46 protein-coding genes and 1 pseudogene (1 of these 47 only partly in view) are annotated in these 57,671 nt (G+C 61.5%); 24 read left to right on the top strand and 23 right to left on the bottom strand.

Annotated elements, in window-relative coordinates:
• Positions 1-132, top strand: the 3' portion of a protein-coding gene (locus AB4N82_RS22270; RefSeq protein WP_122764166.1) for an energy transducer TonB. It extends 642 nt beyond the left edge of the window; 132 of the gene's 774 nt are visible here — the last part of the coding sequence; its start codon lies off the left edge, out of view; the stop codon is at positions 130-132.
• 1,004 nt (positions 133-1,136) lie between these two features.
• Here the strand turns inward: AB4N82_RS22270 and AB4N82_RS22275 are convergent.
• From AB4N82_RS22275 to AB4N82_RS22305, 7 genes are all read right to left on the bottom strand, one after another.
• Positions 1,137-2,084, bottom strand: a complete 948-nt coding sequence (locus AB4N82_RS22275) for a D-isomer specific 2-hydroxyacid dehydrogenase family protein (protein WP_032886604.1) — start codon at positions 2,082-2,084, stop codon at positions 1,137-1,139.
• Positions 2,081-3,250: an acyl-CoA dehydrogenase family protein gene (locus AB4N82_RS22280; RefSeq protein WP_122765453.1), complete on the bottom strand. Its 1,170-nt coding sequence runs from the start codon at positions 3,248-3,250 to the stop codon at positions 2,081-2,083. Before AB4N82_RS22280 ends, AB4N82_RS22275 begins: the two co-directional genes overlap by 4 nt.
• A 76-nt stretch (positions 3,251-3,326) precedes the next feature.
• On the bottom strand, positions 3,327-4,010 hold the full coding sequence (locus AB4N82_RS22285; RefSeq protein WP_095184524.1) for a peroxiredoxin-like family protein: 684 nt from the start codon (positions 4,008-4,010) through the stop codon (positions 3,327-3,329).
• Positions 4,007-5,365: an LLM class flavin-dependent oxidoreductase gene (locus AB4N82_RS22290; protein WP_122765452.1), complete on the bottom strand. Its 1,359-nt coding sequence runs from the start codon at positions 5,363-5,365 to the stop codon at positions 4,007-4,009. Before AB4N82_RS22290 ends, AB4N82_RS22285 begins: the two co-directional genes overlap by 4 nt.
• Before the next feature lie 11 nt (positions 5,366-5,376).
• On the bottom strand, positions 5,377-6,351 hold the full coding sequence (locus AB4N82_RS22295) for an ABC transporter substrate-binding protein (RefSeq protein ID WP_032886599.1): 975 nt from the start codon (positions 6,349-6,351) through the stop codon (positions 5,377-5,379).
• A 101-nt stretch (positions 6,352-6,452) separates the two neighbouring features.
• Positions 6,453-8,036: a rhodanese-related sulfurtransferase gene (locus AB4N82_RS22300; protein ID WP_099602258.1), complete on the bottom strand. Its 1,584-nt coding sequence runs from the start codon at positions 8,034-8,036 to the stop codon at positions 6,453-6,455.
• Positions 8,033-8,644: a cysteine dioxygenase family protein gene (locus tag AB4N82_RS22305; RefSeq protein WP_032886597.1), complete on the bottom strand. Its 612-nt coding sequence runs from the start codon at positions 8,642-8,644 to the stop codon at positions 8,033-8,035. The genes AB4N82_RS22300 and AB4N82_RS22305 overlap by 4 nt, the downstream gene beginning before the upstream one ends.
• 213 nt (positions 8,645-8,857) lie before the next feature.
• Between AB4N82_RS22305 and AB4N82_RS22310 the strand changes: the two genes are divergently transcribed.
• Both AB4N82_RS22310 and AB4N82_RS22315 read left to right on the top strand, forming a co-directional pair.
• A complete protein-coding gene (locus AB4N82_RS22310) occupies positions 8,858-9,763 on the top strand; it encodes a LysR family transcriptional regulator (protein WP_032886595.1) in 906 nt (301 codons plus the stop codon).
• A 107-nt stretch (positions 9,764-9,870) separates the two neighbouring features.
• Positions 9,871-10,665, top strand: coding sequence for a class II aldolase/adducin family protein (locus tag AB4N82_RS22315; RefSeq protein WP_032886594.1), 795 nt, complete (start codon positions 9,871-9,873; stop codon positions 10,663-10,665).
• Between the two features lie 88 nt (positions 10,666-10,753).
• Here AB4N82_RS22315 and AB4N82_RS22320 read toward each other — a convergent pair whose 3' ends face one another.
• From AB4N82_RS22320 to AB4N82_RS22330, 3 genes are all read right to left on the bottom strand, one after another.
• Positions 10,754-11,836 (bottom strand): LLM class flavin-dependent oxidoreductase, encoded by a 1,083-nt coding sequence (locus AB4N82_RS22320; protein ID WP_032886593.1) that lies wholly within the window; start codon positions 11,834-11,836, stop codon positions 10,754-10,756.
• Positions 11,837-12,114: 278 nt separating this feature from the next.
• Complete coding sequence (locus AB4N82_RS22325) at positions 12,115-12,618, bottom strand: phage infection protein (protein WP_122765451.1); 504 nt, start codon at positions 12,616-12,618, stop codon at positions 12,115-12,117.
• Between the two features lie 146 nt (positions 12,619-12,764).
• Entirely contained in the window at positions 12,765-13,487 is a 723-nt protein-coding gene (locus AB4N82_RS22330) for a pirin family protein (RefSeq protein ID WP_099602261.1), read from the bottom strand.
• A 181-nt stretch (positions 13,488-13,668) separates the two neighbouring features.
• Between AB4N82_RS22330 and AB4N82_RS22335 the strand changes: the two genes are divergently transcribed.
• Positions 13,669-14,619 carry a GlxA family transcriptional regulator gene (locus AB4N82_RS22335; protein ID WP_122765450.1) on the top strand — a complete coding sequence of 317 codons (951 nt, stop codon included), beginning with the start codon at positions 13,669-13,671 and terminating at the stop codon, positions 14,617-14,619.
• A gap of 150 nt (positions 14,620-14,769) precedes the next feature.
• On the top strand, positions 14,770-16,239 hold the full coding sequence (locus tag AB4N82_RS22340) for a winged helix-turn-helix domain-containing protein (RefSeq protein WP_122765449.1): 1,470 nt from the start codon (positions 14,770-14,772) through the stop codon (positions 16,237-16,239).
• Here AB4N82_RS22340 and AB4N82_RS22345 read toward each other — a convergent pair.
• On the bottom strand, positions 16,186-18,948 hold the full coding sequence (locus tag AB4N82_RS22345) for an ATP-binding protein (protein ID WP_122765448.1): 2,763 nt from the start codon (positions 18,946-18,948) through the stop codon (positions 16,186-16,188). The genes AB4N82_RS22340 and AB4N82_RS22345 overlap by 54 nt on opposite strands.
• 58 nt (positions 18,949-19,006) lie before the next feature.
• A complete protein-coding gene (locus AB4N82_RS22350) occupies positions 19,007-19,405 on the bottom strand; it encodes a helix-turn-helix domain-containing protein (protein WP_122765447.1) in 399 nt (132 codons plus the stop codon).
• A gap of 204 nt (positions 19,406-19,609) precedes the next feature.
• Here AB4N82_RS22350 and AB4N82_RS22355 point away from each other — a divergent pair, with 204 nt between their 5' ends.
• From AB4N82_RS22355 to uvrA, 7 genes are all read left to right on the top strand, one after another.
• A complete protein-coding gene (locus AB4N82_RS22355) occupies positions 19,610-20,617 on the top strand; it encodes a LysR family transcriptional regulator (RefSeq protein ID WP_460103063.1) in 1,008 nt (335 codons plus the stop codon).
• 649 nt (positions 20,618-21,266) lie between these two features.
• Positions 21,267-21,884 (top strand): transcriptional repressor LexA, encoded by a 618-nt coding sequence (lexA, locus tag AB4N82_RS22360; RefSeq protein WP_032886583.1) that lies wholly within the window; start codon positions 21,267-21,269, stop codon positions 21,882-21,884.
• Positions 21,884-22,498: a translesion DNA synthesis-associated protein ImuA gene (gene imuA, locus AB4N82_RS22365; protein WP_095184532.1), complete on the top strand. Its 615-nt coding sequence runs from the start codon at positions 21,884-21,886 to the stop codon at positions 22,496-22,498. The genes lexA and imuA overlap by 1 nt, the downstream gene beginning before the upstream one ends.
• 7 nt (positions 22,499-22,505) lie before the next feature.
• Positions 22,506-23,918, top strand: a complete 1,413-nt coding sequence (locus tag AB4N82_RS22370; protein ID WP_122765445.1) for a Y-family DNA polymerase — start codon at positions 22,506-22,508, stop codon at positions 23,916-23,918.
• The gene (locus AB4N82_RS22375) at positions 23,894-26,986 is read left to right on the top strand and encodes an error-prone DNA polymerase (RefSeq protein ID WP_460103067.1); all 3,093 of its coding nucleotides are present in this window, start codon (positions 23,894-23,896) and stop codon (positions 26,984-26,986) included. The genes AB4N82_RS22370 and AB4N82_RS22375 overlap by 25 nt, the downstream gene beginning before the upstream one ends.
• 90 nt (positions 26,987-27,076) lie before the next feature.
• Positions 27,077-28,777, top strand: a complete 1,701-nt coding sequence (locus AB4N82_RS22380; protein WP_122756562.1) for an ATP-binding protein — start codon at positions 27,077-27,079, stop codon at positions 28,775-28,777.
• Between the two features lie 8 nt (positions 28,778-28,785).
• A complete protein-coding gene (uvrA, locus tag AB4N82_RS22385) occupies positions 28,786-31,305 on the top strand; it encodes an excinuclease ABC subunit UvrA (RefSeq protein WP_122765443.1) in 2,520 nt (839 codons plus the stop codon).
• Between the two features lie 113 nt (positions 31,306-31,418).
• On the opposite strand, the gene tkt is transcribed toward uvrA, so the two are convergent.
• Entirely contained in the window at positions 31,419-33,473 is a 2,055-nt protein-coding gene (tkt, locus tag AB4N82_RS22390) for a transketolase (protein WP_122765442.1), read from the bottom strand.
• A 175-nt stretch (positions 33,474-33,648) separates the two neighbouring features.
• Here tkt and AB4N82_RS22395 point away from each other — a divergent pair, with 175 nt between their 5' ends.
• Complete coding sequence (locus AB4N82_RS22395) at positions 33,649-33,876, top strand: YdcH family protein (RefSeq protein WP_032886572.1); 228 nt, start codon at positions 33,649-33,651, stop codon at positions 33,874-33,876.
• 135 nt (positions 33,877-34,011) lie between these two features.
• Here AB4N82_RS22395 and hglS read toward each other — a convergent pair whose 3' ends face one another.
• A complete protein-coding gene (gene hglS / locus AB4N82_RS22400) occupies positions 34,012-35,388 on the bottom strand; it encodes a 2-oxoadipate dioxygenase/decarboxylase HglS (RefSeq protein WP_181643350.1) in 1,377 nt (458 codons plus the stop codon).
• Between the two features lie 199 nt (positions 35,389-35,587).
• Here hglS and AB4N82_RS22405 point away from each other — a divergent pair, with 199 nt between their 5' ends.
• On the top strand, positions 35,588-38,215 hold the full coding sequence (locus AB4N82_RS22405) for an MGH1-like glycoside hydrolase domain-containing protein (RefSeq protein ID WP_122765440.1): 2,628 nt from the start codon (positions 35,588-35,590) through the stop codon (positions 38,213-38,215).
• A gap of 92 nt (positions 38,216-38,307) precedes the next feature.
• On the opposite strand, the gene AB4N82_RS22410 is transcribed toward AB4N82_RS22405, so the two are convergent.
• The gene (locus tag AB4N82_RS22410; protein ID WP_032886566.1) at positions 38,308-38,622 is read right to left on the bottom strand and encodes an SCP2 sterol-binding domain-containing protein; all 315 of its coding nucleotides are present in this window, start codon (positions 38,620-38,622) and stop codon (positions 38,308-38,310) included.
• A 56-nt stretch (positions 38,623-38,678) separates the two neighbouring features.
• Positions 38,679-39,389 carry a histidine phosphatase family protein gene (locus AB4N82_RS22415; protein WP_032886565.1) on the bottom strand — a complete coding sequence of 237 codons (711 nt, stop codon included), beginning with the start codon at positions 39,387-39,389 and terminating at the stop codon, positions 38,679-38,681.
• A 207-nt stretch (positions 39,390-39,596) separates the two neighbouring features.
• Here AB4N82_RS22415 and sohB point away from each other — a divergent pair, with 207 nt between their 5' ends.
• Positions 39,597-40,622, top strand: a complete 1,026-nt coding sequence (sohB, locus tag AB4N82_RS22420; protein ID WP_017135929.1) for a protease SohB — start codon at positions 39,597-39,599, stop codon at positions 40,620-40,622.
• Between the two features lie 319 nt (positions 40,623-40,941).
• Complete coding sequence (locus tag AB4N82_RS22425) at positions 40,942-42,510, top strand: TerC family protein (RefSeq protein ID WP_122765439.1); 1,569 nt, start codon at positions 40,942-40,944, stop codon at positions 42,508-42,510.
• A gap of 19 nt (positions 42,511-42,529) precedes the next feature.
• On the opposite strand, the pseudogene AB4N82_RS22430 reads toward AB4N82_RS22425, so the two are convergent.
• Both AB4N82_RS22430 and AB4N82_RS22435 read right to left on the bottom strand, forming a co-directional pair.
• Positions 42,530-42,820, bottom strand: a pseudogene (locus tag AB4N82_RS22430) (thioredoxin family protein); the annotation flags it as partial.
• A 74-nt stretch (positions 42,821-42,894) separates the two neighbouring features.
• Positions 42,895-43,143, bottom strand: a complete 249-nt coding sequence (locus AB4N82_RS22435; RefSeq protein ID WP_032886558.1) for a hypothetical protein — start codon at positions 43,141-43,143, stop codon at positions 42,895-42,897.
• Positions 43,144-43,475: 332 nt separating this feature from the next.
• Here AB4N82_RS22435 and AB4N82_RS22440 point away from each other — a divergent pair, with 332 nt between their 5' ends.
• The 8 genes from AB4N82_RS22440 to AB4N82_RS22475 all read left to right on the top strand — a co-directional run bounded on the left by AB4N82_RS22440 (position 43,476) and on the right by AB4N82_RS22475 (position 50,073).
• Entirely contained in the window at positions 43,476-44,324 is an 849-nt protein-coding gene (locus AB4N82_RS22440) for a transporter substrate-binding domain-containing protein (RefSeq protein WP_032886556.1), read from the top strand.
• Positions 44,325-44,376: 52 nt separating this feature from the next.
• On the top strand, positions 44,377-45,039 hold the full coding sequence (locus tag AB4N82_RS22445) for an amino acid ABC transporter permease (RefSeq protein WP_065878346.1): 663 nt from the start codon (positions 44,377-44,379) through the stop codon (positions 45,037-45,039).
• Between the two features lie 11 nt (positions 45,040-45,050).
• The gene (locus AB4N82_RS22450; protein WP_095184540.1) at positions 45,051-45,713 is read left to right on the top strand and encodes an amino acid ABC transporter permease; all 663 of its coding nucleotides are present in this window, start codon (positions 45,051-45,053) and stop codon (positions 45,711-45,713) included.
• Positions 45,710-46,492 carry an amino acid ABC transporter ATP-binding protein gene (locus AB4N82_RS22455; RefSeq protein WP_032886550.1) on the top strand — a complete coding sequence of 261 codons (783 nt, stop codon included), beginning with the start codon at positions 45,710-45,712 and terminating at the stop codon, positions 46,490-46,492. Before AB4N82_RS22450 ends, AB4N82_RS22455 begins: the two co-directional genes overlap by 4 nt.
• Before the next feature lie 16 nt (positions 46,493-46,508).
• Positions 46,509-46,898: a RidA family protein gene (locus AB4N82_RS22460; RefSeq protein ID WP_010210958.1), complete on the top strand. Its 390-nt coding sequence runs from the start codon at positions 46,509-46,511 to the stop codon at positions 46,896-46,898.
• 166 nt (positions 46,899-47,064) lie between these two features.
• Entirely contained in the window at positions 47,065-47,829 is a 765-nt protein-coding gene (locus tag AB4N82_RS22465) for an IclR family transcriptional regulator (protein WP_032886547.1), read from the top strand.
• Between the two features lie 9 nt (positions 47,830-47,838).
• On the top strand, positions 47,839-49,047 hold the full coding sequence (locus AB4N82_RS22470; protein WP_122765438.1) for an amino acid deaminase: 1,209 nt from the start codon (positions 47,839-47,841) through the stop codon (positions 49,045-49,047).
• A gap of 117 nt (positions 49,048-49,164) precedes the next feature.
• A complete protein-coding gene (locus AB4N82_RS22475; protein ID WP_122765437.1) occupies positions 49,165-50,073 on the top strand; it encodes a sugar kinase in 909 nt (302 codons plus the stop codon).
• Positions 50,074-50,184: 111 nt separating this feature from the next.
• On the opposite strand, the gene AB4N82_RS22480 is transcribed toward AB4N82_RS22475, so the two are convergent.
• The 5 genes from AB4N82_RS22480 to AB4N82_RS22500 all read right to left on the bottom strand — a co-directional run bounded on the left by AB4N82_RS22480 (position 50,185) and on the right by AB4N82_RS22500 (position 57,427).
• Positions 50,185-50,460, bottom strand: a complete 276-nt coding sequence (locus AB4N82_RS22480) for a peptidylprolyl isomerase (protein ID WP_003174397.1) — start codon at positions 50,458-50,460, stop codon at positions 50,185-50,187.
• A 43-nt stretch (positions 50,461-50,503) separates the two neighbouring features.
• Positions 50,504-52,999, bottom strand: coding sequence for a PAS domain-containing protein (locus tag AB4N82_RS22485; RefSeq protein WP_032886541.1), 2,496 nt, complete (start codon positions 52,997-52,999; stop codon positions 50,504-50,506).
• Positions 53,000-53,139: 140 nt separating this feature from the next.
• Complete coding sequence (locus AB4N82_RS22490; protein WP_122765436.1) at positions 53,140-55,092, bottom strand: acetoacetate--CoA ligase; 1,953 nt, start codon at positions 55,090-55,092, stop codon at positions 53,140-53,142.
• A gap of 162 nt (positions 55,093-55,254) precedes the next feature.
• A complete protein-coding gene (locus AB4N82_RS22495; RefSeq protein ID WP_122765435.1) occupies positions 55,255-56,028 on the bottom strand; it encodes a 3-hydroxybutyrate dehydrogenase in 774 nt (257 codons plus the stop codon).
• A gap of 7 nt (positions 56,029-56,035) precedes the next feature.
• A complete protein-coding gene (locus AB4N82_RS22500) occupies positions 56,036-57,427 on the bottom strand; it encodes a GntP family permease (protein ID WP_032886537.1) in 1,392 nt (463 codons plus the stop codon).
• Positions 57,428-57,671: the final 244 nt, after the last annotated feature.

Below are 57,671 nucleotides of genomic sequence, written 5' to 3' on the forward strand. Positions count from 1 at the left end.
GGCTGCCACCCGTTGTTCATGCGTGCTTCACTGGCGGCGGCGAACACCTTCCGCTATCAGCCAAGGATCGTTGATGGCAAGGCTGTTGTGGTGCCGGCTGTACGGAATACCTTTCACTACCGCATCAAATGATCCGTTCGGTTGGCAATGCTGCTGTTGTGGTGAGCTTGGTTCACCGCAGGTGGTGTTTAGTTGACCAGGATGTTGGATGGGATCGAGTGCATATCCGTTGCTGCGGTAACGGCCGCCTATGGTTCCGCTCTTACAGCGGGTCACTTTTGTAAAGGCCGGAATGCCGGCCCAGCCAAAAGTAACCAAAAGGCCTTCGCCCCACCACTCGGCACCTCGCTTAGGCTCGGTGTGCCCGTAATCCGACATTGATTTGGGGGGCCGCCGCCACGCGCCATCCATGGCGCAGGGCGGCTAAACCGGCATCCCTGCCGGTTTACCCCCCAAATCAACGTCGAATTCCGGCCATCGTGGTTGACGGGGCGATTTCAGATCAAAAGCAAGGCCGCGGCGGCCTTAGAGCCGACCGGGTTCTCAGCTCCAACTCCGTCCAAATGTGGGAGGGGGCTTGCTCCCGATGAGGGTGTGTCAGTTGATGCAGCTGTGACTGACCCACTGCTATCGGGAGCAAGCCCCCTCCCACAGTTTGATCTCCATAGATCAGACAGATAGGTCCTGGCCTGCTGTCCTGCTTTAGATCTGCTTTAGATCTGCTTTAGATCTGCTTTAGATCTGCTTTAGATCTGCTTTTGATTTGGCTCTTACATCCTTTTCGCTGACGAAGTCAGCGGTCTTTTGATCTGCGCTTTTGATCTTGATCTCAGGCGCCCCGTCAAACACGCTGGCCGAACGCAGGCTTGAATCCGTGGGTAACCCGGCAGGACGCCGGGTTAGCCGCGCTGGGCCATGGATGGCCCATCGCGGCGGCCCACGGATTCAAGCCGGAGTGAGGGCACACCGAGCCTAGGCGAGGTGCCGAGTGTTGGGGCAAGAGCCCTTTGGTTACTTTGGGGCTCTTTTCCAAAGTGACCCGCCGTAAGGGCGGAACTAATACCCGCCGTGACCGCAGAAACGGATATGTCCCCCCAACAAACCGCAACCCAAACAAACCCCACACTCAAACGGCATCACCCATTAGCCAGATTCACCAATTCCACACCCAAAACATACCGCTCCAGGTTCGCCAAAAACGTATCAGCAATCTCATTACGGCTATCGGTCGATATCGCCGACGTATGCGGCGACAACCTCACCCTCGGATGCGTATACAACGGGTGCCCATCCGGCAACGGTTCCGGCTCGGTCACGTCGAGCGATGCCAGGCCGATTTGCCCGTTATCCAGCGCTTCCAGCAGCGCCTCCTGATCCACCAACCCCCCGCGCGCAATGTTGATCAAATGCAGCCCCGGCTTGGCGCTGCCCAACACGTCCCGATCGACGATATGGCGCGTAGCCTCGGTCAGCGGTGCCGCCAGCACCAGGTGGTCGGCGCGGGCGAACAGGTCGTGGATGTCCCTGGCCGCCTCGACCCCGTCGATCCCGAACGGGGTCGGGCTTTGGCGCAGCGCAACCACCTTGATTCCCAGCGCGTGAGCCTTCTGCGCCAGGCGTTCACCAATCGCACCAAAGCCGAGAATCCCCAATGTGGTGCCCTTGAGCGGACGCAGCGGGGTGAAATTCCACTGAGAATCCTTCACCCAGATATCCGGCAAATGCTTGGACGCGGCAAAGATCGCCGCCAGGGCGAACTCGGCCAGGTTGTCGGCGGCGCTGCCCCGGGAGGTCGTCACCGGCGGGCCGTTGAACAGCCATTGCGGGTAGAAGTCGATGCCCGATGAGACCAAGTGCACCCATTGCGCGCCGTAGGGCCAGCCTGGCGGCGGGGTATCCGGGGCGGTGTAGCCGCGCACGTTGATCGGACGCAGCAACAGGATATTCGCCTGGGGCGGCAGGTCGCTTGGCACGCCCACCGGAACGCCGATCACCTGGGCTTCGGGGTGGACCGTGCGCAGGCGAGCGCGGATCACGTCGTTGTAGTCTTCGTCCAACTGGCTGGCAATAATCACGTGAGTCATGCGCGTTCCTTCTGGCGTTGGGCGAACACGGCTTTACCGACGCCTTGCAGCACCGCATCGTTCTGCGGGGTATGTACGCGACTGCACAGCACATCGCGGTAGTGGCGTTGCAGCGGGCTATGGCGCGACAGGCCAGGGTTGCCGGAAGCCTCAATGGCCAGTTCCACCGCGCGAATAGCGTTGTGGGTAACCAGGTACTTCAACTGCGCGGCGTTGGCGGCCGGGGTGTGGCCGTCGGCGGCGGCGTCGAGCAGGCTGCGGTTGGCGAACAGCAGGGTGTCGATATGCCCGACGGTTTCCTGAAAGCGCGGCAAGGTCGACAACGCCGCACCGAGGTTGGACGGCGTGCGTTCTTCCAGCCAGTTCACCAGCCAGTTCCGCGCGGCCTGGGCCACGGCGTCGTACACCGACGAGAGCAGCACCGACATCCACAGGAAACCCTCCGCATCCAACTCCGGCTGCGGTGCGCTCCAAGGGCTGACACTGACGGCGTGGTCCAGCGGCACCAGCACGTTGTCGAGCACCACTTCATGGCTGCAGGTGGCGCGCATGCCGAGGTGGTCCCAGGTGTCGATGATGCTCACGCCGGGGCTGTCCTTGGGCACCAGCCAGGCGCCCACCAGCGGGTCGGCGTCGTCACTGCGCGCCCACACGCTGAACCAGCTCAGGCCATGGCTGCCGGTGGAGTAGATCTTGCGCCCGCTGATGCGCCAGCCTTCGGCAGTGCGCACCGCAGTGGTTGCCGGCAGGCCGCCACGGGCCGGGGTGCCGAGGTCGGGCTCGACGCGCAGGGCGTTGATCAGCGCACCGTTACGCACTGCGTCTTCGGCGACTTTCACGCGCAGGTGCTGGGGCCAGGTTTTGCTGTCTTGCAGGCGTGTGTGTTGCAGGTATTGCATCACCAGGATCAGCGCGGTGGACGGCTCGCCCTTGGCAATCGCACTGATCGCCTTGCGCGCCTGAGGCAGGCTGGCACCGCCGCCGCCCAGGGTCTTGGGCACGGTGAGGGCGACCAGGCCGTGTTCATGCAATAGCTGGAAGTTGGCGTGGGGGAAGGCGCCACTGTCATCGTACTGCGGCGCGGTACTGGCCAGCTCGGTGGTGAGGCGTTCGAGCAAGGCTTCGAAATTGGCGACTTCCACGGAGCGTAGAGACGGTTGGGTCATAAGAATGTACTCGGTCAAAAATGTGGGAGGGGCGGCGCGACGATTCGACTTGCCCCTCCCACAGAGGATTTTTGGCTTAGATGGCGAGGCGCACAGGCTGTTGGCCCAACAAGCGCTCCACCACCTGCACCACCGGCTCGGCTTCGGTACGTACCAGCCAATCCGGGCTAACGTCTACGAACGCGACCGTGCCGTCCTGGGCAATCACCACGACGGTCGGTTGGGGCAACTCCCAGGTCCCCGTACCGGTGGTTTCACCGATGTGATTGCCCTTGGCCAATGCCGCGTTACGCGAGGCTTCATCGAAGCTGTAGAGAATCCCCAAGCGCCGCCCGAGGTTGTTATCCGGGTCGCTGGCGACCAGCAGTTGCAGCGCGTGGTGGGTCTTGATTTCCACCAGGCGTTCCGGCACTTGCGGGCTGATCGCTACCAGCGGTACACCCAATTCGCGCAGGCGTGGGTACAGCTGGCGCTCGTAATAGGGCAGGGCGATGTTGCACGCCGGGCAGCCGGCAAAACGGAAGAAGATCAGCACCGCCGGGCCGTCTGCCAACAGCAGCTCGCGGTTGAGTTCGCCGCCTTCGACGTTGAGCAAGGTAAACGGGTCGAGCTCATCACCGACCTGCACGTAGTCGTCTACTCGCGCTTCATCCACCAGGCGCTGGCGCTGGTCGATATTGACTTGCAACGCCGCCGGGGCCCAGGTCGCTACACGCTCGGCGTGCAGCGCCGCCAACTGACGGTTAAGGGATTCGCTCATGCCAATGCCTCCTGCGGCGCTTGCACCTCGACGCTGTAGCGGTTGACCGGTACGTCCAGGCCCAGGTTGTCGCGCAGGGTCTGGCCGGTGTATTCGGTGCGGAACAGGCCGCGCTGTTGCAGCACCGGCACCACCAGTTCGGTGAAGTACTGCAAGCCATCCGGCAGCACCGAGTTGATGATGAAGCCATCGCTGGCGCCGCGCTCGAACCAGGTCTGGATCGCATCAGCGACTTGCTCAGGGGTGCCGACAAAATCACGCTTGGGCCGCGAGAACCGCAGGGCCACTTCACGCAGCGTGAGGCCTTCGTCCTTGGCCAGTTGCTTGATGCGATCGGAGCCGCCTTTCTGGCTGTTGGAGCCCAAGTCGCCGAGTTCCGGGAAGGGTTCGTCCAGGGGGTATTTACTGAAATCGTGGTCGTTGAACGGGCGGCCGAGGGCGACGATGGCGTCTTCCACGGTGACCAGCTCCACGGCCTGCTGGTAGCGGCTTTCCACTTCGGCCTCGTCGCGCCCGACAATCGGGCGGATGCCCGGCAGGATCGACAGGCTGTCGGCATCGCGGCCAAAGCCTTTGGCACGGCGTTTGAGGTCCTGGGAGTAGGCCAGGCCTTCTTCGATGCTTTCCACATGCACAAAAATCGCATCGGAATGTTCGGCGGCAAAGTTACGCCCGTCTTCCGAGGTGCCGGCCTGGAAAATTGCGGGCTGGCCCTGGCGCGAACGCGCAATGTTCAGCGGGCCTTTGACCGAGAAAAACTCGCCTTTGTGGTTCAACGCATGAAGCTTGTCCGGGGTGAAAAACTCGCCGTTTTGCTTGTTGTAGGCAAAGGCGTCGTCCTCCCAGGAATCCCACAGGCCCTTGACCACGTTCAGGTGTTCCTTGGCGATGCGGTAGCGCACGGCATGGGGCGGGTGCTCAGCCTTGCCGAAGTTATCGGCGGTGCCGCTGAGCCACGAGGTGACCACGTTCCATCCGGCGCGGCCGCCGCTGATATGGTCCAGAGACGCGAACTGACGCGCCACTTGGTACGGCTCGGTGTAGCTGACGGTCACGGTGGCGACCAGGCCGATATGGGTGGTCAATGCCGCGAGGGCTGACAAGATCGTCAGCGGCTCGAAACGGTTGAGGTAATGGGGGCTGGATTTGGCGTGTATATGCAGGCTATCGGCGATGAACACAAAGTCGAATTTGGCGGCTTCGGCCAGTTCAGTCTGCTGCTTGTAGAAGCCGAAATTCGTACTGGCATTCGGTTGTGCCTGCGGGTGGCGCCATTCGCCCCAGCCGTGGCCGACACCGTGGACCATGGCACCCAGTTTTAAATGGCGTGGTTTTAGTTGACGTGGCTGGCTCATGTTCTGTTCCTTCAGCGCGAGACTTGGTTGTTGGGGGCACGCTTGGCGTTAAAGCTTTTGTCGAAGCCCTGTGACACGTCGATGTGTTTGGTCAGCAGGCCTTCTTTTTGGTAGGTGTCGGCGGTGGTTTGCAGGCCACTGATCACGCTGTCGTCGATCAATACCGGGCTCAGACGGGTTTCCTTGGCCACGGCCACATGCACGGCCAGTGGCAGGCCGGTGATTTTGGTCTGGGCGGCGGCGTATTCGTTGGGGTGCGTATTGGCCCAGGCGTAGGCGCGATCGACGCGGGCGACAAAGTCGTCCAGCTGCGTGCGCTTGTCGGCAATGGCCTGGCTGGTTGCCGCGAGGTACAGGTGGTTGCTCAACAGCGTGTTGCCACTGGCGATGATTCGCGCCTGGCTTTGGGAGGTCACCACGGTGGTGTAAGGGTCCCAGGTCGCCCAGGCATCGGCGGTGCCGTTATCCAGCACCAAGCGGGATTCGGCGGGCAGCAAGAAGATGAACTGCACATCCTGGCTGGTCAGGCCCGCGCTGGCCAACGCCTTGATCGCCAGGTAATGCCCGATGGAGCCACGCCCGGTGACGATTTTCTTACCCTTGAGGTCGGCGGCCGTCTTGATTGGCGAGTCCTTGGGTACCAGCAGCGCGGTGGTGTTGCGTCCTTCGGCGTGGATGATGCTGACCACTTTTAAGGACGCCCCGGCACCCAGCGCGAACACGTAAGGCGCATCGCCCAAGGCACCGACATCCACCGCGCCGGCATTCAGGGCTTCGCCCAGGGGCGAGGCGGAGGGGAACTCCGACCACTGGATGGCATAGGGCACGTCTTTGGTTTCGCCGGACACTTCCAGCAGCGTCTTGATCGTCGATTTCTGATTGGCCACCCGCAGTGGTTGCAGGTCGGCGGCGTGGGCGCTGGTGGCCAGGCCAAGGGCCAGGGCAGTACCCAGGAACAGGCGCTTGAAGGGGGTGGTAAAGACCATGGGATAGAGGCTCCAGGCAGATCAAAAAAGGTGTGGGTTACCTCCGCCTGGAAAGGGGTCGGTGAAGCCTGCCCCCATTCAGAGGCAGGTGTGTTAGATGATCAGATCACGTAGAACCCATGGGTCCCATCACGGGCCAACTGGGCAACCAAACCGAACTCCCAATCCAGATATGCCTGCATGGCTTCCTTGGGGTTGTCGGTGCCTTCGTACGGACGGCGGTAGCGGTCGATCCGTGGTGAGGCCAGGTGGGTTTCGCCTTCTTCCAGGGGCAATTTCGCGTTGATCCAGCCTGCCGTGCCGTCTTGCAGCAGGAACACTTGCTTGCCGGTGATGGCTTCGACTTCGGCCACCGCCAGGCGCGCCAGTTGGCTGCTGCCGCAGGTCAGCACGTAGCGCTCGGCGGTCGGCACTTTGGCGAGGGCCTGGGGCAGTTGCGCGCGCAGGGCCCACCAGGCGCCGGGGATGTGGCGTTTGACGTAGTTGGCGCTGGCGGTGAAGTCCAGCACCACGGTGTCGCCGTGGGCCAGCCAGTCGGCGAGGGTGTGCGGGCTGATCAGTTCGGCTTGGGGCGGCGTGGGCACCGGGGCGACCCAGATGCCTTTTTCGCTGAAGTGCGCCGCTTGCAGGTCGTCCAGCACGTGCACGTCCCAGCCCAGTTGGGCGAGCCAGGACGCGGACATGTTGGCGCGCACGCCGTCGTCATCCGCCAGCACCAGGCGTGCGCCGCGTACGCTGGCCACGTGATCGGTTTCCTGGACCAATTGGCCGCCGGGGGTGGAGCGCGCGCCGGGCAGGTGACCGGCTTCGAATTCTTCCGGGGTGCGCACATCGAACAGGTAGGTGGTGCGAGTGGTTTGCTGCTGCCAGGCGTGTAGATCGTCCAGGGTGGCACGGCCAACGCGGGCTTTGTCGGCGACACGGCGTGCCTCGATGGCGGCGACCTGGCGATGTTCTTCCGAGGTCGGGGCAAAGCGTCGCGCCTGGCCGTGGGCGAGTGTTTGCCCGGCCAGGGTCCAGCCGATGGTGCCATTGCGCAGTGCGGATACCGGGTTGGCCACGCCCGCATTGATCAGCGACTGGGTGCCAATGATGCTGCGGGTGCGTCCGGCGCAGTTGACGATAATGCGCGTGGCCGGATCCGGCGCCAGTTCACGGGCGCGCAGCACCAGTTCGGCACCGGGCACGCTGATGCTGGTGGGAATGCTCATGGTTTGGTATTCGTCGAAGCGGCGGGCGTCGAGCACCACCACGTCGGCGTGGCTGTCGAGCAGGGCCTGCACTTCTTCGGCGGCCAGGGACGGCGTGTGACGCTCGCTCTCTACCAGTTCGCCAAAGGCTTTGCTCGGCACGTTCACGTCAATAAACAGCTCGCCACCGGCGCTGCGCCAGCCATTGAGGCCCCCTTCGAGCAGGCTGACCTGGGTGTAGCCCAATGCAATCAGGCGCTCGGCGGCGCGGCTGGCCAGACCTTCGCCGTTGTCGTAGACGGTGACCTGGGTATCACGCCGTGGAATGCGCGAATACACCTCCAGCTCCAGCTTGGACAGCGGGATATTCGCCGCGAACAGCGGGTGGGATTCAGCAAACGGCGCTTCTTCGCGCACGTCGATCAGGGCGACTTCTGCATGGTCCAACAGGGCCTGGCGAATCTGGGCGAAATTGCGGGTCGGTACGGTGCTCATAGGGCAGGGCTCTTTTCTTTGGACAAATCCCAGATGTTCGGGAGGAAGGCGTTGGAATAACCGGAGATAAACAGTTTCTCGCTGCCGTCGGGCTGGTACACCGCACGGCGTACCGCACCGATATTGGCGCCGTACACGTGAATGCTGATGGACACTTGGTCGCTGTGGGCGTTGCTGACCTGATGAATGTCGCCGACCTTGGGCGATACGGCTTCGACCTGGCCCGGCACCAGCTTAATAGGCTTGCCTTCGGCGACCAGGCTGCCGTCGGGGGCGCGTTCAAATCCTTGGGAAAACTCCGCGCCGCGCAACATGCCGATCAGCCCCCACACCCGGTGGTCATGAATCGGCGTGGTCTGCCCCGGACCCCAGACAAAACTGACGACGCTGAAGCGCTGGCGCGAATCGGCGTGCAGCAAAAATTGCTGGTAGCGCTCGGGGTTGGGTTGGGCGAATTCGTCGGGGAGCCAGTCATCATGGCTGACCAGTTGCGCGAGCAGCTTGCCGCCACGGTGCAACAGGTCGCCTTCGCGCGGATTGCCGTCGATCAGTTCCGCCAGGGCGCCAATGAAGGCTCTGAGTCTCTCGGGGTGTCGGGCCTGGGTCATGGCAATTCCATCAGTCGGTGTTGATGGGTTTATCTAAGCATAATGTTTATAGTTAATATGCTATTTTTTAATGATTAGCTTATAGCTGAAGGTAATTTAGAACCGGCGTGTATAGCGTTAGACGTTATCGATCACAGCGTGGGCTATTCAGATAACGTTCCTGCAACTATGCTTCGCGGACATCTTAATGACTGTTCTCTATGTGCGGCCCAAATGAAAATTGACGATATCGATGCCTTTGTCGAAGTGATTCGTTGCCAGTCCATCAGCCATGCCGCCGAGTCGTTGCAACTGACCCAGCCGGCCATTACGCGCCGCGTGCAGAACTTCGAGCAGGCGCTGGGGGTGGAGCTGTTTGATCGCAACACCAAGCCCCTCAAACCGACGTTGATCGGTACCCGCGTATATGAACAATGCCGGTTGATCCTGCGCGAGATGGATGCCTTGCGTGAGCTGGTAGCCACCGACGCACCCCCCTCCGGCGTACTGCGCCTGGGCGTGCCGCAGACCATCGGCGATGTAGTGCTGCTGGACGCGCTGAAGCTGCTGCGCACTGAGTACCCCGAACTGCGCGCCCAGGTCGCGACCGGATGGGGCAGCCAGTTGGTCGGCAAGATTGAACGGGGCGAACTGGACGCGGCGGCGGCGTTGTTCCCGGCAGGCAAGATCTTCCCGGATAACATCGTTGGCGAGTCTATCGGCAAGATGGAGTTGGTGGTGGTGTGCGCCAAGGCGCAGTTGCCGAAAAAACCCTGCAAGCTGGCGGATGTGTACCAGAACGGGTGGATTCTTAACCCGGATGGCTGCGGGTTCCGTGCCGGGTTGCAACGCACCTTGTCCGATCAGGGCTTGGCGCTGCGGGTCAACCTGGAAACCTTCGGCACTGAATTGCAATTGGGTCTGGTCGCCGATGGCCTGGGCTTGGGCCTGGTGCCGCGTCCCTTGCTGGAACGCAGCGCTCACCGCGAACAATTGGCGGTAATGCCGCTCAAGGACTTCAAACCGGTGATGGACCTTTGGCTCATCTACCCGCATTTCCTCGGCAACCTGCAAGGGCCGGTGGATGCGTTTGGCAAATGGGTGGCGGCGTCGTTGCACAAGATTCGGGATGCGGCTTGATATGAAAAAAAATAATAATTAGCTTAGATTAAAATGTGCTTTTTATTGTTTTTGAGCATCCCCTAGGCTTGCCTGGAAGTCCTTAAGGCCATCCAGGAAGTTTTGCCATGAGCAGCGTCACCTCGATTTCCAGCGTCTCCAACAACGTTCGTCAACGCGTCACGCCAGAAGAGTGGGAAGTGCGCGTGAAACTGGCCGCCGCCTACCGCCTGGCGGCCTTGTACAAGTGGACCGATCATATTTACACCCACTTCTCCGCCCGTGTACCGGGCCCGGAGGAGCATTTCCTGATCAATGCCTTCGGCCTGTTGTTCGATGAAATCAACGCCTCCAACCTGGTCAAGGTCGACCTCGACGGCACGATCGTCGATGACCCTACCGGGCTGGGTATCAACTACGCCGGCTACGTGATCCACAGCGCCATCCACGGCGCGCGCCATGACTTGCAAGCGGTGCTGCACACCCATACTCGCGATGGCATTGCGGTGTCCGCGCAGAAGGACGGCTTGTTGCCGATTTCCCAACACTCCATCGCCTTTTCCGGGCGAGTGGCCTACCACGGCTATGAAGGCATCGCCCTCGACCTGGACGAGCGTGAGCGGTTGGTGGCGGATCTGGGCGACAAGAGCGTGATGATCCTGCGCAACCACGGGCTGTTGACGGCGGGTATCAGCGTCGAACATGCCTTCCAGCAGCTGCAAGGGTTGGAGCGTGCGTGCAATATTCAGATCGCGGCGCAAGCGGCGGGGAATGCTGAGCTGGTCTTTCCGCCACAGGAGGTAGTGGCGAAGGTTGAAGAACAGGCCAAGGCGCATAGCAGCGGCGAGGGGCCGGGCGTGGCACGGCATTGGAATGCGCTGATTCGGCAGTTGGAACGCAGCGATACCGACTACAAGAACTGATCCTGAGCTAAATGAAGATAGGCATGTGGGAGAGGGCGAGTCGAATCATCGCACCGCCCCTCCCACATTGGTTTTGCCGTGTTCTGGCTTACGCGACCTGTTTGGCCTGCTCGCGTTCTGCAATCAGTTGGCGGGTGAGGGGGATCAACCGCTTGCCGTAGTCGATCGCATCATTGAGCGGATCAAACCCACGGATCAGGAAGGTGGTGATGCCGAGGTCGTAGTAATCCACCAGCGCTTCAGCCACTTGTTCGGCGGTGCCCACCAACGAGGTTGAGTTCCCTTGGGCGCCCAGCAACCCCGCAATCCCCGTCCACAAACGCTTGTCCAGCCGGGAACCCTGTGCCGCCGCTGCGAGTAGCCGACGCGAGCCTTCATTCGGCGGTTCACGCCGCACAAATCCATTCTTCTCTGCCAACTCGGTTGCCTGTTGCAAGATGCTGTCAGCGCGTGCCCACGCCAGCTCTTCGGTCTCGGCGAGGATCGGTCGCAGCGACAGGCTGAAGCGAATCGTGCGTCCATGCTTGGCTGCTTCGGCCCGGACCTGAGTCACGATCTCGCGCACTTGCTCGTAGGTTTCGCCCCACAGTGCGTACACGTCGGCATGTTTGCCCGCCACTTCAATCGCGGCCTGGGAAGACCCTCCGAAGTACAGTGGGATATGCGGTTGCTGCGGCGACTTCACGGTGGAGTGCGCGCCTTCGACCTGGTAGTAGGTGCCGGTGAAATCGAAGGGCTGTTCGCTGGTCCATTCCTGTCGCACCACACTCAGATATTCGTCGGTCCGTGCGTAGCGTTCGTCCTTGCCGATATGGCTGCCATCGGCGCGCAGTTCGCGGTCGTCGCCACCGGTGATGATATGCACGGCGGTGCGCCCGCCGTTGAACACATCCAGGGTGGCGAACTGGCGCGCGGCGAGGGTGGGTTGTGCAAAACCGGGGCGGTGGGCGATCAGGAATTGCAGTTTGCGGGTGACGCTGGCGGCATGGGAGGCGATCAGCGTGCTGTCCGGGCTGTTAGAGTGGAAGGCCACCAGGGCGCGGTCGAAGCCGGCCTCTTCGTGGGCGCGGGCCACGGTTTCCACGTAGTCCGGTTGCAGGGTCGGGCCGCTGCGTGGATGAATTTCGGATGCGTGGTGGCCGCCGATATAGCCGATGAATTCGATGCTCATGGTCTGTCCTTGTCGAGTAGGGAGTGTGTACCTCCGCCGGGCAGGGGGTCGGTCATGCTCGTCCAAGGTAGGGGCCGCGACGGCCGCTGTAAAATGCCGTTTGGTTCTAACCTAATTATTAAAAAATAGAATTATTTTGTGATCTTATATCAGTAAATAGCATTATCTGAGTCGGCAGCGACGCAACCCCAAGTGTTTGCGAGTTGAGTGCACTTTTTAATAGACGAAAAAAAACCGGCTGATCAGGCCGGTTTGGGGGTGCCCTCGAACAGGGCGGGTTATGCGTGGTTTTCCATCAGACGATCCGAGCCACCTTCAGCTACGCGGTTTTCCATCAGACGGTCCGAGCCACCTTCAGCTACGCGGTTTTCCTGCAGACGGTCCGAGCCACCTTCAGCTACACGGTTTTCCATCAGACGATCCGAGCCACCTTCAGCTACGCGGTTTTCCATCAGGCGATCCGAGCCACCTTCAGCTACGCGGTTTTCCATCAGACGGTCCGAGCCACCTTCAGCTACGCGTTTTTCTAGAAGACGATCCGAGCCACCTTCAGCTACGCGGTTTTCCATCAGACGGTCCGAGCCACCTTCAGCTACGCGTTTTTCCAGAAGACGATCCGAACCACCTTCGGCAACACGGTTTTCGATCAGTCGATCCGAACCGCTTTCAGCAACACGGTTTTCGATCAGGCGATCTGCACCGCCTTCAGCGACTACAGGGTGGGCAAATGCGTTTGCAGCGAGTACCGAGAAAGCGAGGCTAAGCAAGATTTGGCGTTTCATGATGGTGTGCTCCGAGTGTTTTAGTTTGGGTGTTGCCTGGTATGGGTTTGATGTTACGCGTTGCATTTTTTAAGAGAACTTCATTGCGCTGATGGTGACTATCGATGCCAGCGATGGACCGTTTGCAACGGCCATCGCCCGGCTGATCAAGGCATTTGCGGCAGTTCCTGAGGTCGCAGGTCGAACACCAGCACCTCGGCGTCCTGACCTTGACTCACGTGGATGCGCTGCTCATCACGCACTCGGGCACCGTCACCTTCCTGCAAGCGCTGGCCGTTGATCTCCACGCTGCCCCGGGCCACATGGATGTACACGTGGCGATCCGGCGGCAGGTCAAGGGTTGTGGCTTCGTCACCGTTGAACAGCCCGGCGTACACCCTGGCGTCCTGGCGTACGCTCAGGGAACCGTCGGCGCCGTCCGGCGAGATGATCAACTGCAGGCGCCCACGCTTTTGTGCCTCGCTGAAGTGCTCCTGTTGATAGCGCGGTTCGGCACCGGCCACGGCGGGCACGATCCAGATTTGCAGGAAATGCACCCCACGGTTTTGGCTGTGGTTGAACTCGCTGTGGGCCACGCCGCTGCCAGCGCTCATCAATTGCACATCGCCAGGGCGGATCACCGAGCCAGTGCCCAGGGTGTCCTTGTGCTCCAGGGCGCCTTCGAGCACATAAGAGAAAATCTCCATGTCACGGTGCGGGTGCTGGCCGAAGCCTTTGCCGGCGGCGACGCGATCATCGTTGATCACCAGCAGGTCGGAAAAACCCTGCTCGTTGGGGTTCCAGTAGTTGGCGAACGAGAAGGTGTGGAACGACTTCAACCAACCGTGATTGGCGGCACCGCGTTCGGAAGCTTTGCGAAGGGTCAGCATGGTTGTGTCCTCAAGTGGGCGCTGGCTGCGAGATGCAGGGCGCTTGCGTTGAGAAGAAGGTTACTGGTTACTGAAATATTCATTAAGAAGCTGAAATCTGAATAACTGTCCCTCTCAGATTGACAGTGAAAGGCATGCCATAATGCCTCCCGCTTTCTTCCCCTCGATGGATGCCTTCTGTATGAAAACCGTGGCCATGGCGCTGTTCCCGGACTTCCTCTTGCTCGACATGGCCGGGCCGCTTGAAGTGTTTTCCATCGCCAACCGCTACCTGCCGGCGGCGGCGCATTATCAGATCCTTACTGTTGGCACCGAACCTGGCCCACTGCGCGCATCCAACGGCGTAATGGTGCAGACCGACCTGTTGCTGGAGCAGGCCGACGGTGCCTATGACCTCTTGCTGGTGCCCGGTGGCCCCGGTGCCTATAACGAATGCCATCCGGCGCTGCTGCCCTGGCTAAAAGCAGCGGCGCCACGGGCACGGCGCTTTGGCTCGATCTGCACCGGCGCCTTTGTGCTCGGGCACGCCGGGCTGTTGGACGAGCACCGCGTGACCACTCACTGGCATTACACCGAGCGGCTGATCAAGGCGTTCCCCAACGCCATCGTCGAGACCGACCGTATCTATCTGCAGGACGGGCGGTTGATTACCTCGGGCGGGGTCACGGCCGGTATCGACCTGGCGTTGTCCATCGTTGCCCAGGACCATGGCAAGCAGGTGGCGGTGGATGTGGCCAAGGTGCTGTTGGTGGTGATGAAACGCCAGGGCGGCCAGGCCCAATTCAGCCCGATGACCGCGGCCGTGGCGCCCCAGGAAACTGCGATTACCCGCGTGCAGAACCATGTTCTCGCGCACCTGGAGCAGCCGTTCACCATCGAGTTCATGGCCGAGTTGGCCGGCATGAGTGCGCGCCACTTTGCCCGGTTGTTTGCCAAGGATGTGCAGATGACGCCCATGGCCTTCCTGCAAGGCGCGCGCATCGACCGTGCTCGGCAATTGCTGGAAACCACCGATCTGCCGCTCAAGACCGTGGCGTTCCACGCAGGCTTTGGCAGCGTGCGGCACATGCGCTTTTTATTCAGTGAAAAGCTCGGTCTCAACCCTACCCAATACCGACAGCAGTTCAGTTAACGACAGGATGTCCGTCTCGCACACCCGATTGTCCGTATCGCTCCCCGTGCCAGCATTGTCCTGTCATGGGTAGCTGGCAAGAATAGCGTCGAGCCCACGGAAAAGGATGCGCGAACGCCCAAGGCCGGGTGTTTCAGCGCGATTGCAGACATGAACGACCCTCAGGCGATTGACGCGGATAGCACGGTGCGCTTCGGTGCCTATGCCTTTCACCGGCAGCAGCGACTGGTCAGCAAGGCGGGTTGGCCGGTGCCGTTGGGCGGGCGGGCGCTGGATATCCTCGCGATGCTGCTGGAAGCGCCTGGGCAATTTGTCAGCAAGGCCACCCTCATCGAGCGGGTCTGGCCGAATAGCGTGGTGGAAGAGAACAACCTGCGGGTGCACATCGCCGCGCTGCGCCGTGCCCTCGACGGGCAACGGTTTATCCTCAATGACCCCCAGCGCGGCTACTGCTTCGCTGCGCCCGTGCAAGGCGTGGCCGCAGCGGTGCTGCCTCGGCACAACCTGGCCGCGCGGCTCAGCCCGGTGATTGGCCGTGATGAACTGCTGGGCGTGCTGGTGCGGCGTTTGTCCGGGCAGCGGCTGATGACCCTCACCGGATGCGCCGGCGTGGGCAAGAGCACCTTGGCCCTGGCCCTGGCCGAGCGCGTGTTGCCGCGCTACCGCGACGGTGTGTGGTGGGTCGACCTGGCCACCGTCGAGGCGCCGCTGATGATGCTGCGCCACCTGGCCACGGTCCTGCATCTCGAACCCAGCGGCAGCGCCACTGAACTGTGCCGTCAATTGGCTTCCCGACAATTATTGCTGGTACTTGATGGCGCTGATCTGCTGCTTGGCGCCTGTCGACATCTGCTGCGTGTGCTTAGCGAAAACGCGCCCCGGATCAGTGTGCTCGTCAGTAGCCGTGAAGCCTTGCATGCCCCGGGCGAATGGGTGTTGCGCGTGCCCCAGTTGGCGCTTCCAGCTCCGTCGGTGTTGGGCAGCGTTGAACAGGCGATGGTGAGTCCGGCGGTGCAGTTGTTTGTTGCACGGGTGCGTGCCAGCCAGCAGGGGTTTGTGTTGCGGCCCCAGGACTTGGCACCGCTGCGTGATATCTGCCGGCGCCTCGACGGTATTCCTCTGGCTCTCGAACTGGCCGCCGCCCAAGTGGACGCCCTTGGCGTCCGTGGTGTGCAGGCGCAAGTGTGCAGGGGCTTGCAGATCCTCACGCGGGGGCGCCGCACAGCGGTTGAGCGCCACCAATCCCTCAGCGCCGCGCTGGATTGGACCTACCAGCGCCTGAGCTTGCCGGAGCGCTGGCTGTTCCTGCAGATGAGCCTGTTCAAAATGGCGGTGACTTTGCCCACCTTGAGTGAGCTGGTGGTCGGCACGGAGCTGGAGCATGCCGACCTGTCTTACTTGTTGAGTCGGCTGGTCGACACCTCACTGCTGAACCTTGAGCCCGGCCCAGGTTATCCGCGCTATCGCCTGCTCAACAGTGTGCGCAGCTACGCCTTGGCACTTCTGCGCGACCCGCAGCAGGTAGCACGCTTGCAACAGGGCTATGGGCATTACCTGGGGCCGTTTTCAGGCCGGCCGTTTGTCTTGCAACTCGTCGAGCAGGCGGCGCACGCGGATTAGATCCTGGGTGGCGAAGCCTTCGGTAAACCGCTCATAGACTGAACCCAGCAGGTCGCGCGCGGCCTGCACACGACCTTGCTTGTGCCACAGCCGCGCCAAGCTGTCTGCGCATCGTAACTCCCAGGCCAGCGCGCCTTGCTGGTGCGCCAGGCCCAGGGCTTCGAGCAACAGGCTTTCGGCTGATTGGGCATCGGGCATGGCCTCGGCGCGCACGCGCAGAATCTCCGGTGTGCACCAGCCGGCCGCACCGCTTCGGGCGCGTTCGAACAGGGCGTCATCCACTGCGATGGCGTTGAAGGTCACCAGGATGTCCTCGACCAGGCCCAACCCTTGTACTTCGGCAATCTGCGCCGTGCCTTCGTAGCATTGCGCCCAGGTGTGGAACAACTGCACTGAATGTTTTTGCGCCTGCTGCAACAGCAGGTCCAACTGATCGCGGGCCGCAAGCGTATCGCCGTTGTACTGAGCGATCACCACCCCAGCCAGGGCCAGGGTGTAGCAGATCGACGTGCCGTGGTTGATCTGCAGCGCCAGCGCCAGTGCCTGGCTTGCAGTGCGCCACGCGCGTTCAGGAAAACCGCGCAGCCACAGGATGCGCGCGAGGATGGTCAGCGAAGCCACGCTTTGGTCGTACTGCACGCCAAAGCCATGGGTAAACCGGTTGAGATGGCCGCTCTGGGCCATGCGCTGGATCACCTGTTCGGCATTGTGCTGCGCCAGCACCTGATTGCCGGCGAAGTGCTGCGCCAGCACTCGCAGGCGTTGGGCGCTGAGGGCCAGCAACGACTCGGTGTGTGGCCCCAACTGGTCGAAATGCAGGCTTTGCTTCAACGCCTCACGGTAGTTGCCGCTGCACAGGCTGACCGCCATTTGCCCCGACACTGCACGCAGTTGGCCGGGCAGGTTTTTGTCAGCTTCGGCCAGGCGTCGTGCACAGGCAAAGGCGTCTACGGTCTGCGGCGTACTGCCCTGGGCGTGATAGGAAAAACTGCCGAAGGCCAACTGCAATGCCATGTGCAAGCGCTGGCTCGGCGCACTCGATTGCCCCAGTCGCGCCAGGGCCTTGCTCACGTAGAGGCCGTGTTCGCGCAGCAGCGACAGCTCCTGCCACAACGGCATGGCGCTGACGGTGAGGCGAATGCCCAGCACGTGCACACCCTGGTCGCCCAGGCCCCAGTCGAGGGCGGCACGGATGTCTTCGCGCAGCGGGGCATAGCGGTCGATCCACGGCTGGGTAGCGATCTGCTCCCAATCTTCCTGCGCCTGGTCCATCAGCGCCAGGCAGCGGTTGGCGTGGCGTTCACGGGTGGCATCCAACTCGTCGGCGACACTGAGTTTTTCCAGGGCGTAGGTGCGGGTGATGTCCAGCAGGCGATAGACCATCTCGTCATCGCCGGGCTCCACATTGAGCAAGGATTTGGCGACCAGTTGAGTGATCGAGCCCAGCACCTCGGTCGGTGCGATCTGTTCTCCGGCAATCACCGCCGCCGCGCTGGCCAGGCTGAAACCACCCCGGAACACGGCGAGACGGCGCAGGCAGATTTGCTCGCACGTCGTGAGCAGGTCGAAGCTCCAATCCAGGGTCGCGCGCAAGGTTTGATGCCGGGGCAGGGCGCTGCGCCGGCCACGGGTGAGCAGGCGGAAATTGTCTTCCATCTGCACCAGCAACCCCGGCAGGCCGAAGCGCTCGATCTGCGCCGCCACCAATTCGATTGCCAGGGGAATACCGTCCAGGCGCTGGCAGATATCAATCGCCAGGGGCAGTTCGGCTTCGCTCAGTTCGAAGCTGTCCTGATGGGACATGGCGCGTTCGATCAGCAGTTGCAGGGCAGGATAGCCCAGGGCCTGGGCGCGGTTGCCGGTGGCGGGTGGGCAGGCCAGGGGTTCCAGGCGTTGCACCGATTCGCCTTCGGCGCGCAATGCTTCGCGGCTGGTGGCCAGGATGTGCAGTTTTGGGGCATGGCGCAGCAGGGTTTCGCTGATCAGCGCAATGTCGTCCAGCAAGTGCTCGCAGTTGTCGATCACCAGCAGCACCTGGCGCTCTTGCAGGCGGCGCGCGAAGGTGGCCAGCGGTTCGTGCTCGGTGTGGGTCAGGTCGAGCAGGGCGGCGAGGTTGGGCAGGATCATCGACGGCGCGCTGAGGGGCGCCAGGTCCAGCAGGCGGATACCGTCGCGGTAATGGCCGATCAGCAATTCCGCCACGCGCAATGCCACGGTGGTCTTGCCGATGCCGCCGGCGCCCGTCAGGGTGATAAAGCGTTGTTCGGGCAGGTGCTGCACCAGGCTGTCGATCAGCGCCTGGCGGCCGAGCATGCGGGTGCGGCGCAGCGGCAGGTTGTGGCAGGGGCGTTGGGGCGTGCCTTCTGTGGGTAGGCTCATCGGCTCGATGCTCAGTGGCGCAACAAAACTGTAGCCACGCTGGGCCACCGTAACGATATAGCGCTGCCCGGCCTGGCCATCGCCCAGCGCCTTGCGCAACGCCGCCATATGCACCCGCAGGTTGCCGTCTTCTACCACGCTTTTGGGCCAGACCCGAGCGATCAGCTCCTGCTTGCTCACCACATTACCGGCCTGCTCCAGCAGGATCAGCAGGATATCCACGGCACGCCGCCCCAGGCGCAACGGACGACCAGCCTCCAGCACCAGGCGCTGGTGGGGATGGATACGGTACGGCCCGAAGTGCAAGGCCTGATCGCGTTGGTCACTCATGGGTGGCCATGCTCTGGAGAAAGTAAGCGGCCAGCATATTCCAGGTGCTTGCAGACCACTAGGCAGCGATCTCTTGAGGCTTGTGACGCAGTTGGTGGTTTCGCCAGGTCATCGGATTGACACCCTCGCTGCGGGTGAACATATGGCAGAAATGTGCCTGGTCGCAGAACCCGCATTCCAGGCTGATCTGCGTCAGGCTCAAGGAAGACTGAGTGATCAATTCCTTGGCCCGCTGGATGCGTTGCAGGCGTATCCATTCCTGGGGCGACAGCCCGGTGGTGCACTTGAATGCACGGGAGAAATGGCTGCGCGACAGCGCGCAGGCCTGGGCCAGGTCGGCAATCGCCAGGCTTTCGCCGAGGTTGGTGAGGATCAATTGCTTGGCGATACGCTCGCGCCGGGGGCATAGGCCGCCGGTAGCGGATAAGCGAGGAGCGCAGTGCTCAGTTCGGGCCATGACGGATATCCGCAGTCGATGGGAGCGTTCCCGGTGAATGGATGCAGTGTAGATGGCGTCAATCTTGTTGCCGTACCGTCTGGCTGACGAGTTAATCGTTGTTAATTTCGTCAGGTGCAGTCACGGAAAAGACAGCACAGACATGCAATCAACCCCTTGTTTTGCGTGCTTAGCTGGCAGTCTGCTAACCGTTTGGATACCGCCATGAACCGCAATGACCTGCGTCGCGTCGACATGAACCTGCTGGTGATTTTCGAAGCGTTGATGTTCGAGAAGAACCTGACCCGGGTCGCCGAAAAACTCTTCATGGGCCAACCGGCGGTAAGTGCGGCCTTAGGCCGGCTGCGCGACCTGTTCGACGACCCGTTGCTGCTGCGCAACGGGCGGGGCATGGAGCCCACGCCGCGCGCCCTGGCGATACTCAAGGAGCTGCAACCGGCTATGGACACCATTTCCGGCGCGGTCAGCCGCGCCAAGGATTTCGACCCTTCCACCAGCTGTGCGGTGTTCCGTATCGGCCTGTCCGACGATGCCGAATTTGGCTTGTTTCCGCCGTTGCTCAGTCAGCTTCGCGAAGAAGCCCCTGGCATCATCGTGGTGGTACGCCGCGCCAATTACTTGCTGATGTCCGCGCTGCTGGCCAGTGGCGAGATTTCGGTGGGGGTGAGCTACACCACTGAACTGCCCGCGAATGCCAAGCGCAAGAAACTGCGGGATATCCCGTGCAAGGTATTGCGTGGGGATGACGGGGTGGCGCCGCTGACGCTGGATGATTATTGCGAACGGCCCCATGCGATGGTGTCGTTCTCCGGGGATTTGAGCGGCAACATCGATTTGGACTTGGCCCGTATCGGCCGCGCGCGGCGGGTGGTGCTGGCGGTGCCGCAATTCAGCGGGTTGCGGGCGTTGTTGGCGGGAACGCAGATCATTGCGACGGTGCCGGATTATGCGGCGTGTGCGTTGACCGAGGGCACCACGTTACGGGCAGAGGATCCGCCGTTTGCGATTGATGCGGCGGAGTTGTCGATGGTGTGGAGTGGGGTGCATGACAATGATCCGGCGGAGCGTTGGTTGAGGTTGAGGATTGCCGAGCATATGGCGGGGGGGTGGTTGATTGAGTGCATATCCGTTGCTGCGGTAACGGCCGCCTATGGTTCCGCTCTTACAGCGGGTCACTTTTGTAAAGGCCGGAATGCCGGCCATCGTGGTTGACGGGGCGATTTCAGATCAAAAGCAAGAGCGCGGCGGCCTTAGAGGCGACCGGGTTCTTAAGCCGAACGCATTCCAAATGTGGGAGGGGGCTTGCTCCCGATGAGGGTGTGTCAGTTGATGCGGCTGTGACTGACCCACTGCTATCGGGAGCAAGCCCCCTCCCACAGTTTGATCTCCATAGATCAGATAGATAGGTCCTAGCCTGCTGTCCTGTTTTTGCTCTGCTTTTGCTCTGCTTTTGATGTGCTTTTGATGTGCTTTTGATCTGGCTCTTACATCCTTTTCGCTGACGAAGTCAGCGGTCTTTTGATCTGCGCTTTTGATCTTGATCTCAGGCGCCCCGTCAAACACGCTGGCCGAACGCAGGCTTGAATCCGTGGGTAACCCGGCAGGACGCCGGGTTAGCCGCGCTGGGCCATGGATGGCCCATCGCGGCGGCCCACGGATTCAAGCCGGAGTGCGGGCACACCGAGCCTAGGCGAGGTGCCGAGTGTTGGGGCGAAGGCCTTTTGCTTACTTTTGGGCCTTTCCAAAAGTGAGCCGCTGTAAGAGCGGAACCATAAGTAGCCGTTACCTAACCAACGGATATGTACTCAACTCAACCCCCCCGACTACCGGCTCTTGTAAGAAATTTCCCGCAGGAGTACAAATGTACTCCATGACGACCCTGACTCCCCGCCGCACCGCCATCCTGACCTTCATCCGCGACCGTATCGCGCAACAAGGCCAGCCCCCCAGCCTCGCCGAGATCGCCGAGGCGTTCGGCTTTGCCTCCCGCAGCGTCGCGCGCAAACACGTGGTGGCCCTGACCGAAGCCGGCTTCATTGAGGTCAACCCCAACCAGGCTCGCGGTATTCGCCTGCTCAACCAACCCATGCGTCCGGAGTGGCTGGACGTGCCCGTGCTCGGCCGAGTCGCCGCCGGCCTGCCCATCGGTGCTGACGCCGAAGTGCACAGTCGCCTGCAACTCGACCCAAGCACCTTCGCGAAAACCCCCGACTACCTGCTGCGGGTGCAGGGCGATTCGATGATCGAAGACGGCATCCTTGACGGCGATCTGGTAGGCGTACGCCGCAGTGCCGAGGCCTTGAACGGGCAGATCGTGGTGGCGCGCCTGGATGGCGAAGTCACCATCAAGCGTTTCGAACGCAGTGGCGACCGCGTGCGCCTGCTGCCGCGCAACCCCGCGTATCAACCTATTGTGGTGGGCCCTGATCAGGACCTGGCCATCGAAGGGGTGTTCTGCGGCCTGGTGAGGCAAGGCTGATGGGCGCCGTCGTTGCCCTGGACGCGCTGTTCAATGGCGGCCGCGTCTGGAAAGGCCGGCCGGCCGCGCCTCCCGCCAGTGTGCACCCCACCGGGCTGGCCGCGCTGGATGCGGTGCTGCCCAGCGGCGGCTGGCCTGAATCGGCTTTGAGTGAAATCCTCATGGCCAAGGAGGGCATCGGCGAACTGCAACTGGTGCTGCCCACCCTGGCGCGCCTGTCAAAGGCGGGGGAGCGCATTGTGTTGGTGGCGCCGCCGTATACGCCGTATCCCCATGCCTGGCAGAACGCCGGGGTGGATGTACGCCAGCTTTCAGTGATCCAGGCCGAGGAACGTGATGCGCTGTGGGCCGTGGAGCAGTGCCTGCGCTCCGGCAGTTGCGGTGCTGTGCTGTGCTGGCCGCGCAAGGCCGATGACCGGGCGCTGCGGCGCTTGCAGGTGGCAGCAGAAACCGGCCAGACCCTGGCGTTTGCCTGGCGCGCCTTGAGTGAGGGGGTCAATTCATCGCCTGCTGCCCTGCGTTTGGCGGTCGATGCGAAACCCGCCCAAGTACGAGTGATCAAGTGCCGTGGCGGTTTGGCCCATCCGGCGCCGATTGCGTTGGCGGGGCACTGAGGTTGCTATGCGCTGGGTGTGTATTGTCTTCCCGCAATTGGCGCTGGACGGGGTGCAGCGTGTGCACCCCGAGCCCGACCAACCCCTCGCGCTGCTGGCCGGTACGCCACAGCGGCGCGTACTGCAAACCGTCAACGACGCCGCCCGCGCCTTGGGCCTGCGTCCAGGCCTTTCACTGACGGCGGCCCATGCCCTGGCCAAGACTTTTGCCAGCGCCGAATACGACCCCGTGGAAATCGAACGCTGGCAGCAGTTCCTGGCAGCCTGGGCCTATCGCTTCAGTTCCCAGGTCAGTGTGCATTACCCGCGTGCGTTGCTGTTTGAGATCGAATCGAGCCTGGGCCTGTTCGGTCCCTGGCCGCAGTTCGAAGCGCGCTTGCGCAAAGAATTGACCGAGCTGGGCTTTCGTCACCGCATCGTCGCCGCGCCCAACCCGGCGGCGGCGCGGGTGCTGGCCAATATTTACGACGGTCTGGCCATCGACGATGAGGCATTGATGCAGGCCCTCGCACCACTGCCCATCGACCGCGCCGGCCTTGAACCTCAGGCCGCTACCGCCTTGTCGCGCATGGGCCTGCGCACCCTGTCCCAGGTGCAGGCCTTGCCCCGGCACACCCTGGCACGGCGCTTTGATGCCGGCCTGCTCAAGCACCTGGATGCCTTGACCGGGCAACGCCCGCTGGCCCTTGGGTTTTACCAGCCGCCGGACCAGTTCGATGTGCGCATCGAATTGAATTTCGACGTGCAGTCCCACCAGGCGCTGCTGTTTCCACTGCGGCGCTTGACCGCTGATTTATCCGCCTTTCTCTGCGGACGCGACAGTGGCGTGCAGCGTTTTGACCTGCACCTGGAGCACGCCCAGTTGCCCGACAGTGTGATCAAGGTCGGCCTGCTCAGCGCCGAGCGCGAACCGGCGATGCTGTTCGAGCTGGCCCGTGGGCGCCTGGAGCAAGTGCAAGTCACCGCGCCGGTGCGCGGTTTTCGCCTGGTGGCCCAGGACTTGCCGGTGTTTGTGCCGCAGCGCCAGGACCTGTTCGACGACCGCCCGCAACAGACCCTGCCCTGGGAGCAATTGCGCGAACGCCTGCGCGCGCGCCTTGGGGATGAGGCGGTACAAGGCTTGCGTTTTCATGCCGACCATCGCCCCGAGTGCGCCTGGCAAGCAACGGCCGACAGTCGCACATGCCCGACCTTGAACAAGGTGCACCGCCCCGGTTGGCTGCTCAGGGAACCCACCTTGCTGACCGAGCAAGGTGTGCAGATTCTGATGGGCCCGGAACGTATCGAATCCGGCTGGTGGGACGGCGCCGATATCCGCCGTGACTATTACCTGATCCAGACCCGCGCCGGTCAGCAAGGCTGGGCCTACCGCAGCGTGGGGCAGGGCGATGGTTTGTGGCTGCAAGGCTGGTTTGCATGAACTACGCCGAGCTGCATTGCCTGTCCAATTTCAGTTTTCAGCGCGGCGCGTCCACCGCGCTGGAGTTGTTCAAGCGCGCCAAGCGCCAGGGCTACAGCGCCTTGGCGATCACTGATGAATGCACGTTGTCAGGCATCGTGCGTGCGTGGCAGGCGGCGAAGGCGGTGGAGTTACCGCTGATTATCGGCAGCGAAGTGCGCATCGAAAACGGCCCGAAACTGGTGCTGCTGGTAGAAAACCTCAGCGGTTACCAGCACCTGTGCCGCCTGATCACCCTGGCCAGGCGGCGTGCGGAAAAAGGCAGTTATCGCCTGCTGCACGAAGACTTCGACGCACCGCTCAACGGCCTGTTGGCGCTATGGGTCGCCGACGACAGCGACACCCAGGCCTCGATCCAATGGTTGCGCCGCACGTTTGCCGAGCGCCTGTGGCTGGCGGTGCACCTGCATTGCGGCCAAGACGATGCGCGGCATCTGGAGCAGCGCCTGCACCTGGCCGCCAACCTGAATATCCCGGCGGTGGCCTGTGGTGATGTGCACATGCACGCACGCGGTCGACGCGCCCTGCAAGACACCATGACCGCCATCCGCCATCACGTCCCGGTGGCCGAAGCCGGCACGCGCCTGCACCCCAATGGCGAGCGGCATCTGCGCGGCCTTGATGCCCTGGGCACGCTGTATCCCCAAGCCTTGCTCGATGAAACCCTGGTCATCGCCCGCCGTTGCACCTTCGACCTCGGCCAGTTGCGTTATCACTACCCGCGCGAATTGGTGCCCGAGGGGCATGACGCCGAATCCTGGCTGCGCGCCGTCACCGAAGAAGGCATCGCCCTGCGTTGGCCTCACGGAATCGACGCCAAGACCATGCAGCAGATCAATCACGAACTGACATTGATCAGCAAGCTGGGTTACGAAAGTTATTTCCTCACCGTGCACGATATTGTGCGCTTCGCCCGCAGCCGTTCGATCCTGTGCCAGGGCCGCGGGTCGGCGGCCAACTCGGCGGTGTGTTTTGCCTTGGGCATTACCGAGATCAACCCGAGCCTTACGAATATGCTGTTTGAGCGCTTCCTGTCAGAGGAGCGCAACGAGCCACCGGATATCGACGTGGACTTCGAGCACGAACGCCGCGAAGAAGTGCTGCAGTACGTTTTCCAGCGCTACGGCCGCACCCGCGCGGCGCTGACGGCGGTGGTCAGCAGCTACCACGCCGCCGGTGCGGTGCGCGATGTGGCCAAGGCCCTTGGGTTGCCGCCGGACCAGATCAACGCCCTGGCCGACTGCTGCGGGCGCTGGAGTGATGATGCGCCACCGCTGGAACGCCTGCGTGAAGGCGGCTTCGACCCGGACAGCCCGATCCTGCGCCGTGTGCTCACGCTCACCCAGCAACTGATCGGTTTTCCCCGGCACCTGTCCCAACATCCCGGCGGTTTCGTGATTTCCGAATACCCGCTGGACACTCTGGTGCCGGTGGAAAACGCGGCCATGGCCGAGCGCACCATTATCCAATGGGACAAGGACGATCTGGATGCCGTGGGCCTGCTCAAGGTGGATATCCTCGCCTTGGGCATGCTCAGTGCGATTCGCCGCTGTTTCGATTTGCTGCGCCGCCACCGCAACCTCGACCTGGCCCTGGCGACGATCCCCAAGGAAGACCCGGCCACCTACGCGATGATCAGCAAGGCCGACACCATTGGCGTATTTCAGATCGAGTCGCGGGCGCAGATGTCGATGCTGCCCCGGCTCAAGCCGCAGACGTTTTATGACCTTGTGATCGAGGTCGCTATTGTGCGGCCCGGTCCGATCCAGGGAGGGATGGTGCATCCGTATCTGCGACGACGTAACAAGGAAGAAAAAACCACCTACCCGTCACCGGAACTTGAAAGCGTATTGAAACGCACCCTGGGCATTCCGCTGTTCCAGGAGCAAGTGATGCAGATCGCCATGGTCGCCGCCGACTACAGCCCTGGCGAGGCCGACCAGTTGCGCCGCTCCATGGCCGCGTGGAAACGTCACGGCGGCCTGGAACCCCACCAGGACCGCTTGCGCACCGGCATGCTGAAAAACGGCTACACCGAGGAATTTGCCGCGCAGATTTTCGAGCAGATCAAGGGCTTTGGCAGCTATGGGTTTCCTGAGTCCCACGCGGCCAGTTTCGCCTTGCTGACTTACGCCAGTTGCTGGCTCAAATGCCACGAGCCGGCGGCCTTCGCCTGCGCGTTGATCAACAGCTGGCCTATGGGTTTCTACAGCCCGGACCAGATACTGCAGGACGCACGGCGCCATCGCTTGCAGATTCGCCCGGTGGATGTGCAGGCCAGCGACTGGGATTGCAGCCTGGAACCCATTGACGGTCAGCAACCGGCGATCCGTATGGGCTTGCGCATGATCGCGGGGTTTCGTGAAGAGGAGGGGCGGCGCATCGAGGCCGCCCGCCCTGGCACAGGTTTCAGCGACATTGCTGATCTGGACCAGCGCGCCGGTCTGGACGCCCGTGCCCAGGCGTTGCTGGCCGACGCCGGCGCCCTGCGTGCCCTGGCTGGAAACCGGCACCAAGCCCGCTGGGACGTGGCGGGGGTGCACAAACAATTGGGGCTGTTCGCCGGGCTGCCCAGCCCCGACGAAGCCGTGGTCGCTTTACCCGCACCGACGGTCGGCGAGGACTTGCAGGCTGATTACGCCACCGTCGGCACCACTCTCGGCCCGCACCCGCTGGCGTTGTTGCGCGATGAGCTGCGCAAGCGGCGTTGTCGCAGCTCCCGCGAGCTGATGGCGGTGGAGCATGGGCGTAATGTGAGTGTCGCGGGGTTGGTCACGGGGCGGCAACGTCCGGGCACGGCCAGCGGTGTGACCTTTGTCACCTTGGAAGATGAGTTCGGCAATCTCAATGTGGTGGTTTGGCGCGACCTGGCCGAACGTCAGCGCCAGGCGCTGGTGGGGTCGCGCTTGCTCAAGGTAGACGGGCGCTGGGAGGCGGTCGGCGAGGTGCGCCATCTGATCGCCGGGCGGCTCACCGACCTCACGCCGTTGCTGGAAGGCATGTCTGTGCGCAGCCGGGATTTCCACTGAGGTGACCCCAAATTAATACCAGATGAAACCATCTGCTCCGTGTAAGCTCCAAAAATGGCGACTGTCTTCTCTTTTGCACTGAGCCGAACGATGCAATTTTTATCCAACCCCCACGGCTGTGAAGGTTGGGCCGGTGAAATGGCCCAGCGCATTCGCGCTTTCGATTGGTCGACCACGGACCTCGGTCCCATTAACCAGTGGTCCACTAGCCTGGCCTGTAACGTGCAGATGATGCTCGCATCGCCGATGCCGATGGTGATGTTGTGGGGGCGGGCCGGGTACATGATTTACAACGACAGTTACTCGGTCTTTGCCGGCGGCCGCCACCCGTCTTTGCTGGGGGCTCCGGTGGAGTTGGGTTGGCCGGAGGTGGCGGATTTCAATCGCCATGTGGTGGACACCTGTCTGGCCGGCGGCACTCTGTCCTTCAACAACAAAGACCTGGTGCTGCTGCGCAATGGCCAGCCGGAAACCGTGTGGCTGGATTTGTATTACAGCCCCGTCGCCGGCGACAACCAGCAACCGGCCGGCGTGTTGGCGATTGTGGTCGATACCACCGAACTGGTGAAGTCCGAACAGGTGCGCCAGGAACTCACCCATAACCTCGAACAACGGGTGGCCGCTGAAGTGCAGGCGCGCTCCAGTGCCGAGGACCAATTGCGCCAATCGCAAAAACTCGAAGCCATCGGCGGCCTCACCGGCGGCGTGGCCCACGACTTCAATAACCTGTTGCAAGTGATCGCCGGCAATCTGCACTTGCTGGCGCGCCATGAGCCAGACAATGCCCAGGTGCAGCGCCGCGTCAACGCGGCCATCGCGGCAGTGGAGCGCGGGGCCAAGCTGTCGGCGCAACTGCTGGCCTTTGCCCGCCGCCAGCCGTTGTCGCCGGCGGTGTACAACCCGCAACGCATCTATGCTGGCCTTGGCGAACTGTTGCAGCGCGCACTGGGAGAAACCATTCATATCGATGTGCAGTTGCCCCAGGATTCCTGGAGCATCAACGTCGACCGTAACCAGTTGGAAAATGCGTTGCTCAACCTGGCGATCAATGCCCGCGACGCCATGAAAGGTGAGGGGGTGATCCGCATCAGCGGCGAAAACATCATCCTTAACCCCGGCGATTGCATTGGTAAAAGCGTCAGTCCCGGAGAATATGTGCGCCTGGCGGTCACCGACACCGGGGTGGGCATGCCACCTGGGATCCAGGCCAGGGTGTTCGAACCGTTCTTCACCACCAAGCGCGACGGTCACGGTACCGGCCTGGGCTTGAGCATGGTGTTCGGCTTTGTGCGTCAAAGTGGCGGGCATGTCGAGGTCAGCAGCGAAGAAGGCCAGGGCACCGTGGTGCAGTTGTACTTCCCGCGCAGCCTGGGCGAGGAGTGCCTTGAAGCGTCAGACGAGCCCGTTGCGTCCGTAGGCGGCCAGGAAACGATCCTGGTGGTCGAAGACAATGAAGGCGTGCGCCTGACGGTGGTGGACGTGCTCGAACAGTCGGGCTACACCGTGATCACCGCCGAGGACGGCGACCAGGCCATGTCGAAGCTCAAAGCTGGCCTGCAACCCGAGTTGATTTTTACCGACGTGGTCATGCCCGGCCGCCTTAAAAGCACCGACCTGGCCGCCTGGGCCCGTGCACAAACCCCGCCCGTGCCGGTGCTGTTCACTTCCGGTCACACCCGCGACATCCTCTCCAGCAACCACCTGCTGAGCCCCGATATTCATCTGCTGAGCAAGCCCTACAGCCCCGAAGCCCTGACGCTACGGGTGCGCAGCGTGCTCACCGCACGATAAGGTTGACCATGACTTCACAGCGCAACATCCCTGCGATCACTGCCCAACGCCCAGGCTTTGTCAGGGTGCGCGGCGCCCGCGAGCACAACCTGCAAAACGTCGACGTGGATATTCCCCGGGATGCCCTGGTGGTGTTTACCGGCGTGTCGGGTTCGGGCAAGTCGTCCCTGGCGTTTTCCACGGTGTATGCCGAGGCCCAGCGGCGCTACTTCGAATCGGTGGCGCCTTACGCGCGGCGCCTGATCGACCAGGTTGGCGTGCCCGACGTGGACAGCATCGAAGGCCTGCCGCCCGCCGTGGCCCTGCAACAGCAGCGTGGCACGCCCAGCGCACGGTCTTCGGTGGGCAGCGTCACCACGTTATCGAGCCTGATCCGCATGCTCTATTCCCGCGCCGGCAGCTACCCTACGGGGCAAGCGATGCTGTATGCCGAGGACTTTTCGCCGAACCTGCCCCAGGGTGCGTGCCCGCAATGTCATGGCCTGGGCCGCGTGTATGAAGTGACCGAGGCGCTGATGGTGCCCGACCCTTCGCTGAGCATTCGCCAGCGCGCGGTGGCCTCCTGGCCGTTGGCGTGGCAGGGCCAGAACCTGCGCGATATTCTGGTGACCTTGGGCTATGACGTGGATATCCCATGGCGCGACCTGCCAAAAAAGCAGCGCGACTGGATCCTGTTCACCGAAGAAACCCCCACTGTGCCGGTGTATGCCGGTTTCACCCCGGAGCAAACCCGCGAGGCGTTGAAGCGCAAGCTGGAGCCTAGTTACCAGGGCACGTTCAGCGGCGCGCGGCGCTACATCCTGCACACCTTCAGCCACACCCAAAGCGCGCTGATGAAAAAGCGCGTGTCGCAGTTCATGCAGGGCAGCGCCTGCCCGCTGTGTGAAGGCAAGCGGCTGACCAAGGCAGCGCTCTCGGTGAAGTTTGCCGGGGTGGATATTGGCGAGTTGTCGCAGCTGTCGTTGTCGCAGCTGGCCGAACTGCTGCGGCCGGTGGCGGCGGGGCAGGACACGATGAAGCTCTCGGTGGAGAAGCGCCTGGCTGCGCAGCGTATCGCCCAGGACTTGCTGGAGCGGGTCAGCACCTTGATCGAATTGGGCCTGGGCTATCTGTCCCTGGAGCGCAGCACACCGACCTTGTCGTCCGGGGAGTTGCAACGTTTACGCTTGGCCACGCAATTGGGCTCGCAATTGTTTGGAGTGATCTATGTGCTGGATGAGCCTTCGGCGGGCTTGCATCCAGCGGATGGCGAGGCTTTGTTCACCGCGCTTGAGCGCTTGAAGGCCGCCGGTAATTCGTTGTTTGTGGTGGAGCACGACTTGGAAACCATGCGCCGCGCCGACTGGTTGATCGACGTCGGCCCGGCCGCTGGCGAGCATGGCGGGCAAGTGCTGTACAGCGGGCCACCTGCTGGGTTGGCTGACGTAGAGGCGTCGCAGACCCGTGAGTATTTGTTCGCCGAGCGGCGTACATCAAATCCCTCTCGCCGCGAACCCAGTGGTTGGTTGAAGTTGGAGGGCGTGACGCGCAATAACCTCAATGGTCTGAACGTGGATTTTCCCTTGGGCTGCTTCACCTCGGTGACCGGCATTTCCGGCTCGGGCAAGTCCAGCCTGGTCAGCCAGGCGCTGCTGGAATTGGTGGGCAGTGGCCTTGGGCGTGTGGTTGAGAACGACGAAGAGCCGAGCCTGGAAGATGACACGCCGCAAACCAGTGGCGGGCGCATCAGCGCCGGGCTGGAACAGATCCGACGCCTAGTGCAGGTGGATCAGAAACCCATCGGCCGTACGCCACGTTCCAACCTGGCGACCTACACCGGGCTGTTCGACAACGTGCGCAAACTGTTCGCCGCCACGCCTGCGGCAAAGAAGCGCAATTACGATGCGGGCCAGTTCTCCTTCAACGTCGCCAAGGGCCGTTGCCCGAACTGCGAGGGCGAGGGCTTTGTCAGCGTCGAGTTGTTGTTTATGCCGAGTGTGTACGCACCCTGTCCGACCTGCCACGGCGCGCGCTACAACCCCGAGACCTTGGCGATCAAATGGCAAGGCTTGAGCATCGCTCAGGTGCTCGGGCTGACCGTCGAGCAGGCAGTCGAGGTCTTTGCCGAGCAGCCAGGGGTACTGCGCTCGTTGCAGGTGCTGCGGGATATCGGCCTGGGTTATCTGCGACTGGGTCAACCGGCTACCGAACTGTCCGGGGGGGAAGCGCAGCGGATCAAATTGGCCACCGAGCTGCAACGCAATGCCCGTGGGTCGACCTTGTATGTGTTGGATGAGCCAACGACCGGGCTGCATCCACGGGATGTGGATCGCCTGCTCAGCCAGCTCAATCACTTGGTGGATGCAGGGCACACGGTGGTGGTGGTCGAGCATGAAATGCGTGTGGTGGCCCAGAGTGACTGGGTGATCGATATCGGTCCGGGAGCAGGGGATTTGGGCGGGCAAGTGGTGGCCAGCGGTACGCCGCAAAAAGTTGCCAAGAGCAAGAAAAGCCGGACTGCGCCATTCCTGGCCCGAGCGTTGATCTAACAGTTAAACAGGTCCACATGTGGGAGGGGGCAAGCCCCCGATAGCGGTGGGTCAGTCACCCCATCAAGTGCCTGACAGATCGCTATCGGGGGCAAGCCCCTCCCACAGAGTGATCAGTGTCTGGTCAGTTGGATTTGTGCCTTGGCCTGCTTCACCACATGCTCCACCGTAAACCCAAACTTCTCCTGCAACTTCGCCAACGGCGCCGAAGCCCCGAAGCTGCTCATCACCACCTTGGCGCCGGTTTGCCCGACATAGCGGTCCCACCCCAAAGGCCCGGCCTGTTCCACCACCACACGTGCGGTCACCGCTGGCGGCAACACACTGTCGCGATAGGCCTGGTCCTGTTCTTCAAACAACTCCCAGCTCGGCATCGAGACGACTTGTGCGGCAATCCCTTCGCCCTTGAGCTGTTCATAGGCCGCCATCGCCAGGCTGACTTCGCTGCCGGTACCGATCAAAATTACCTGGGGTTTATCCGCCCCCGCCAACACATAAGCGCCTTTGGCTGCACCGGTCGCCGCTGCGTATTGCGTGCGATCCAGAGTCGGCAGCGGCTGGCGTGACAGCACCACACAGCTCGGCCGATGGGTTTGCGCCAGCGCAACTTTCCACAGCTCCAGGGTTTCGTTGGCGTCGCCAGGGCGAAGGGTCAGCAACCCTGGCGTGGCGCGCAACTGCGTCAGGTGCTCAATGGGCTGGTGCGTCGGCCCATCTTCACCCACGCCGATGGAGTCGTGGGTAAACACGAACACCACCGGCAACTCCATGATCGCCGCCAGTCGGATCGGCGGTTTCATGTAGTCGCTGAATACCAGGAAGGTCGAGGTGTACGGCCGCAAATACGACAGCGCCATGCCATTGGCAATGGCGCCCATGGCGTGTTCGCGAATACCGAAATGCAGGTTGCGCCCGCTGTAGTCATCGGGGCTGAAGCGCCCGGCACCGTCGAAGGTGAGGTTGGTTTTGGTCGAAGGCGACAAGTCCGCCGAGCCGCCGAGCAGCCAGGGGATTTGCTGGGCAAAGGCATTCAGTACCTCGCCACCCGCCGCGCGGCTGGCGACGCCCTTGGCATCGGCGGCAAAGTCGGGCAGGTCAGCCTGCCAGTGCTCGGGCATCTCCCCGGCGCGCATCCGCCGTAGTTCATCGGCCAATTGAGGGTCGAGACGGGCCAGGGTCTGGTTCCATTGCTGGTAGAGCGGTTCGGCGCGGGCGTGCAGGGCGTCGCGCAAGAGCGTGCGCGCCTCATCGGGCACCAGGAAGCTGGAATCCTGCGGCCAACCATACGCAGCTTTGGTCAGGCGGATTTCGTCATCACCCAACGGCTCGCCATGGGCGGCGGCGGTGTTGTGCTTGTGGGGCGAACCGTAGCCGATCACGCTGTCGACCACGATCAGCGTCGGCGCGCCGGTATTCGCCTGGAAGGTCTCCAGGGCTGCGCTCAGTGCCTGCAAGTCGTTGGCATCGGTGACGTGCAAGGTGTGCCAGCCATAGGCCTGGAAACGCTTGATCACGTCTTCGCTGAAGGCAAGCTCAGTGTGGCCTTCGATGCTGATGGTGTTGTTGTCGTAGATCCAGCACAGGTTATCCAGCTTCAAATGGCCGGCCATCGACGCCGCTTCGCTGCTGATGCCCTCCATCATGTCGCCGTCGCCACACAGGGTGTAGACGTTGTAATCGAACAGCACATGGTCGTCATGGTTAAAGCGCTCAGCCAGCCAACGCTCGGCCATCGCCATGCCCACGCTGTTGGCGCAGCCCTGGCCAAGGGGGCCTGTGGTGGTTTCCACGCCTGTGGTCATGCGGTATTCCGGATGCCCCGGCGTCTTGGAGTCGGCCTGACGGAATTGCTTGATATCGTCCAGGCTGATCGCCGGGTGCCCGGTGCGCTTGCCATGGGCATCAATTTCTTTCACACCGGCCAAGTGCAGCAGCGAATACAACAGCATGGATGCATGCCCCACTGACAACACAAATCGGTCACGGTTGGGCCAGTCGGGATGCTCGGGGTGATAGCGCAGAAACCGGCTCCACAGCGTGTATCCCACCGGCGCCAGGCCCATGGGCGTGCCCGGATGGCCGGAGTTGGCCTTCTGCACGGCGTCCATCGCCAGGGTGCGCAGGGTGTTGATGCATAGGGTGTCGACAGTGGTTGCGGCGTTAGTCATGAAACCGGTCTCCCTCAAGTGACGATCTACTGTGGAGGGCCGGGCGCCGCGAAGGTTTGATCCCATTGTCGTTGCCGCGACGAACGGGGACGTATTGACTTCAAACATGACAAGACCCTTTGCAATGGTCTAGCTTCAAGGGCGTAGGCCATTGATCAACTTGCGGAGGTACGTCATGCCAGTGAAACACGACCTGTATCAGGATTTGGGTTTGAGCAAGGAAGTCGTTCACGAACGCAGGGCGAGCGATAAACGGCTGGACTCGCTGCTCACCCAATACGACGCTGCCGACGGCGAGGTGCTCCGGGCGGAATCAGAAAAGGCCGACGACACGGTGGTGGAGGTGTTGAAGAAGAAACGCCTGCTGATCAAGGACGAAATCGCAGGGCGCCTCGACGCCTGAAACGCGGCAAGGTTTGTTCAGATTTGACTGAGGGACATCGTGGGAATCACTCCTTATGATGCGCCCCGTCCGCCCGGCTCTGGGGACGTTTTGCAGCGCAAGGATTGTGCTGTTGAGCCGGGTGGGCGCTGTCTTTCAAGCCAGCAGCGCTTCAGTGCACGCATCGATCGAGCGCTGTTGGGTCTCGCTGTACAGCTGCAATTCATCGATGGTCTTGCGCCCCAACGCCTTTTCGAATTCCGCCTGGTTTGAATTGGCGGCGTAATGACTCTGTGCCGCATCCCCCAAATTCGACTGGAAAATCCCCGCCGCACTCACCGGCAGAAAATCCTCATACACCAACGGCTCTACATCCACATGACCGGCGGCGATCAGTGCTTGCAATGTGCGTGGTTGATCGGCTTGGCCGCGTGCCGCCAGGCCTTGTTCCGTGGCGAAGTAGCGGAAGTACGCCAGGCCTTGTTCGCGCATCTGCCCGTGGTTGTCGGGGAAGGCCTGGAAGTGTTGTTCCATCAAGTGCATGTAGCGCGCGGCGTTGGATTCGTTGGGGAACGCGCCCAGTTCGTCGCGGGCGGCGTTCAGCAGTTGGTCGTAGAGGGCGCGGCCTTTGGGCGTGAGGGCGACGCCACGCTGTTCGATTTCACCGAAGCGGGCGCTGTGGCTGCCTTGGGCGTCGGTGAAGGCGATGGCTTCGTCGAGGGCCTTGAAGCTGGTCTGGCGCAGCAGGATCGGGCACTGGCGGCGCGGTGGGCCTTCGATCACGGCCTTGGGGGTTATGCCCTTGGCGGGCATGGCGGTCTGTACCTGATCAATGTCCAGGGTGCGCGGGGTGAGGTGGTTGATGTGCGGCCCCTTGAAGGCCACCACATCGGCGATCAGGCGGTGCTGGTCACTGAGTTGCTGGTACTGCGCGGCGGTAACGGTGGCGGTGTGGTGCCAGCGGAAGGTTTCCAGGGCCTGGCGGATGAATTCGGCGGCCTCGTCGGCGTTGAGGCCGCCGTTTGTTTCCGCTTTTGCGATAAGCGCCAAGGCGCCGGGGGTGAAGATCGAGCGCTTTGCCAATGCAGTTTCGGCGAAGGCGCGAAGTTCGGCATTCTCGATCAATTCCAGGCGCAGCAGGGAGGTGAACACCCGAAACGGGCTGGCTTGCAGCGCGTGTTCATGCACCGCGCGAAATGCTGTGGAATGCACCGGCACGCCCGCTGGCGTGAGGTCGTAGTAGCCCACGGGCTGCATGCCCATCACCGCAAACAGTCGGCTGATTGTGGCCAATTCCGCTGCTGTGCCCAAGCGAATGGCGCCGTGGCGTTCCATGTCCAGACGCTGGATTTCGCCGGTGCGTTGCAGCTGTTGCGCCAGGCTCGGTTCGCTGTCGAGCACGCGGCTATTGGTCTCGGCCACCAACTCCATCAGCGCGCCATACAGGGGAACTTCATCTCGGTACATATCGGACATGGCCTTGGAAAACCCCTTGCGGATCTCGTCTGGGCTGACATGTGCGGTACTGGGCATAGAAAAATTCCTGATGACGGTGGAGAGGGTGATGGTCTTTTACTGGATTTTGTTGGGCCCCAGGTGCGCTTGCAAACGAAGATTCCTCTGGACTTCATTCTGCAAATGAATGAACGGCATTCTCTTCCAAGTCTTCATGTGCACGCGGGTGTGGATGGGCTCTACACTGCTCCTCACCTTGTCGGCGATGGAGGACCCAATGACGGCCACGCCCGTAACGCAAACGATTGAAGGCCAACGCCTGGCCACTGAAGACGCCGAGCGCTGGCGCGAATGGGGCCCATACCTGAGTGAACGCCAATGGGGCACCGTGCGTGAAGACTACAGCGCCGATGGCGATGCCTGGCGCTACTTTCCCCATGAACACGCGCGCAGCCGCGCCTACCGTTGGGGTGAGGACGGCCTGGCCGGTTTCAGCGACAAGGCGCAACGCTGGTGCCTCGGGCTGGCGCTGTGGAACGAGCGCGATGCGATCCTCAAGGAGCGGTTGTTCGGTCTCAACAACGCCGAGGGCAACCATGGCGAGGACGTCAAGGAACTGTACTTTTTCGTCGATGGCGTACCGAGTCATGCCTACATGCGCATGCTCTACAAATACCCCCATGCCGCCTTTCCCTATGTTGACCTGATCACCGAGAACGCCCGTCGCGGGCTGGGTGATGCCGAGTATGAAATCCTCGATACCGGCGTGTTTGAGGACAACCGCTATTGCGATGTCAGCGTCGAGTACGCCAAGCAGCAGCCTGACGATATTTTCATGCGGGTCACGGTGCATAACCGCTCGGAGCAGCCGACACGTTTGCAGGTAATGCCTCAACTGTGGGCGCGTAACGACTGGAGCTGGACCTTTGATGCGCCCAAGCCGCAGTTGCGGCTGGACGGCGAGCAGGTGTTGGCCCGTCATCATGAATTGCCGGATCGTTATCTGAGTGCCTGGGGCCAGGATGGCTTGGAATGGTTGTTCTGCGAAAACGAAAGCAATGTCGTCAAGCTGGACGGGCAGGTGGCACCGGGCCCGTTCAAGGATGGCATCAACGATTACGTGGTCAGTGGCGCTCAATCGGCGATTCGCCGGGACACCGGTACCAAGGTTGCCGCGCGGTTCATCCTTGAACTGGCAGGGCAGGAAAGCAAAACCTTGTACCTGCGCTTTGCCCCCGTGGATGCGCCCGCGGCCAACGCCCGTAAGTTGTTCGAGCAACGTCGTCAGGAAGCCGATGACTTCTATGCGGCCCTGCAACAGGGCATTGGCGATGCGGACGCGCGCAATGTGCAGCGCCAAGCCCTGGCTGGCTTGTTGTGGTCCAAGCAGCTCTACTATTTCGACGTGAACCAATGGCTCGATGGTGACCCAGCCCAGCCCGCGCCGCCGACTGAGCGCCTGCATATCCGCAATACCCATTGGCGGCACTTGTCCAACTTCGACATCCTTTCCATGCCCGACACCTGGGAATACCCGTGGTATGCCTCGTGGGACCAGGGCTTTCAGGCAGTGGCGATGGCGCTGATCGATCCGGGTTACGCCAAGCAACAGTTGCTGCTGCTGGTGAAGGATCGCTTCATGCATCCCAACGGCCAACTGCCGGCTTATGAATGGCGCTTCGATGATGCAAACCCGCCGGTGCATGCCTGGGCCAGTTGGCGGGTTTACCAGCAGGACAAGGCGTTGACCGGTGTAGGCGACATGGATTTTCTAGAGCGGATTTTCCATAAGCTGCTGCTGAATTTTTCCTGGTGGGTCAACCGCAAGGACGCCGAGGGCCGCAACTTGTTCCAGGGCGGTTTCCTCGGGCTGGATAACATTGCTTTGTTTGACCGTTCGGCGGCATTGCCGCCGGGGTATCAGTTGGACCAGGCCGACGGCACCGCGTGGGTTGCCGCGTATGCCCTGGACCTGATGCGCATCGCCCTGGAACTGGCCAGGCGCAATGCCGTGTACGTGGATATTGCGGTGAAGTTTTTCGAACATTTCCTGTATATCGCCGGTGCCATTAACCGGGTCGATGACAGTGCCGAAGGTTTGTGGGATGAGCAGGACCTGTTCTTCTACGACGTGCTGCACAGCCCCGATGGGCAGAACGAGCCGGTACGTTTGCGCTCCATCGTCGGCCTGATGCCGTTGTTCGCCGTGCTGGTGCTGGAGCAGCGCGAGCATGAAGGCCTGGAGGGTTTGCGCGAACGGTTACTGGGCTTTATGAAACACCGGCCGGACTTGGCTAAATTGGTCTCACGCTGGAACGAGCCGGGGCAGGGCAATCGCTTGTTGCTGGCGTTGTTGCGGGGCGAACGCACAAAGGACCTGCTTCGGCGCATGTTGGAGGACAGTGAGTTCCTCTCTGCGTTTGGCGTGCGCTCGCTGTCCAAAGCCTTCGCCGAGCAGCCCCTGGCGCTGAAGATGAACGGCGACACCCTCAGCGCGCGTTACCAGCCTGGCGAGTCCGACTCACGATTGTATGGCGGCAACTCGAATTGGCGTGGGCCCGTGTGGATGCCTGTCAATTACATGCTGATTGAATCGCTGCGTGAGTTTCATCGGTACTACGCGGATAACTTCTCGGTGGAGTACCCAACGGGCAGCGGGTATCTGTCATCCCTGGAGGAAGTGGCTGAAGGCCTCAGTCAGCGGCTGACCGGGCTGTTTCTAAGGGATGACAATGGATGTAGGCCATCGATGGCGGGGTATTCGCAGTTGGAAGCGGACCCGCTCAGCCGTGATCTGGTGTTGTTCCATGAGTATTTTCACGGGGAAACCGGGCGCGGGTTGGGGGCGTCCCATCAGACGGGGTGGAGTGCGTTGGTGGCGTTGCTGCTGCAACCGAAGGTCTGAGTTGCGGCCTCGGACCTTGATTGATCCCAGGTTAGTTGGCAAAAAAAATCCCGCCTGGAGAGGCGGGATCGAGATGCAAGCTTGCCTGTGAATCAGGAAGGGAACAGCTCACTCAGTTTCATCGCCAGCATCATGTCGCCTTCAGTGCGCAGTTTGCCGCCCATGAAGGCCTGCATGCCGTCAGTCGAACCGTCGACGATGCCTTCCAGGGTCGCGCTGTCCATGACCAGGGTCACTTGTGCGTCCGGGTTTTCACCTTCATGCAGTTCGCAGGTTTTGTCTTTGACGACCAGGGAAAAGTTCTTGGTGTCATCGATACGGAAACCGAATACCAGGTCCAAGCCGTCGGCAGCGCTTGGGTTGAATTTGGCTTTCATTGCTTCTACAGCTTTGGCTACGTCAGTCATGGTTTCGATCCTTTTGGGTGGAGTCCAGTGACCTTGGGGTCACGGTTGGCCGCACTTCATCGGAAGGTGATGAGTTGCGGCGCCTTCAACAGTTGCAAGTGGCTATGACTGTTGAAGGAAGCCAGTGCCACCTCGCGACCGCGGAATTTCAGCTGGTTGAGCGAGGTGTTAACAATTTGCCAGTTCAGTTCGAAAGCCTGTGTAGCAGGCATTCGGGTAATCAGGTGGAGCAGGGCGGTGATGGTGCCGCCGGAGGTGAACACGGCGATTTTCTGTGTGTTGTCTGCGGCATCGAGAATGCGTTGCAAGCCACCCTGAACGCGCTCGACAAACCCCAGCCAGCTTTCCAGTCCTGGCGTGTCATAAGTGCCGGCCAACCAGCGTTCAATGATCAGGGCGAAGATGCGTTGGAATTCGCTGCGGTTCTGCGCGGCATTGCGCAGGATGTCCAGGGCGTCGGGTTCGGTGGTGAGCAGGTCGGGGAGCAGGGCGCGGATGATCGCTTCAGCATCGAATTCGTTGAAGGCGCTGTCGGTTTCCAAGACCGGAACCGGCAGGCCAAGGGCGCGGTATTGATCGAAGGCAGCCGTGGCGGTGTGCTGCTGACGGCGCAGATCGCCTGCCACGCAGCGGTCGAACACGATGCCCATGTCCGCCAGGTGGCGACCGAGCACTTGTGCCTGCTCCACACCAACGGGCGACAGGACGTCATAGTCGTCTGCACCGAAGGAGGCCTGGCCATGTCGAATCAGATAGATGCTGCCCACGTCCGTTTTCCCGGTACGTTGAAAGTCTGGCGAGGTTATGGGGATGCCAGGGAGCTGTCAATGAAAAAACATACGCTTGTTTTAAAAGCTCCTTAGAGGCCTTGGCTGCCAACGGTTTGATCACTGGCCCGAATGCGGTGCCATCGGTATGCTTGGGCAATCCGCGCCTGGCGCACTGCTCTTGTAAATGCACTTGTAAGGAGTCACATGGATTTTTTGGCCGAATATGCCAGCTTCCTGGCGAAGACTGTCACCCTGGTGGTCGCTATTCTGGTGGTACTGATCAGCTTCGCCGCACTGCGCAGTAAAGGTCGTCGCAAATCCGCCGGCCAACTGCAGGTCAGCAAGCTCAATGATTTCTACAAGGGCCTGCGCGAGCGCCTGGAGTCGAGCCTGCTCGACAAGGACCAGCTCAAAGCGCTGCGCAAGTCCGAAAGCAAAACTGAAAAGAAGAACAGTAAGAAAAAACCCGAGGCCAAGCCACGGGTGTTCGTGCTGGATTTCGACGGTGACATCAAGGCCTCGGCGACCGAGAGCCTGCGCCATGAAATCACCGCATTGCTGAGCTTGGCCACGCCCAAGGACGAAGTGGTGCTGCGTCTGGAAAGTGGTGGTGGCATGGTGCACAGCTACGGCTTGGCCTCGTCACAATTAGCGCGTATCCGCCAGGCGGGCGTGCCATTGACCGTGTGCATCGACAAGGTCGCGGCCAGCGGCGGTTACATGATGGCGTGCATCGGCGAGAAGATCATCAGCGCGCCGTTTGCCATCCTGGGCTCCATCGGCGTAGTGGCGCAGTTGCCCAACGTCAATCGCCTGCTCAAAAAACACGATATCGACTTTGAAGTGCTGACCGCCGGCGAATACAAACGCACCCTCACCGTGTTTGGCGAAAACACCGAAAAGGGCCGCGAGAAGTTTCAGGAAGACCTGGATATCACTCATCAACTGTTCAAGAACTTCGTGTCGCGGTATCGCCCGCAGTTGGCGATTGATGACGTGGCCACGGGTGAAGTGTGGCTCGGCGTTGCAGCCCTCGACAAACAGTTGGTCGACGAGCTGCAAACCAGCGACGAATATCTGGCCACCAAGGCCAAGACCGCCGAGGTGTTCCACCTGCACTATGCCGAGCGCAAAAGCCTGCAAGAGCGCGTGGGCCTGGCGGCCAGCGGTTCGGTTGACCGGGTGCTGCTGACCTGGTGGAGCCGGTTGACCCAGCAGCGGTTCTGGTAACCCGACCTTCAGAATGCATGGGGGCCCCTGTGGGAGGGAGCAAGCCACCTCCCACAGGGGCATGGGTTTCAAAGACAGGTTTTGTAATAGTTTTGCGTTGTGGGAAATTTGCTTTTCGCCTGTAGGATTCAAGTCCTTTTGTTATTTCAGGATTTGCATGAACACCCTCTCGGAGCCCCCCCAGTCGTCTTTCCCCAAGACATCCGCTGCTGCCGTTCCCGCTGAAACATCCCGTATTCCGACTGCTAACCTTGTTCCGGTCCACTGACCGCGCTTTGCCGTGTCCGGCATTCTGAAACCTAGATAGAGATTTATATAAATGGAATGGTTAGCGGATCCAACGGCCTGGCTCGGCCTGTTGACCTTGATTGTGCTGGAACTGGTGCTGGGTATCGACAACCTGGTGTTTATCGCGATCCTGGCGGACAAGTTGCCACCGGAGCAGCGTGACCGTGCGCGGTTGATCGGTTTGTCCCTGGCATTGCTGATGCGCCTTGGCCTGCTGGCGAGTATTTCGTGGTTGGTGACCCTCACCCAGCCGCTGTTCGAGGTGTTCGACAAGAGTTTCTCCGGTCGTGACCTGATCATGCTGTTCGGTGGTGTATTCCTGCTGTTCAAGGCCACCATGGAATTGCACGAGCGCCTTGAAGGGCATGTGGCTCAGCGCACGGGCAACGTGGCGTATGCGATGTTCTGGCCGATCGTGGCGCAGATCGTGGTGCTTGATGCGGTGTTCTCCCTGGATGCGGTGATTACCGCCGTGGGCATGGTGGATGAGCTGGCGGTGATGATGATCGCGGTGATCATTTCCATCGGCCTGATGCTCGTGGCGAGCAAGCCGCTGACGCGCTTCGTGAACGCCCATCCCACAGTGATCATGCTGTGCCTGGGCTTCCTGATGATGATCGGTTTTGCGCTGACCGCCGAAGGCCTGGGTTTCCATATTCCGAAGGGTTACCTGTACGCAGCCATTGGCTTCTCGATCCTGATCGAAGTGTTCAACCAGATTGCCCGCGCCCGTCGCAAGAAATCGGCGCAGGGTGTGTTGCCGGTGCGCGAGCGTACTGCCCATGCGGTGATGCGCTTGCTCGGCGGTCGCAGCCTGGCGGTAGAAGAGGTGGGCGAAGACGTGGCCGACTTGCTGGGCGAGACAGATGCCAATCAGGGCCCGCTGTTTGATCGACGTGAACGCGTGATGATCAGTGGCGTGCTGCAACTGGCCGAGCGGCCGATTCGTACCTTGATGACGCCGCGGGCCAAGGTCGACTTTATCGACCTGGCGGACGATGCCGACACGATTCGCCTGAAATTGATGCATTCGTCCTACTCTCGCCTGCCGTTGATCCGCAACGGCGTGGTGGATGAGCCGTTGGGCTTCGTGCATAAAAAGGAACTGCTCAAGGAATACCTGGCCGGCAACGAGCCGAACCTGGAGCACCTGGCGCGTCGAGCGATCAACCTGCTGGAGAGTTTTTCGATCCTCAACGCCCTGGAACAGATGCGTCAGGAGTCGACCCACATCGCCTTCGTGATCAACGAATTCGGCGACTTCATGGGCGTGTTGAGCATGACCGACATTCTCGAGTCCATCGCCGGTGAATTGCCGGATGCCAGTGAGATCGAAGGGCCGGATATTGTCGAAGAGGGCGATGGCTTCCGTGCCAATGGCGCCTTGAACCTGACCCAGATTCGTCAGCGTACCGGCTTCAAGGTTGTCGCGACGGAGGATTACCAGACTCTGGCCGGGTTGGTGATGAGCCTGCTCGACCGCCTGCCCGTGGTGGGCGATAGCCTGGAGCATGAGGGCTGGCGCCTGACGGTGGCTGCGGTCGAGGAGCGGCGGGTGACGCAGGTGGTTTTGCACGCTTGTGGGGGGCATAGAGCATGAATGCGTTTTCGATCGTCTGCACTTGTTCGTCCTCGGGGCCGAACCCTTCGAACGTCTCCATCAGTGTGCCGTTGAGATAAATCAGCAGCGTTGGGGTACCCGTAACCTTCGGGTGCCTCGGGGTTTTCGCGCAATCAAGTACCAGGCTCACCACTGAGCGGTACTTGCGGGCAATCCTCTGGAACAGCGGCCCGGAAATCGCGCAGCCCGGGCAGTGATCTGAGACAAACAGCAGGAATACCGGCCGCGACGTGCTCAGTACGCGCTGGTAATCCTCGGCATTGGCAATGGTCGCGGTGGCAATCCCCATGATGATCTCCTTACGAGCGGCGCGGGTTTCTGCCAACGCTAAGCTCGAGGGTCATCGTCGTCTACTGTCAACCTTCACAGGTCCGCGTCACGCTCCAGGCGTTCGCGGGCCTTGCGTGCCTGGTTCGCGCACTTGCGGTATTCCTCATTGTCACTGGACGCTTTGGCGCGGCGATAGCCATGGTGGTTTTGGCTGCTGTAATTGATGTCGAAGGCTTCTTTGAGCTTGCGCAATTCTTCTTTGCATTCGCGGCGGTCGTTGTTGGCCGACGCGCTGCCGGCGGCCAGAAACGAAAGCAGTACCAGGGTGAGACTGAGCTTCATCGCAATGCAGTCCTTGTCGTTGGGTGTGTGCCAAAGGCTAGCCCAGCACAGGGATTTTTCCATGGGGCGGGCGCACCGTCGGGGTGCGCGGTAACGGGGCGGTGACGCACGCCAATGGCGCTGTGATCCCCTGTGAGGCCTTGGGTAGCAATCTGAATCCGGATGCTGGCGCAACGCCGCATCTTACGCCTCGCGTTATCTATCTGATTACCAAGGACTTTACCCAGGCCGTAGTTTTCGCTAAGCGCGTATGGCACACTTTCTGCTGTCTATTCCGTTGTTACATACTAAGTTCCGGTATAGCGGAATACACAACTTCTGGAGTGCTTGTCATGCATCACCGACCTTCCGTGTTCAAAGCGTGTGTTTTTCTCTTCGCCGCATCGGCTTCCCTCGCAGGCGTTGTGCAGGCGGCGGACAGCAAGCTCGATAACGTGCTCAAACGTGGGCATTTGATCGTGGGTACAGGCAGTACCAATGCGCCGTGGCACTTCCAGGGAGCGGATGGCAAGTTGCAGGGGTTTGATATCGACATCGGCCGCATCGTGGCCAAAGGTTTGTTCAACGATCCGAGCAAGGTCGAGTTTGTGGTGCAGTCGTCTGACGCGCGCATTCCCAACCTGCTGACGGACAAAGTCGACATGAGCTGCCAGTTCATCACCGTCACCGCCAGCCGTGCACAGCAGGTGGCGTTCACCCTGCCTTATTACCGCGAAGGCGTGGGCCTGTTGCTGCCGAACAACAGCAAGTACAAAGAGATTGAAGACCTGCAGGCGGCGGGCGATGGCGTCACCGTGGCCGTGCTGCAAAACGTGTATGCCGAAGAACTGGTGCACCAGGCGCTGCCCAAGGCCAAGGTCGACCAGTACGACAGCGTCGACCTGATGTACCAGGCCGTGAATTCCGGTCGCGCCGATGCCGCCGCCACCGACCAATCCTCGGTCAAATACCTGATGGTGCAGAACCCCGGCCGCTACCGCAGCCCGGCTTACGCCTGGAGCCCGCAAACCTACGCGTGCGCGGTCAAGCGTGGTGATCAGGACTGGCTGAACTTCGTCAACACTGCCCTGCATGAAGCCATGACCGGTGTGGAATTCCCAACCTACAAAGCCTCGTTCAAGCAGTGGTTCGGTGTCGACCTGCCAGAACCGGCGATTGGTTTCCCTGTTGAATTCAAGTGATCCGGAACAACCGGGGTGCCTGCCAAGGCGCCCCAACTAGGTACTGTCGACCATGAACTATCAGTTGAACTTTGCCGCCGTGTGGCGCGATTTCGACACCTTGCTGGCGGGGCTCGGTCTTGGCCTGCAACTGGCATTGCTGTCGATCGCCATCGGCTGCGTGATCGGCCTGTTGATGGCGTTTGCCATGCTGTCCAAACATCGTGCGCTGCGCATCTTCGCCTCGGTGTATGTGACAGTGATTCGCAACACGCCGATCCTGGTGCTGATCCTGTTGATCTACTTCGCCTTGCCCAGCCTGGGTATCCGGCTGGACAAGATCCCCTCGTTCATCATCACGCTGTCGTTGTACGCCGGTGCCTACCTGACCGAAGTGTTCCGCGCCGGTCTGTTGAATATTCCCAAGGGGCTGCGTGAAGCCGGATTGGCGATTGGCCTCGGCGAGTGGCGTATCCGTGCGTATATCACCGTGCCGGTGATGTTGCGCAATGTGCTGCCGGCGCTCTCGAACAACTTTATCTCGCTGTTCAAGGACACCTCGCTCGCCGCTGCGATTGCGGTGCCCGAGCTGACCTATTACGCCCGCAAGATCAACGTCGAAAGCTACCGGGTGATTGAAACCTGGCTGGTCACGACCGCGCTCTACGTGGCTGCCTGTTACCTCATTGCCATGTTGCTCCGCTACCTGGAACAGCGTCTGGCGATCCGTCGTTAAGGAGGGTTTTTATGTACGAATCCCCCAGTTGGCTACACGAGTTGTGGGTCGCCCGAGAGACCCTCTGGGCCGGCTTTCAGACCAGCATCTACTGCTCGGCGCTGGCGATTATCTTTGGCACCCTGATCGGCATCTTCGCCGGGCTGGTGCTGACCTACGGCAAATTCTGGATGCGTGCGCCGTTTCGCCTGTATGTGGATTTGATCCGCGGTACACCGGTGTTCGTGTTGGTGTTGGCGTGTTTCTACATGCTGCCGGCGCTCGGCTGGCAGATCAGCGCGTTCCAGGCCGGTGCCGTCGGGCTCACGCTGTTCTGCGGCTCCCATGTGTCGGAAATCGTGCGCGGCGCACTGCAAGCCATTCCCCGTGGGCAACTGGAAGCGGGTAAGGCGATTGGCCTTACGTTCTACCAGTCCCTGGCCTACGTGCTGTTGCCCCAGGCATTGCGGCAGATCCTGCCGACCTGGGTCAATTCCTCCACGGAGATCGTCAAGGCCTCGACCTTGCTCTCGGTGATCGGCGTGGCCGAGTTGCTGCTCAGTACCCAGCAAGTCATCGCACGTACTTTCATGACCCTGGAGTTCTACCTGTTCGCCGGGTTTATGTTCTTTGTCATCAACTACGCCATCGAGTTATTCGGGCGCTACATTGAAAAGCGGGTGGCCTTGCCATGAACCAACCTCAAACAACCGAGCCGCTGCTGAACATTCGCGGCCTGCGCAAACAATACGGCGATGTGGAAGTGCTCAAAGGCGTCGACCTGTCCATGCAGCGCGGCAACGTAGTGACCTTGATCGGTTCCAGCGGCTCGGGCAAGACCACGCTGCTGCGTTGCGTCAACCTGCTGGAAGAGTTCCAGGGCGGCCAGATCACCCTGGACGGCGAATCCATCGGCTACAGCGACATTGGCGGCAAGCGCGTGCGCCACCCCGAACGCGTCATCGCCCAGCACCGGGCGATGACCGGCATGGCGTTCCAGCAGTTCAACCTGTTTCCGCACCTGACCGCCTTGCAGAACGTCACCCTGGGCCTGCTCAAGGTCAAGAAGATGGGCAAGGATGAAGCCGTGGCTTTGGCGGAAAAATGGCTGGACCGCGTAGGACTTTTAGAGCGCCGCAATCACTTCCCCGGCCAGTTGTCCGGCGGCCAGCAGCAGCGTGTCGCGATTGCCCGTGCGATTGCGATGAACCCCAGCTTGATGCTGTTCGACGAAGTCACCTCAGCCCTCGATCCGGAGTTGGTAGGTGAAGTGCTCAGTGTGATCAAAGGCCTGGCGGAAGAGGGCATGACCATGTTGCTGGTCACCCACGAAATGCGCTTTGCCTATGAAGTCTCGGACAAGATCGTATTCATGAACCAGGGGCGGATTGAAGAGCAGGGCTCGTCGAAGGATATCTTCGAGCGGCCTCAATCGCCGCGCCTGGCGGAATTTCTCAAGAACATTCGTTTTTAATCAGGAGCATCGTTTTATGAGCATCACTCGTTACGGAGCCGGCAGTACTGCCGGCGGTGGCCAGCCTCGTCCCTTCGCCCGCGCGGTGGAAGCGGACGGTTGGCTGTACGTCTCGGGCCAAGTGCCTGCGGTGGACGGCGAAATCATCACCGGCGGGATCATCGAACAAACCCGCCAGACCATGCGCAACGTGGTGGCGATCCTCGAAGAAGCCGGCTACGAGCTCAAAGACGTAGTGCGCGTCGGCGTATGGCTGGAAGACCCTCGGGACTTCTGGAGTTTCAACAAGGTCTTCGGCGAATACTTCACACCCGAACATGCCCCGGCGCGGGCCTGTGTACAGGCCAATATGATGGTGGATTGCAAGGTGGAGATTGATTGTGTGGCCTACAAGAAAAAGGGCTAAATTGCCCCACTCTTAAGCACCAGAGATCAAATGTGGGAGGGGGCTTGCCCCCCGATAGCGGTGTATCAGTAACAGAGGTGTTGATTGACACGCCGCCATCGGGGGCAAGCCCCCTCCCACAGTGGACCTGCGCCAGCCCTACCATTTCGACCGGACCGAAATTGCCATGACCGAAGACACCATCAAACGCCGCGCCAAAGGCCTGGACCGTGCATTCGACATCCTTGATTTCCTCAAGGAAGTCGGCCAGCCCCTGCGGCCGAATGATATCGCCAGCGGCATTGGCAGCCCCAAGTCCACCGTCTATGAATTGGTCGCATCCTTGCTGGAGCGCCGCATTCTGGAAACCGTGGGCAAGGACGGTCACGTCTACCTCGGTCGCCAGTTGTACTTCCTCGGCCAGGCGCACCTGCGACACTTCGACCTGACTCGCGAGGCCGATCACGCCTTGCAGGAGATCGTCAGCCAGACCCATGAAACCGCGCAGATGTGCCTGCTCAACGGGCGCAAATACACCGTGGCGCTGATGCGCGAAGGCGAGCGGCATTTCCGGATTTCTTCGGACATCGGCGAAAACGCCCCGATCCCCTGGACCGCCTCCGGGCGCCTGTTGCTGGGGCACCTGAGTGACCAGCAAATTGTCGACCTGATCGACCACGATGACTTCATCCTGCCGGACGGCCAGCGTCTGCCGCTGGAAACGTTCCTCGCGCAAATCCGTCAGGCTACCCTCGATGGGTTCTTTTCCTTCGACAGTGTGGCCGACACCTTTACCCACTGCTTTGCCGCCCCGGTGCGGGACGCGCAAGGTATCAGCATTGCGACCCTGTGCATCGTCGCCCCTCGGGCCGATGCGCAAAAAAACTACAACGACTATCGCCGGGTGTTGATCGACAGCGCCAATCACCTGGCGCGTCGCATCAACGAATAGGAGCTTTACATGTCTGCCATCAACGCCGTTGAAAAAGGCGCCGCCGCCGTCGGCGCCCACCTGGTCCGAGACGTCAGCCTGCCGGCCCTGGTGCTGCACCGCGACGCCCTGGAACACAACATCCGTTGGATGCAGGAGTTTGTCAGCAACAGCGGCGCCGAACTCGCGCCCCATGGCAAGACCAGCATGATGCCGGCACTGTTCCAGCGTCAGATCGCCCAGGGCGCCTGGGGTATTACCATGGCCAACGCCGTGCAGACCCGCGCCGCCTATGCCGGAGGTGTGCGCCGTGTGTTGATGGCCAACCAACTGGTGGGCGCGCCGAACATGGCGTTGATCGCTGACCTGCTGGCGGACAAGGATTTTGACTTCCACTGCATGGTCGACCACCCGGACAACGTCGCCGACCTGGGTCTGTTCTTCGCCGCCCGTGGCCTGCGCCTGAACGTGATGATCGAGTACGGCGTGGTTGGCGGCCGTTGCGGTTGCCGCAGCGAGCAGGAAGTGCGCGACCTGGCCAAGGCGATCAAGGCCCAGCCGGCCCTGGCCCTCACCGGTATTGAAGGCTACGAAGGCGTGATCCATGGCGAGCACGCCGTCAGCGGCATCCGCGACTTCGCCGCCAGCCTGGTGCGCCTGGCGGTGGACTTGCAGAACAACGGTTCTTTCGACTTGGCCAAGCCGATCGTCACAGCGTCGGGTTCGGCGTGGTACGACCTGATCGCCGAATCCTTTGAAGCGCAGAACGCCGCCGGCCGCTTCCTCAGCGTATTGCGCCCCGGCAGTTATGTGGCCCACGACCATGGCATCTACAAAGAAGCTCAATGCTGCGTGCTCGACCGCCGCATCGACCTCAGTGAAGGCCTGCGCCCGGCCCTGGAAGTCTGGGCTCATGTGCAGTCGTTGCCTGAGCCCGGTTTTGCGGTGATCGCCCTCGGTAAGCGCGACGTGGCCTACGACGCCGGGTTGCCGGTGCCACTCAAGCGCTACAAGGCCGGTATTGTGCCGGCGCAAGGCGATGATGTGAGCGCGTGCAAGGTCACGGCCGTGATGGACCAGCATGCGTTCATGGCTGTGGCACCTGGGGTTGAACTGCGCATTGGCGACATCATTTCCTTTGGCACTTCCCATCCTTGCCTGACGTTTGACAAGTGGCAGGTGGGTTGCCTGGTGGATGAACAGTTGCAGGTGATCGAGTCCCTGCATACCTGCTTCTAGATCGCGTCGCTCCTATCGGGGGCAAGCCCCCTCCCACATTTGAAATGTGTTCACACATCAAAGTATGGGAGGGGGCTTGCCCCCGATGAGGCCATCAGCCCCCCCGAGACAGCAGCCATGACCACCCATCCACGCATCGCCCTCATCGGTGAATGCATGATCGAACTGCAACACCGCGCCGACGGTAGCCTGCAACAAAGCTTCGGCGGCGACACCCTGAACACGGCGGTGTACCTGCGCCGTGAGTTGGGCCCGATCGGCAGCGTCGATTACGTCACCGCCTTGGGCGATGACAGCTTCAGCGACGCCATGTGCCAGCAATGGACCGACGAAGGCCTGGGGATGGGCTTGGTCCAGCGCCTGCCGGGGCGGTTGCCGGGCTTGTACTGCATTCAGACCGACGCCAACGGCGAGCGTAAATTCCTCTACTGGCGCAACGAAGCCGCGGTGCGCGACTGTTTCACCACGCCGGCCGCCGAGCCCATCCTGGCCGCGTTGCCGGCCTATGACGTGGTCTATTTCAGCGGCATTACCCTGGCGGTGCTGGGGGAGGTTGGGCGCGAGCGTTTGCTGCAAGCGCTGGTTGACGCGCGCCGACGCGGCGCTACGGTGGTGTTCGACAACAACTACCGGCCGCGTCTGTGGGGCAGTGTCGAGGCGGCGCGTGCGGCTTATCGCACGGTTTTGGCCGAGGTAGATATCGCCTTGCTCACCGAGGATGACGAGCGCGCTCTGTTTGGCTATGCCGACAGCGAGCAGGTGTTTGCGGCCTATCCGGCGATTGAGGAAGTGGTTCTAAAACGTGGGGCGGATGCGTGTTTGATCCGCTGTGCGCGGGAGCGTTTTGCGGTGCCGGCGTTGAAGGTCGAGAAGGTGGTGGACACCACAGCGGCAGGTGATTCGTTCAGTGCGGCGTATCTGGCCGGGCGGCTCAAGGGTGATTCGCCGGAGGAGGCTGCGTTGGCGGGGCATCGGTTGGCGAGCCGGGTCATCCAGGTACCGGGGGCGCTTATTCCCAGAGAATAAGTGAGTGGCCGCCCGCGGCGGATCGGGCCCACACGTGACCGCATTTCATCGGGAGGAATGCGATCCCTGTGGGAGGGGGCTTGCCCCCGATAGCGGTCTTAAGTCAAAGCCTCAGTCGCGGTAAAACACCTGCACCAAGTGATACCCAAACTTGCTCTTGATCGGCCCGTGAACCACCTTCACCGGCTTCTTGAAAATCACCGCATCAATCGCCCCGACCATCTGCCCCGGCCGCACTTCACCCAAATCGCCGCCACGTTTGCCCGACGGGCAGGTGGAGTACTTCTTGGCCAACACATCAAAGGCTTCGCCCTTGGCAATGCGCTGCTTGAGTTGTTCGGCTTCTTCACTGGTTTTCACCAGGATATGACGGGCTTGGGCTTTCATTGGTCTCTACCAGGTGTGCGACGGCGCGCGATTATGCCTGAACTCATTCGGCTACGTTGATCATGCTGCGGATTTTAGTGGCCAGCAGGTCGATGGAAAACGGCTTGGCCACCATGTCCATCCCGTCTTCCAGGAAGCCCTGGCGCTCGGCGGCTTTTTCGGCGTAGCCGGTCATGAACAGCACCTTCAAGCCTGGGCGATGCTGGCGGGCAATCTCCGCCAGTTGCCGGCCGTTCATGCCCGGCAGGCCGACGTCGGTCACCAGCAGGTCCACGCGCAGATCCGACTCCAGCAGTGGCAACGCGGTGCGTGAATCCGCTGCCTGATGCGCGGTGTAGCCCAATTCATCCAGCACATTCACCACCAGCATGCGCACCGCCGCGTCGTCTTCAACCACCACGACTGCTTCACCGGCCAGTGCCACCGGCACTTCGCCGAGGCTGGCGGGCAGGTTGCTTTCCAGTGCGGTGCCATGCAGGCGTGGCAGGTACAGGCGCACGCAGGTGCCCTGGCCAGGTTCGCTCTGGATCGTGACGTGGCCGCCGGACTGCTGGGCAAACCCGTAAATCATCGACAGGCCCAGGCCGGTCCCCTGGCCGATGGGTTTGGTGGTGAAGAAAGGATCGAATGCTTTGGCGAGGATTTTTGGTGCCATGCCGGTGCCGTTGTCGCACACACCGAGCATCACGTAGTCGCCGGCCTTGACCGGTTCGAGGGTGGTTATGTCGGTGCCGTCCAGGTAGCTGTTGGCGGTTTCAATCAACAATTCGCCGCCGTCGGGCATGGCGTCGCGGGCGTTGATCACCAGGTTGAGCAGGGCGTTTTCCAGCTGGCTGGCGTCGGTGTTGACTGGCCAGATGTCTTGACCCAGTTGCACCTTGAGCGTGATATGCGCGCCTTTGGTGCGCTGGAACAGGTCCTCCAGGGACGCTACTAGCTGATTGGGGTCGGTGGGGCGACGGTCCAGTGACTGGCGCCGCGAAAACGCTAACAGACGGTGAGTGAGGGCGGCAGCGCGGTGAGCCGACGACACGGCGGCATCGGTAAAGCGCCCGATTTCCTCACTGCGCCCAGCGACGATATAGCGCTGCATCAGGTCCAGGCTGCCGATAATGCCGGTGAGCATGTTGTTGAAATCGTGGGCGATGCCGCCGGTGAGCTGGCCCAACGCTTCCATTTTCTGCGCATGGCGCAATGCATCTTCGGCGCGCTCGCGCTCGAACATCTCGTTTTGCAGGCGTTGGTTGGCCTCGGCCAGGGCCTGGGTGCGCTCGGCCACGCGTTCTTCGAGGTTATCGTTGAGGTGGCGCAGGGCTTCTTCGGTGAGTTTGCGTTCGGTCTCGTCAATCACAAAGATGTAGAAACCATTGACCGAGCCGTCATTGCTGAAACGCGGCAGGTATTTCATCAGCGCATGGCGGGGACGCCCGTCGCGGTGGGGCGTGATGGTCATGAAGCTGCACGCCTTGCCCTTGAGTGCGGCAGCGATCTGGTGTTCGCGCCCGGCATACACTTCGTCGCCCAATACTTCGCGGATGCTCTTGCCGTACAGTTCCTGGGGCGTCATGCCGTACCAATCAAGGTAGGCGCTGTTGTTCAGGCGAAAGCGCTGCTCGTGGTCGACGTAGCCGATCAGCACCGGCATGGCGTTGATGATCAGCTGCAATTCGGTCTGGCTTTGGCGCAGGGCCTGCTCGGTGTGCTTGCGCTCGGTCAGGTCCAGGGCGGCACCGAGGAAGCGCGCGGGGCGGCCGTGGTGATCCTTGTAGCAACGGCCTCGGGCAAACACCCAGCGGACTTGGCCATCGGCTTGTTGCAGGCGGTATTCCTCGGCGTATTCGGTGCCGTGGGTGATGCAGTGCTTGATACTGCGCGCCACCGTGGCCCGGTCTTCGGGATGCACACCTTGGAGGTAATCGCTGATGGGCAGCCGGTTCGCGTCGTCGGGGTCGACACCGTGCAGGTAGGCGAAGTGGGCGTCGGCAATAAAGTGATCCTCGCCGATGTCCCAATCCCAGGTGCCCACGGCGTCGGTCGCCGCCAGTGCAAGCTGCAAGCGTTGCTCGGTGTTGTGCTGGGCCTTGCGGCGCTCGTTGGTTTCAATGGCAGTGACGAGGATGCCGGCCACGTTGGCGCTTTCATCGCGGATCGGGCTGTAGGTCAGGTCGAGCCAGATTTCCGTGTCGCGATTATTGCGTTGCAGGACAAAGCGCTGCTCGCTGAAGGTGCGCACCTGGCCGCTGAGCACGGCGTCGTAGACCGGGCCGGTAAAGCTTTCCAGCTCTGGCCACGTCTGGTGCGCCGGTTGGCCCATGGCTTCGGGGTGTTTGTTTCCGGCCAGCAGGGCGAAACCGTCGTTGTAGAGTTGCGTGAGTTGGCTGCCCCACAGCAGGAGCATGGGCATCGGCGAATGGACGACAATATCGACCGCTGTGCGCAGGCTTTGCGGCCAATCATTGGCCTCACCGAGTGGGCTTCGTGCCCAGTCCAGCCGCGCAATTAATGCAGCGGCGTCGCTACCGGTGGATGTTCCTTTCATAAAAAGCCCTGAGCGTAACGCTTTGAAAAATGACAACACCCATTATCCCGTGAGTCGAGAATGGGTGACTACCCCCGAAAAATAGCATGCATTCGGCGTTTGTCTTCAAATGAGTGCGTCAGCGCTGAATCCTTTCATCTTTATGCCAGTTCCGGGCGGTCGCGGAACTGTTCCAATGCCTGCGGGTTGGCCAGGGCGTCGGTGTTCTTGACCGGCTCGCCATGCACCACATTGCGCACCGCCAATTCGACAATCTTGCCGCTGATGGTACGAGGGATATCGCTGACAGCCAGGATTTTGGCCGGCACATGGCGCGGTGTGGTGTTGGCGCGGATCACTTGGCGGATCTGCTGTTGCAACGCCTCATCCAACTCGATGCCCTCATCGAGGCGCACAAACAGCACCACGCGCACGTCGTCTTGCCAGCGTTGGCCGATGGCCAGGCTTTCCAGTACCTGTGGGACTTTCTCCACTTGGCGATAGATCTCCGCCGTGCCGATGCGCACGCCGCCGGGGTTGAGCACCGCGTCGGAGCGGCCGTGAATCAGCAGGCTGCCATTCGGGCGTTGCTCAGCGTAGTCGCCTTGGGCCCACACGCCGGGGAACTGACTGAAATACGAGGCGCGCAGCTTCTTCTGGTCGGGGTCATTCCACAAGCCGATGGGCATGGCCGGGAAGTGCCGGGTACACACCAGCTCGCCTTTTTCACCGACCAACGGCTGGCCGTGGTCGTCCCACACTTCAATGGCCATCGCCAGGCTCTTGCACTGCATTTCGCCTCGGCGCACCGGCAACACCGGGTTGCCGATAACAAAGCAGGACACGATATCGGTGCCGCCGGACATGGAGGATAAACACAGCTCGCCCTTGATCTCGCGGTACACATAGTCGTAGCTCTGGGGTGACAGCGGCGACCCGGTCGAGATCAGCCCCCTGAGGCTGCCCAGGTCGTGGCTCAGGCGCGGTTGCAGCCCGGCCTTTTCCAGGGTGGCGAGGAATTTTGGGCTGGTGCCGAACACGCTGATCTTTTCGGCATCAATCAAGTCGATCAGGCGCTCAGGTCCAGGATGAAAGGGTGAGCCGTCATACAGCACCGCCGTGGCGCCGATGGCCAGTACCGAGACCAGCCAGTTCCACATCATCCAGCCGCAGGTGGTGTAGTAGAACAGGCAGTCCTCGCGGGACAGATCGGCATGCAGGCCGTGTTCCTTGAGGTGTGTAAGCAATACGCCGCCGGTGCTGTGGATGATGCACTTGGGCACGCCGGTGGTGCCGCTGGAATAGAGGATGTACAGCGGATGATCGAAGGGCACCGCGACAAACTCAGGCTCGCCGCCGGGTTGGTAAAAGTCCTGCCACAGCACAACCTTCGCCTGGGTGCGGTAGTCCTCGACCTGCGCCTCGGGCCGCGCGTACGGCACCACAATCAACTGCTCCAGGGACGGCAGCCGTTCGAGGATTTCATTGAGTTTGGCGCTTTGGTCGATGGGTTTTCCGGCGTACCGATAACCGGCGCAGGTAATAAGCACCTTGGGCTCGATCTGGCCGAACCGGTCGATCACGCCTTGGGTGCCGAAGTCCGGCGAGGAGCACGACCAGATTGCGCCCAGGCTGGTGGTGGCGAGCATGCCCACCAGGGTTTGCCAGGTGTTGGGCATGCACGCCGCCACCCGGTCACCGATGCCGACGCCAGCCGATCGCAGACTGTTTTGCAGGCCGGCGACGTGAGCGGCCAGTTCGGCGTAGGTGAGTTGTTCGCGCTGGCCGTCTTCGCTGATCGCGACCACGGCCGGATGGTCGTCACGCCGACGCAGCAGGTGCTCGGCGAAATTCAGGGTCGCGCCGGGAAACCACTGGGCGCTGGGCATCTCGGCGCCTTCGATCAGTACCGCGCCGGGCGGGCTGCGAAACTGCACGTCGAAGTAGGCGACGATCGCCTGCCAGAAGTCCGGCCGCTGGTCGATGCTCCATTGATGCAGGGCGGGGTAGTCGCCCAGTTGCAAGGCGTGGCGGTCGTTGATGAAGCGGCGGAACTGGTCCATTCGCGTGTGGCGGATGCGTTCCGGTGAGGGTTGCCAGAGGATCTCGGACATCAGCAAGGTCTCTTGTTCTTATGCAGGTCTTCAAAACAATAGAATTCTACTGTGGGAGGGGGCTTGCTCCCGATAGCGGAGTACCAGCTAGCCCGTGTGGTACTGACCCACCGCCATCGGGAGCAAGCCCCCTCCCACAATTTAGAACGCCAGTGTCTGTTTTTATTGGGCCAGCCAGCCGCCATCAATGTTCCACGCCGCGCCACGTACCTGCGCACCGGCCTCGCTGCACAAAAACAACACCAACTCACCCAACTGCGGCGGCGTCACAAACTCCAGGGACGGCTGTTTCTCCGCCAGCAAATCATGCTGCGCCTGGTGCGGGTCCACACCTTTGGTCACGCGATCATCAATTTGCTTCTGCACCAGCGGCGTCAGCACCCAGCCGGGGCAAATCGCATTACAGGTCACATTGCTGGTTGCCGTCTCCAGGCCTACCACTTTGGTCAAACCGATCACGCCATGCTTGGCCGCCACATAGGCTGCCTTGCCCACCGAACCGACCAGGCCGTGAACCGAGGCGATATTAACGATACGCCCCCAGCCCTTGGCCTTCATGCCCGGCAGGCTCAGGCGCGTGCTGTGGAACACCGAGGACAGGTTGATCGCGATGATTGAGTCCCAGCGTTCGGCCGGGAACGCTTCCACCGCCGCCACATGCTGAATGCCGGCGTTGTTGACCAGGATGTCCACGCCGCCGAATTCACGCTCGGCGTAGGCGAACATATCGGCGATCTGCGCCGGGTCGCTGACGTCCGCAGGGTGATGCCCCACCTTGCCACCAAACGCCTGCACCTGCGCGATCACCGCGCTGGCGTCGCCGAAGCCGTTGAGGATCAAGTTGGCCCCTGCCTGTGCCAGGCTCAAGGCAATGCCCAGGCCGATGCCGCTGGTGGAGCCGGTGACCAGGGCGGTCTTGCCATTCAAAGTCGTCATGAAAACCTCACACAATGCCGGTGGCGTAGAAAGTACCGATCACCACGAACACCGCGAGGGTCTTGATAATCGTGATGCCGAAAATGTCTTTGTAGGCTTCGCGGTGGGTCAGGCCGGTCACCGCCAGCAGGGTGATCACCGCGCCGTTGTGGGGCAGGGTGTCCATGCCGCCGCTGGCCATGGCCGCGACCCGGTGCAGCACTTCAAGGGGAATATTGGCCGCATGGGCCGCCGAAATAAAGCTCTCGGACATGGCCGCCAGGGCGATGCTCATACCGCCCGACGCGGAACCGGTGATACCGGCCAGCAGGGTCACGGTAATTGCTTCGTTGACCAGCGGGTTGGGGATGCCCTTGAGCCAGTCCGCCAGCACGAGAAAGCCTGGCAGCGAGGCAATCACCGCACCAAAACCGTATTCCGACGCGGTATTCATTGCTGCCAGCAAGGCGCCGCTGACCGCACTTTTGCTGCCTTCGGCGAGCTTGCTTTTGATCGCCGACCAGCCGAAGGCCAGCACCATCAAGATCCCGACCAGCAACGCCGCCTGCACCGCCCAGATCGCTGTGAGCTTGGCGATTTCAGTGGTCACGGGCGCGCTCATGCCCGGAAGGCTGAGGCTGTGGGTCTTGCCGTACCACTGCGGGATCCAGTGGGTGAACAACAGGTTCATCACGCCCACCAGGATCAGCGGCGACAGCGCGATCCACGGGTTGGGCAGAGTGAGGTTTTCGGCGGTCTCAGGCTCGTTGCGCAACTCAGTACCATAGCCTTCACCCGCGCGCTGGGCCTTGTTGCGTTGCCGCGCCAGGTACAGCATGCCGGTGCAGAACACGAAGATCGTGCCGATCAACCCCAGCCACGGCGCCGCCCAGGCGGTGGTGTTGAAGAAGGTGCTGGGGATGATGTTCTGGATCTGCGGCGTGCCGGGCAGGGCATCCATCGTGAACGAGAATGCGCCGAGGGCGATGGTCGCCGGAATCAGGCGCTTGGGGATATTGCTCTGGCGGAACATCTCCGCCGCGAACGGGTACACCGCGAACACCACCACAAACAGCGATACGCCGCCGTAGGTGAGCAGGGCGCAGACCAGCACGATCACCAACATCGCCTGACGCGTGCCAAGCAAGCGAATCGCAGCGGCCACGATGGAGCGCGAGAACCCCGACAACTCGATCAACTTGCCGAAGACCGCACCGAGCAGGAACACCGGGAAATACAGTTTGATAAAGCCGACCATTTTCTCCATGAACACCCCGGTAAAGGCGGGGGCGACAGCGGACGGGTCGGTGAGCAGTACCGCGCCAAGGGCGGCGATGGGGGCAAACAGGATAACGCTATAGCCACGGTAGGCGGCCAGCATCAGCAGCGCGAGCGCGGCCAGGGCAATGATCACACTCATGGTGTGTCTCCATCGGATTGTTATTTTTGTGGGTGAAACTGTGGGGAGGGCTATAGCGAGATGTGTGCCATATTTTCAAGTTATTGAAATATATGGATATTTTTTAATTTCTTTCGAGTGTTTTTGGGTTTTATCTCAATTTCGAGACAAGCGAAGATCAAATGTGGGAGGGGGCTTGCCCCCGATAGCATCAGGTCAGTCAACACATGTGCTTGCTGATGCACCGCTATCGGGGGCAAGCCCC

The organism is Pseudomonas sp. H1_D04, assembly GCF_054683855.1.

What these genes read in the sequence shown, in the direction of transcription:
- AB4N82_RS22410 (WP_032886566.1), bottom strand. Translation starts at nt 38,622, where the DNA reads ATGACTGACGTAGCCAAAGCTGTAGAAGCAATGAAAGCCAAATTCAAC.
- AB4N82_RS22440 (WP_032886556.1), top strand. Translation starts at nt 43,476, where the DNA reads ATGCATCACCGACCTTCCGTGTTCAAAGCGTGTGTTTTTCTCTTCGCC.
- AB4N82_RS22280 (WP_122765453.1), bottom strand. Translation starts at nt 3,250, where the DNA reads ATGACCCAACCGTCTCTACGCTCCGTGGAAGTCGCCAATTTCGAAGCC.
- AB4N82_RS22305 (WP_032886597.1), bottom strand. Translation starts at nt 8,644, where the DNA reads ATGACCCAGGCCCGACACCCCGAGAGACTCAGAGCCTTCATTGGCGCC.
- AB4N82_RS22320 (WP_032886593.1), bottom strand. Translation starts at nt 11,836, where the DNA reads ATGAGCATCGAATTCATCGGCTATATCGGCGGCCACCACGCATCCGAA.
- AB4N82_RS22275 (WP_032886604.1), bottom strand. Translation starts at nt 2,084, where the DNA reads ATGACTCACGTGATTATTGCCAGCCAGTTGGACGAAGACTACAACGAC.
- AB4N82_RS22495 (WP_122765435.1), bottom strand. Translation starts at nt 56,028, where the DNA reads ATGACGACTTTGAATGGCAAGACCGCCCTGGTCACCGGCTCCACCAGC.
- AB4N82_RS22480 (WP_003174397.1), bottom strand. Translation starts at nt 50,460, where the DNA reads ATGAAAGCCCAAGCCCGTCATATCCTGGTGAAAACCAGTGAAGAAGCC.
- tkt (WP_122765442.1), bottom strand. Translation starts at nt 33,473, where the DNA reads ATGACTAACGCCGCAACCACTGTCGACACCCTATGCATCAACACCCTG.
- AB4N82_RS22370 (WP_122765445.1), top strand. Translation starts at nt 22,506, where the DNA reads ATGCGCTGGGTGTGTATTGTCTTCCCGCAATTGGCGCTGGACGGGGTG.
- imuA (WP_095184532.1), top strand. Translation starts at nt 21,884, where the DNA reads ATGGGCGCCGTCGTTGCCCTGGACGCGCTGTTCAATGGCGGCCGCGTC.
- AB4N82_RS22445 (WP_065878346.1), top strand. Translation starts at nt 44,377, where the DNA reads ATGAACTATCAGTTGAACTTTGCCGCCGTGTGGCGCGATTTCGACACC.
- AB4N82_RS22450 (WP_095184540.1), top strand. Translation starts at nt 45,051, where the DNA reads ATGTACGAATCCCCCAGTTGGCTACACGAGTTGTGGGTCGCCCGAGAG.
- uvrA (WP_122765443.1), top strand. Translation starts at nt 28,786, where the DNA reads ATGACTTCACAGCGCAACATCCCTGCGATCACTGCCCAACGCCCAGGC.
- AB4N82_RS22405 (WP_122765440.1), top strand. Translation starts at nt 35,588, where the DNA reads ATGACGGCCACGCCCGTAACGCAAACGATTGAAGGCCAACGCCTGGCC.
- lexA (WP_032886583.1), top strand. Translation starts at nt 21,267, where the DNA reads ATGTACTCCATGACGACCCTGACTCCCCGCCGCACCGCCATCCTGACC.
- AB4N82_RS22485 (WP_032886541.1), bottom strand. Translation starts at nt 52,999, where the DNA reads ATGAAAGGAACATCCACCGGTAGCGACGCCGCTGCATTAATTGCGCGG.
- AB4N82_RS22355 (WP_460103063.1), top strand. Translation starts at nt 19,610, where the DNA reads ATGAACCGCAATGACCTGCGTCGCGTCGACATGAACCTGCTGGTGATT.
- AB4N82_RS22395 (WP_032886572.1), top strand. Translation starts at nt 33,649, where the DNA reads ATGCCAGTGAAACACGACCTGTATCAGGATTTGGGTTTGAGCAAGGAA.
- AB4N82_RS22380 (WP_122756562.1), top strand. Translation starts at nt 27,077, where the DNA reads ATGCAATTTTTATCCAACCCCCACGGCTGTGAAGGTTGGGCCGGTGAA.
- AB4N82_RS22465 (WP_032886547.1), top strand. Translation starts at nt 47,065, where the DNA reads ATGACCGAAGACACCATCAAACGCCGCGCCAAAGGCCTGGACCGTGCA.
- AB4N82_RS22425 (WP_122765439.1), top strand. Translation starts at nt 40,942, where the DNA reads ATGGAATGGTTAGCGGATCCAACGGCCTGGCTCGGCCTGTTGACCTTG.
- AB4N82_RS22340 (WP_122765449.1), top strand. Translation starts at nt 14,770, where the DNA reads ATGAACGACCCTCAGGCGATTGACGCGGATAGCACGGTGCGCTTCGGT.
- AB4N82_RS22290 (WP_122765452.1), bottom strand. Translation starts at nt 5,365, where the DNA reads ATGAGCCAGCCACGTCAACTAAAACCACGCCATTTAAAACTGGGTGCC.
- sohB (WP_017135929.1), top strand. Translation starts at nt 39,597, where the DNA reads ATGGATTTTTTGGCCGAATATGCCAGCTTCCTGGCGAAGACTGTCACC.
- AB4N82_RS22475 (WP_122765437.1), top strand. Translation starts at nt 49,165, where the DNA reads ATGACCACCCATCCACGCATCGCCCTCATCGGTGAATGCATGATCGAA.
- AB4N82_RS22335 (WP_122765450.1), top strand. Translation starts at nt 13,669, where the DNA reads ATGAAAACCGTGGCCATGGCGCTGTTCCCGGACTTCCTCTTGCTCGAC.
- AB4N82_RS22455 (WP_032886550.1), top strand. Translation starts at nt 45,710, where the DNA reads ATGAACCAACCTCAAACAACCGAGCCGCTGCTGAACATTCGCGGCCTG.
- AB4N82_RS22295 (WP_032886599.1), bottom strand. Translation starts at nt 6,351, where the DNA reads ATGGTCTTTACCACCCCCTTCAAGCGCCTGTTCCTGGGTACTGCCCTG.
- AB4N82_RS22470 (WP_122765438.1), top strand. Translation starts at nt 47,839, where the DNA reads ATGTCTGCCATCAACGCCGTTGAAAAAGGCGCCGCCGCCGTCGGCGCC.
- AB4N82_RS22330 (WP_099602261.1), bottom strand. Translation starts at nt 13,487, where the DNA reads ATGCTGACCCTTCGCAAAGCTTCCGAACGCGGTGCCGCCAATCACGGT.
- AB4N82_RS22350 (WP_122765447.1), bottom strand. Translation starts at nt 19,405, where the DNA reads ATGGCCCGAACTGAGCACTGCGCTCCTCGCTTATCCGCTACCGGCGGC.
- AB4N82_RS22315 (WP_032886594.1), top strand. Translation starts at nt 9,871, where the DNA reads ATGAGCAGCGTCACCTCGATTTCCAGCGTCTCCAACAACGTTCGTCAA.
- AB4N82_RS22500 (WP_032886537.1), bottom strand. Translation starts at nt 57,427, where the DNA reads ATGAGTGTGATCATTGCCCTGGCCGCGCTCGCGCTGCTGATGCTGGCC.
- AB4N82_RS22345 (WP_122765448.1), bottom strand. Translation starts at nt 18,948, where the DNA reads ATGAGTGACCAACGCGATCAGGCCTTGCACTTCGGGCCGTACCGTATC.
- hglS (WP_181643350.1), bottom strand. Translation starts at nt 35,388, where the DNA reads ATGCCCAGTACCGCACATGTCAGCCCAGACGAGATCCGCAAGGGGTTT.
- AB4N82_RS22435 (WP_032886558.1), bottom strand. Translation starts at nt 43,143, where the DNA reads ATGAAGCTCAGTCTCACCCTGGTACTGCTTTCGTTTCTGGCCGCCGGC.
- AB4N82_RS22490 (WP_122765436.1), bottom strand. Translation starts at nt 55,092, where the DNA reads ATGTCCGAGATCCTCTGGCAACCCTCACCGGAACGCATCCGCCACACG.
- AB4N82_RS22460 (WP_010210958.1), top strand. Translation starts at nt 46,509, where the DNA reads ATGAGCATCACTCGTTACGGAGCCGGCAGTACTGCCGGCGGTGGCCAG.
- AB4N82_RS22285 (WP_095184524.1), bottom strand. Translation starts at nt 4,010, where the DNA reads ATGAGCGAATCCCTTAACCGTCAGTTGGCGGCGCTGCACGCCGAGCGT.
- AB4N82_RS22310 (WP_032886595.1), top strand. Translation starts at nt 8,858, where the DNA reads ATGAAAATTGACGATATCGATGCCTTTGTCGAAGTGATTCGTTGCCAG.
- AB4N82_RS22325 (WP_122765451.1), bottom strand. Translation starts at nt 12,618, where the DNA reads ATGAAACGCCAAATCTTGCTTAGCCTCGCTTTCTCGGTACTCGCTGCA.
- AB4N82_RS22300 (WP_099602258.1), bottom strand. Translation starts at nt 8,036, where the DNA reads ATGAGCACCGTACCGACCCGCAATTTCGCCCAGATTCGCCAGGCCCTG.